This is a genomic window from Mycobacterium sp. SMC-13 (assembly GCF_045311035.1).
In the GTDB taxonomy this organism is placed as follows: Bacteria; Actinomycetota; Actinomycetes; order Mycobacteriales; family Mycobacteriaceae; genus Mycobacterium.
Genome location: NZ_JBJIAI010000013.1, coordinates 1 through 57,671 on the forward strand (window position 1 = coordinate 1; position 57,671 = coordinate 57,671).

Sequence of the window (57,671 nt, forward strand, 5' to 3'; positions counted from 1 at the left end):
CGGCCGACAACCCGGCCACCCCGACCGGAACGGAGGTCGCCTGAAAAACACCAATCCACAGGTATTGACAATTACTCCGTTGGTTCACATAGGCGCTGCGAAGCGGCATCGGCTGCTTCCCGTGACACGCATTCCGGATCGCAGTACCCGAGTAGGGCTGCCGCTTCGCGGTGGCCGTCCGCGGCCAACGCTTGCAGTCGCTCTCGGGTCTGGTCGAGGTTGCGTATCAGCGCATTTCGTGCTGACGGTCCGAAATCGTGGGACGCGCGCGCAAATAGGCCGAGGAGCTGATCGAGTGCGACGGCCTGGAGTTCGCCGACCTGAGCTGTTGCGATACCTGCCGCGATCTGAACATGGCTTTCGTCTGTACGCCTGTAGCGATGCTGCTCGACCTCAACTTTGTCAGCGAGCATGTCAAGCAGCGTTCGGGCATGGGTGGCCGTGAGGCGCTTCGCCAGTGCCGCGATCAGTTCGTATGCCGATAGGTACATTTGTGGACTTAAAACCGGGGAGTCGAGCCGTGCACCTGAGAAGGCGTCATCAACTGCGCTGAGGGCCAAGTCGACCACCACATCGAGTTGACCGTCCGGAATGAGATCGGCCTGTTCGGTGGCAAACTCGAAAGCGCAAGCAGCAACCCAGGATAACGGGCTCTTCATCGACTCCGTGACGTCGTGATACACGTCCCCGAAGGCGACAGCGACCTTACGCGCTTCCTCGTAGTCACCTCCACCGATGGAGTAGTAGGCCGCCAGCGGCAATTCGTCTGTAATCCGATACATCTCCCCAAGCAAGCAACGTGCTTCACGTTCGTCATAGAAGGATGCTGATCGGATTCCATCGAGAAGCTGTCGTCGCAAACTGATTGCAGCGCTTCGTTGCTTGTCGTAGTGCAATGCCGCCAAAGCTCTTTCGCGCACGTCCGTTGCGTTGCTGACAATTCGGGGCTGCGTGGGCTTGTCTGATAGGGTCTGCGCCAACGGATGCCATCTATCTTCGACCGGTCCAAGGTAGCGGTTCGAAACGAAACGTTGACTATAGAGCCAGTCTGCGGCATCGGCATTGCGTCCGGACTGGCATGCCTCAACGATGGCGTCTCTCCACGCCTCATCGGCCTCAAGGGGCCGGGCTTGAAGCAGCAGGTGGCGGGCATGGCGCGCGAGGGTTAAGGCTCTGAGGTGTTGTGGCATAGTCGATCTGGCCGAACTGACCAGGTTCTGCCACTTGCCTGTTGCGTCCGCGACAGCTAGTCGCAGGCGCACAGCTACGTCGACGTGGGTATGTGCAATCTCGCTTGCAATCGCTTCGATCTGTTCCCGGTGCGTCGTTATCCACGCGAGATCGTCGTTCCCGAGAGCGCGTTCGGCGGCAAAGAGCATGACGCGGGCGCGATCCACAGTATCTGCCAGTGCCATTGCGGCATCAGGCAATTTGATCTTGGTTGGGCCTACTTCCTCGAGGTGATCGGACACGAAGTCGGCGATCTCGAATGCAGCGCCAAGAGCTGGAGTGCGCGGCGATTGCGACCCAGGGCGCGTGAACAGGTCGAAGCCTGCAAGGTCTCGTAACGTGCCGACCACCCGGCGAGCGTGCAGTGAGCGGTCGGCATTCTCGGCTGCCCATAGAGCGTCCATCAGCAAGCGGATGGCCGTGTGCTCTTCTCCGGCTCCGACACATAGCGCCGCTATCGTATGGTCGAATTCTGCTGCATGCCCGGGCAGCCCGGCGGCTACAAGCCGACTCTGTATGTCGCGGTAGAGAATTAGGGCGGCCGCAGGGTCCTGAGCAGCAATGGCTTTGGCTCTGTCGAGCAGTCCCTGAGCTTCAGTGCTCACGAGTGGTCCAAGCAACACGGCTTCAGTGATGGCGCCCGCGTTGTGCGTGGCCAGGGCTGCCACACTCGCTGGGTGGGGACCGCTCACCTCAAACTTTTGGTGGACGCTGAGGTTAAGTTGTTCGATGTTTCCAACGGAGCCGATGGCGAATGACTGGTCGGAAGCCGAAACGGAGCGGACGAGTGGGGGCTCGGCGGTGGAGTCTGGCTGAGAGGATTCGGTCAAGGCTCCTGTCGCTCCTGCGGATCGCTCCGCTGTACAGGTGCGCCGAAATTCAGCTGGCCGATGTTGCCCACCTCGTTGGCTGCGAACGATCCGTTGTCGGCCTGCACTGAGATGTTTTGCCCATTGTCGCCGGCCGATTGCTGTGTAGCCTTGCTGCCGTCCGCGCCGTCGCCGGCGATGTTGTTGCCCCCACGTACCGCGTCTGATCCACCGGGATTGATCACCGCTGCGATGCCACAACCGATTGCCCCGATGAGAGCGAGAACGAGAAGCAGCCACCACCACCAATGGGGGTTGTCCGCACTGACCTTATTGATGAAGAACGCTTCGGCAGCACCAAGCAGGATGCCTGCGGCAATCAGTTTCGACCGCAGAGTGGGTTGCGGCGCAGCTGACATTGGTACGCCTTTCGATCGTTCGGCGGGTCGGGAGGCACTCTGAGCGGGCCTTAAGTACCTTAGCCTCGCTGGGCGCCGGAACGTCGATGCAGCGCCGTGCTGGTTCCGGGGAATCTGTCGTATCGATCAGCGAGCGGCCCTGGCACCGATGTCTTCGAGTCCTCCCACGGACGGTCCGCAGTTCGAGTACCGCGTGCCTATGGTTCGGTGAACCGTCACAGGGACCGCTATGTGTCGATGGTGAAGGCATGCTCGTAACCTTGCGGGCCGAGATGTTCGTAAACGAGTGTCGTCGGGACGCGGTTCCAGTGGTGTCCCATGAGTACCGCCAGGCCGAGCGGGCCGATGAGGAACAGATGCAGAGTCCCGGAGCTGGCGTGGTTGCGTGCGAGATCGCGGATGGAGACGGCGAGGCTGTTGGCTGCCACCGGTGTTGTCACGGCGCTGGGGCCCCATCCTATTGCTGGGGTGGCGGTCAGGATCGTGTCGACGGGGATCGCGTTCTGGAGTATCCATTCGGTCGCTTGGCTGGCCGCGTTGGCGGCCACGTTGACGATGAGCGCGATGTCGGGACCGTGGCCGACGTGTTGTTCGGTTACGTTGAGTTCGAACGACTCTGTGGCAACTTCACTGGTCCACAGTTGGCCGCCTTGACGGATGCCGACCTCGTAGCGGAGGACCCGCAGTAATTTAGCGCCGAGCAAGAAGCCCGTTGCTTGTCGCATGTGCCCGGTCGTCAGTATGCGATGTGAACTCCCGAGTTGTGCTGGCACGGTGGCGATCTCAGCGGCGAGATCAGCCCATGTGTGCGGCGGTGCGGGGGCCACGCGGTGCGAGGGCTTTTCGCCGGCGATACGGTCTACCCAGTAGATGCTGACGGCAGCTTGGTCGGCGAAGTCGTCATGCATGATGGTCGCGATCGACACGGTGGTCCATGGCGAGCCGGCCTGCAGACCCAGAGTTGTGACGGCTTCGTTGATGTCTGTCAGCGTGAATCGGCGGTGTCCGGCGATGACTTGCTGGGCTACCCATTTCGTGCACTGGTCGATGGCATTGTCGTCGGATCGCAGGCCGTTGGCGGTCATCAAGAGGGCGACATCGGTGCACAGGCTCTTGAGTTCATGAGCGATATCGAAGTGGAGGTCGTTGAGCAGGGCCATCAAGCTCGGCTCGCCGGTGTCTGCCGCAGTTGTCCACTCTTTCCGCGCCTTTCCCGCGCACTGAGTTAGGCCCATCTTGCGCTGCACGGGGTACCAGTCTGTTGTCGCGCCCGTCCCGATCCTGGAGGAGCACATCTGTGGGATCGTGGGGGCGGTTGGTGGCGAGGCGCATTTCGACAGGATCGCCGTTTCCTGTGAGGGCTTTGTGCGTGGCCGCGAACTTTCTGAGAATGCCTTTGTCGCGGAGATAGGGCAACCCGACTGAAGTGCGATTGTCGACTGCATATTTGACCTGCGTGTACACGTGCGGAGGACGCTGCCGGTAGCGCACAACGTCGTCGCCGTTGCCTACCCCCGGTTCTTCCACGCCAATGGCGATTGTGGGGTTGTTCGTGTTCTTTGTCAGATCGTGGTGCAGCGCTTCCATGCACGCCCGCCAGACGTGCAGCCACTGGTATTCATCCCCGGCGATGCGGACGCCAGTGGCGCTGGGCAATTCGTTGCCGGTCATTCAGAAGCTCCTGGAGGGTCGGTCGTGGGTGGCTGGGGGTCGTTTGCTGCTGGATCGCGGTGACCGGTGCGCGGTGTCGGCCCGGGAAGTCCGCCCGTCAGCGTGACGGTGCAGACGCGGGGGACCAGGGTGACGATGCGTCGGGCATCGAGGACGTATCCGTGATCGGTTCTGCGGACCACGATCTGCGTGGGGTTGGGGTGCAGGGGCCTCCTCATCGAGATCCGAGCCAGCGACGTTAGATCGGTGCGGCTGGGGCTGACATCGTGTGGGTGGCTGTGCCAGTCGCCGAGGTATCCGAGTCGGTGATCGGAGGTGCGTGCCTTGAGCACGGCGGGGTGGTCGGTGCCGGCGGGGATCCGGTAGTGGGATCGTCCCCGGTCTGTGGTGGGGATTTCGATGGCGTTAATCACCCATGGGTGCCCGTCAACGTAGACACCGATCAGGATGCCGCCCGTTTCGTCCGGGTGTGCTTGTGCCGCAGCGGTTGTCATGGTGGTGTTGGCGGACTCAGTGATCCACAGTCGAGTGCTCGTGTTCACTCCGACTCCACGGGCATCGCGTCACAAGGATCCAACGTGCCAGTGCGATGAAAAGGTGGGGTCATCGGACTGAGTACCGTGATGCGTTCGTCTGGCCGTTGCCGCCGACCGGTCAGCTGATCGACGGCGGCAGCAGCGGTATCGGCAGCCGCAGTGAGCACCGCGATTGGCGGGGCATTATTCACAGGAGCGGTGCATCCGAGTTCGAGAAAGCCCGCGTGTGCCGGGTCTGCGTCATCGGCATCGGGCGGTAACGAGAAGTAACGTGAGTCGGCGGGGCGCGCCGCGATCGGAGTATCGCCATCGGCTTGTCGCTGCACCCGAGCCAACGCGCCGTGATGGAACAGGGCCCCTGAGACGAGCGGTACGCCGCGGCGCAAACATGTCTCAGCAAGCGCGGCGGTCATCGGCAGGACGCCCGTGCAATCGATGACGAGATCGACCCCGGTGACAGCTGCCCGCAGCCCGACCGGGTCGTACGGCAACTCAATATGGCGAGTCACCGTGGTCCAAGGGGCGTGCTGCTCGATCGTGGCCGTCACGCCGAAGGTCTTGGGATATCCCACGCACTGGGGTGTGCTGACGTGCCGAACAACGTTGGTGCGGGTGAGGAAGTCACCGTCGTACAGATGTATGGTGCCTACGCCGCTGGATGCCACAGCCAGGGCTACGTGCCCTCCGACAGATCCGGCACCAGCGATCAGCACCGTTTTGGTTGCGAGCAGGCCCGCATCGGGGCCTGCTCGCCTGCGTAAAGCCGGCGCGTCACTGGGGGAGGCGGCCAGCGCCGCGGTGCTCAGGGTGTCACCGGCACCGGCAATGCTGACCACGACGGCATCGTGGTCAGTGTCGTGGCGAGGCCAGGCCAGCACGATGAAATCGTGGCCGCTGCTGGGCCGCGGGAACGTGGTATCGGATCTAGCTGACAATCCAACTTCGAGGTTCCTGCGCTGGCGGCGCGTCAGTGCCGCCCGCACGTCGTCGAACGTGCGCGGTGGCTCAGCAAGGTGCTCGCGCAGATAGAACTCACCATGGAGCACAGGTTTCCCGACAGTCCGGGGGTCTGGAGGATTGCCCGTTCCAATCAACAGCGCTTGACCCTGGACGGTGCCAAACACCGCGGCGGTGTATCCGGTGGTGCCACCCGTGATCAGTTCTTGCAGGGGCAGCTCGGCTCGGTAGGCGCTCAGCTGGTCGTATAGGAAGTACGCGTCGAGTGCTCGATCTTGAGGGGCGAAACCGTTTTGAGCTGCGGTGGCCCACTGATCGAGGCGGTCCCAAAGTCCTTGTAGTTCACGGCCATCGATCTGGGCCGGATCGTCTTCGGCCCACAAGCAGATGGTGCCTTGTGAGGCGTGGCCGGTACGCAGGCCTGGAACAACCACATGGGCATAGCGAAACGGCCAGCCCGGATAGAACTGGATCCGCATTCTGGTGGCGTCGGTGAGGGGCTGCAGGCTCGGACGAATAGGCCCCGCCCAGCACGGCTGGTCGTGGTCGCCGTCGGTCGAGAATCCGGCGTTGACCAGTCCCGAGCAGAACCGGTCGAATGCGGCGTCGTCGTAGGTGTCCAACAGCCCAGCTCAGCGGCAAGTTTGCAGAGACGAGGTGGGCATGGCGAAGCCGCGCGGCCGATTACTCCCCAGAGCGTCGACGGCGGTGACGGCCCCGACCGGAAACCCAGCCGCATCACAGCCGTCGGGCAGGGGGAGGACATGCCCACGGTCGTTCGTGCCCAGGATGTCGCGCCACAGCTTGGCAGCACGGCATCGTTCTGAATCCAGAGCCTCTCGGGCCTGGACGGCCAGCTGCTCGAAGGTCTGTCCCGCCGACGTCCACTGCCACGGATCCAGCGCGGGCTTCAGAGGAGTGCCGAGCACCGGATCGAGCAGGCCGTCCTCAGCGCTGTCGATCAACCTGGCACCTACGTGTTCCATGGTCGTGGCAAGCAGCTGCGCGTGCGTCGTTCCGGTGACAAGCTGTTCATTCCACACGTAGTACGCGGCGATTTCGACGAACAGGCCGCCGGGGCGCTGCCCCGCGAGGTGAAAGTGGCGGACTTGCCGGAGCAGCCGCACGACGTGCCGGTAGGCGTTGTCCCCGTCGACCGTCGGACTCCATGATGCAGTGGCCAGGGCATTCGTGTCATCGGCGAACTGCACCGGATTGGTCTTGATCCAGCGACCCTCATCGTTGTTCCACTGGTCGCGGTCACGGTTGGGGATGGCCCAGTGGTCCCCCCAGGGCACAGCAGGCACAGCGTCGATGGCGAACGCGTCGTCGCTGAAATGGCCTTCAGGTTCGGGGAAGTCAATTTTCAGCGACCGTGCCTGGCGGGTGATGCGCCCACCCGGATCTTCGCCCTTCACGCCGTATTCGTCGACGAGAACGCGCTCAACGGCGTTGTAGATTTTCTCGGGGCTGTGGCGCACCGATAGCTCGGTGAAGCGCAAGAAGACGTCGACGTCTTTGCCGGGATACCGGGCGGTCAGGCGCGCGTAGGAGCCGATGAGCCGGGTGTCGATGCCCCAGTTTTTCAGCTCGGCGTCGGCTTCAAGGAGGTTGCGCACCTCGGTATGTGCGGCGATAGCGCGGTCGCGCTTGTCGCCGTGGATGCTGACGTTGCGTACCGCTTTGGCGAACTCGCCGTCGAGTGTCTCCATCGGGCTCCTTCAAGTTTGTCGAATCGGGTCCAATAGCAGGGCTTTTGGTGTCGCGAACAGGCATTGCGGTGTGCCACGTGGAAACCCCCAATGCTGTGCGAGCCGACACCGTGATGGCTGTACGGGGAATGGGGTTCAGGCTGAGCGGCCTGCCCCATGCGCGACGACATTCGAATGCGGATTCTAGCGCCGGGGTCCGACATCTCTGATGTGTGCGTCAATATTTGGTGATCGGCGTGGTGCCGGCCCAACGTCGATCGGAGTCCGCTTCAATCCGGCGACTGAGCCCCAATGGCGTCCGACGCTCCGGCAATATGATGTGGTTTGACCCTGCCCGGCCGCGGCCAGTCTTCCCGACCTACAGTCCGCACGAACCAGACGACTTCGGCAAAGGAGCCCGTCCACTGTGACTGATGACAATGATCCACCAGAACCGACTCCGCAGAACCGGTTCGACCTCGCAGAAGCATTTCGCGCACGCCAGCAGCAGCTAGAAAGCGATCTGGGGTTTGGCCGCACCGTGCTCGCGCATCCCGGAACCCTCGGCGACGCAACGGAACTAGATTGGCGCGGCATGCTCGCCGACTTTCTGCCGCGGCGATACGGTGTTGCCAAGGCGTTCGTTATCGACGTCGACGGTGCCATGAGCCACCAGCTCGACATCGTCGTACACGACCGGCACTACTCGCCGCTACTGTTCGAGGTCGGTGGTGCCCACTTCATACCGGCCGAGAGCGTGTACGCCGTCTTTGAAATTAAACAGACTCTCAACAAATCCCATGTTGAATACGCTGGAGACAAGATCGCCTCGGTTCGCCGTCTGCGTCGAACGTCTGTTGGGTTCGACACCGCCACTGGCGCGGCCGCCGCTCAGGAACCCAAACGAATCATTGGCGGCTTGCTCGCGCTCGACAGCGACTGGAGTCCGCCGCTGGGAGACCCCTTGCGTGCTGCACTAAACACACGTGGCCCGGAAGAGGCCCTCGACTTTGGATGTGCTCTGCGTGCAGGAACATTTGAAGCGCCCGATCCTACCGACGGAGGAGAGCTCTGGGTCAGCAGGGATCCGACCACAAGCCTCATCTTTTTCACCCTCCGGCTCTTGAGTCGCCTTCGGGAGATGGCCACCGTGCCGGCGATGGACTATACCGCCTACATCGAATCGGCCCAGCAATCAGCAAAAAGCCATTGATGCCGAGGTCAGTGTCGGCGCGGTAGTGGCTGCCGGTGGCGCGTGGAAATATCACTGCAAGGTTCAAAACTCCTCAACAACAACGTATTTGAGGATCGAAGTGCCGTCTCTATGGCTAGGGGAGCGTCAGTGGGCATCTGGACAACCGTACCGTTACGGCTTTTGCCAGCTGGATGAGAAAAACCTGGTTGCCAACTCGATGAGAAGCCCAGAAAACACCAGGTAGGGAAGTCGCGGTTTGCCACGCAGTTTGAGAAGCGACATGAGTCGTTGTCCGTTGCAATTCTCCGTGTCGAATTGCACTACGAAATGTCGAATGATGTCGAATTCGACATTTCGTAATGCAACAGTAAAACAGAAAAGCCGCGAGAATGCCTAGCCTTGCTAAAGGTTATGGTCGGCCGACCATCATCACCGAAAGTCGAGTCCAGTAAGAGCCGACAGAGTCGCCACCGTGTTGTCGCCGAAAGTCTCGCGCACCGCAAAACCGGTGCGTGTGACGTCGAAGATCGCGTGGTCGGTGTAGACGCGGTCGACACACCTGACACCCGTGAGCGGATATGTGCACTCTGCGACGAGCTTGGACTTCCCGTTCTTGGTCAGCAGGTCGGTCATGACGTAGACGGACTTTGCGCCGATCGCGAGGTCCATCGCACCGCCGACCGCCGGGATGGCTCCGGGCTCCCCGGTGGACCAGTTCGCGAGGTCGCCAAATTGCGACACTTGGAATGCTCCGAGCACGCACACGTCGAGGTGTCCGCCACGCATCATCGCAAACGAGTCTCCGTGGTGGAAGTAGGCGGCACCGGCGACGGCGGTGACTGGCTGCTTGCCTGCGTTGATCAGGTCGGGGTCGACCTGCGCTCGATCAGGTGCTGCACCCATACCCAGCATTCCGTTCTCCGTATGCAGGATGATTTCCAGGTCCTCCGGCAGATAGTTCGCCACCGCAGTCGGCGCGCCGATCCCGAGATTGACGACCGCCCCCTCCGGTATGTCGGCTGCGATTCGCTGGGCGAGGTCATGGCGGGATATGCGGGTGCTCATGTGTAGGCCCCGCCCTCCGCGCGGTCTGCGAGCGGTCGCCCGTCGACATCCACGCCGCCAACGAACATTCCGTCGACGAGCCATGGACGTTCGCCGATCGCGACGACCCTATCTACGAAAACTCCTGGTGTGACAACGACTTCGGGATCGATCGCTCCGAGTGGCACGATCTGGTCAACCTGCGCGACTGTCGTTGTCGCGGCGGTCGCCATGATCGGTCCGAAGTTGCGTGCGGTCGCGCGGAAGACGAGATTGCCCCACCGGTCTGCCAGGCGAGCGGAGATCAGGGCGACATCCGCGGTTATCGGGTACTCGAGCACATAGTCACGGCCGGCGATCGTACGCGTTTCGCGGCCCTCGGCCAGTTGCGTGCCCACACCTGTTGGAGAGAAGAACGCGCCGATTCCTGCCCCGGCGGCACGAATCCGTTCGGCGAGGTTTCCCTGTGGGACGAGTTCCAGTTGTATCCGACCCGCACGGTAGAGTCCGTCGAACACCCACGAGTCGTGCTGACGTGGGAATGAGCAGATCATTTTGCGCACTCGGCCTTCGGCGAGTAGCGCCGCGAGCCCGGTATTGCCGTTGCCCGCGTTGTTCGACACGACGGTCAGGTCCCGGGCGCCGTGCGCGATGAGTGCGTCGATCAATTCGATGGGCTGTCCGGCGCGACCGAATCCGCCGATCATTACCGTCGCACCGTCGGCGACGTCGGCGACCGCATCGTGGGCGGTCGGAACTGTCTTGTTGATCACGCGTCACCCCGTGTGACCGACTGTTCTGCCAGCGTCACGATGTTGGACAGGAGCATGGCCCGTGTCATCGGACCCACACCGCCGGGGTTCGGCGACAGCCAGCCGGCGACGCTTTCGACGTCCGGATGGACGTCGCCAGCGAGCTTGGCCTTTCCTGAGGTAGTGGTGCCTACGCGTGTGACACCGACATCGAGTACTGCTGCTCCCGGCTTCACCCATTCCGGTTTGACGAAGTGAGGCGCACCGAGCGCGGCGACCACGATGTCCGCGCGCCGAATCTCGCCCGGCAGATCGACGGTGCGCGAGTGGGTGAGCGTCACCGTGGCATCGAGGCCTCTGCGCGTGAGCAACAGTCCGAGCGGCCGCCCGACGGTGACACCGCGTCCGATCACGGTGACCCGTCGTCCGCTGATCGGCACGTTGTGGCGCAGCAGCAGTTCAACGATTCCGGCCGGTGTGCACGGCAGCGGGGACAACAGGCGTCCCCCTGTCGTGAGCACCAACCGGCCGAGATTGGCGGGGTGTAGACCGTCGGCATCTTTGCCGGGGTCGATCGACTCCAGCACTGCGTTCTCGTCGATACCGGCGGGGAGCGGAAGCTGCGTGATGTATCCAGTCACGTCGTCATCGGAGTTCAACTCTGCGACCGCCCGTGCTATATCGGCGCCTGACGCCTCAGCCGGCAATTCCTTGCGGATGGAGGCGATGCCGACCTCCGCACAGTCTCGGTGTTTACCGGTCACGTAGGAGACAGACCCCGGGTCCTGTCCGACTAGCAGGGTGCCGAGCCCGGGGGCGCGACCGTCTGCCTGCAATCGTTCGACGCGTTGCCGCAACTCGCACTTGATGGTCGCGGCTGTCGCGATGCCGTCCAAATGTTCCGCCACGATGCGGTATACATCCCTTCGAATAGTTCCTGTTGGACTCGGTCCGCGATACGAAGCCGTCGCAGGCCGGCGATGTCACCCGCCAATGGCCGCGCCTAGGGCAGGACGTGGGATCTGCTCGACGTCGACGGCGCGGTTGTTGACGAGATCGAAGTAGGGGTAACGGCCCACCGTTACCCGGATCCGCTTCTGCGGCGTGCCGGGACGACCCCACAACACAGTCAGCTCGGAGCCCTCGGCTGCGTGCCGCTTGTCGATGAACCCAAGCGAGATCATGCGCCGGTAATAGACGCTGTTGATGCGCCCCGTTGACGTCCCGATCTGTTCGCCGTCCGCGAGCACCCAATCGGCGTGGTATCCAAAGCCCGGGCCGCCCAGATTGAAGTAGATGTCGTAGGGCCGGTCGTCGATCCGGTCGTAGGGTTCGACGCCACGGCCGCGGAATTTCGAGGCCACGACATCGGCGATGTCCTGCTCGTTCCATACCAATGTGACCGTCGCCCAGCGATCTTCTTCGGCTTCGCGCTGCAGCGCCTCTTTGCCGATGAAGTCGTGGCCGAAGTCGACCATCTTGCCGAGCCCGATCTGGTACGGAGTCACGAACCGTGCCTCGATATCGGGACCGACGCTGCCGAACAGGTGGCGAAACTTGTTGTAGAAGTTCTGCGTCGGTTGGGTGTCGAAGTACGCGGCCATATCGGGCTCCTCGTACCAGGGCAGCGGGTAGTGCAAGTTGATATTCGGAAAGCCAGCTTCGGTGTGCTGCATGAGATACGCGGTCTGTCCCTGCTTGACAAGACCGAACCGCTGCCCTGCGTCCCAAATTGCCCGGTAAACCGTCTCGGTATCGGCAGTCGCGCCGTGCACCTCGTATCCCAGACCTCCTGCCATGCCAAGGCGCAGGATGCGCACGGGGACATCGGCGATGCGGGACATGCGGTGCCTGCCGAAGCCGATGTCGTGTAGATCCTCTCCGGCCGCCGCCTCGAGCACTTCAAGCGATCGCGGACCCGCCAGCTGGAGGAAGAATTCGTTGAAGGATTGGTCGACGCCGGTCACGTCCATCCCCGAGTTGATCAGTCGGTATGCCAGAACAGGGGCGAGCCAGTACGTGCGATACACGTCGTCGTCGATCCGCGCGGCGACGCCTTCGGTCAGGACCTGACCCTTGTGATTACAGAGCACGGCGTGGCGGATCTGGCCGACGTGGAAGTTCTTGAAGGAGTTGATGCATACCGATCGCAGGAATTCCAGCGCATCAGGCCCGGCTATGTCGTATACCGGCGACATTCCGTTGAGTCCGGTGCCTAGGCATGCGGTCTGCTTGGAGGCTAGGGCCTCCTGCTCGTAGCCGAGGAACTCGAGCGGGATTCCGCCTAGCCCTGGAGCCAGAGTGAATGCACCCTCAGCGATAGTTTCTTGAGCGGTCACGTCATTGTCCGTTTCTGGTCGTGCGCAGGCCCACAAGCCTGTGCGGGTATTGGTGTGGTTCAGTCGGCCGAGTCGGCGACCGCGTAGCCGACGCCGGCGACCGCGCCGCCGTCGACGGGCAGGACGCTGCCGGTGGTGTAGGTAGCACGCGAGACGAGGTAGATCATCATGTCTGCAACCTCTTCGGGGCGCCCGTAACGACGTATCGGCATGGATGCCGTAATGCCAGCCTCATCACCGCCGGTCATCATGGCTGTGTCGGTGTAACCCGGCTGCAACGCGTTCACCCGGATGCCGTGCCGCCCAAGTTCGAGAGCGGCGACTCGGGTCAGACCGAGGATCGCCATCTTCGACGCGACGTAGGGGGCGAGAAGGCTGGGTGGGACCACAGCGGTGATTGACGCCGTATTCACGATCGATCCGCCACCTGCGTGCCGCATTGCGGGCACCACAGCCTGGATTCCGTTGAAGTGACCGGTCAGATTCACACTGAGGACGCGGTCCCAGGTCGCCGGCGCCATCTCCTCGATCGCAACCGGCAGGTTGATACCCGCGTTGTTGACCAGGATGTCGAGGGTGCCGCCGAATGCGACCGCGCCCTCAACGCACTCTGACCACTGCGACCGGTCAGTCACGTCCAACCAGGCGAACCGCGCTTGCTCACCGATGGCGGCCGCCAGGGCCTCACCTTCATCTTCGAGTATGTCTGCGATCACGACGTTAGCGCCGCACCGCGCAAGCGCACGGCAATGTGCTGCGCCGATACCGCGGGCACCTCCCGTGACGATCGCGGTGCGCCCTTCGAGGCTGTCAATGGCCATGTTGTCCCGATCCCTGGGTCGTGTTCGGTGAGCACGTCCGGGTTGCTGTCACCGTGACGATGTGCGGCCGGCGCGCTCCGATGCGTGCCCGTCGAGGGTGCTGCGGCACTGCGGCGCAGGACAGCGTGAACACACCCGATAACGCACGCACTTGGCCCGCGCGAGTGTTCATGGGGTCACCCCGTCGGCGCCGCGCATGTCGATGACACCGGTGATCAGCTCACGGTTCACTGCCGCCCTCATTGCTTCGCCCGCTTCGTCCAATGTGTATGCGCGGGAGAGCATGATGTCGACATCGAGCAAGCCGGCTTCGATCGCACTCGCGACGCGCTGTACGTCGCGGTTGAGGAATCCACCGCCGCTCTGAGAACCCACGATGACCCGGCCGAACATCGACACAGCATTTGTCGGGAAGTGCGACATGGCCGAGTCCAACGGCGCGACCATACTGGTGGCCACGACGGTTCCGCCGTTGCGGCACAGCGCGAACGCCTGTTCGTCGCCGCCTGCCTCCCCGGTCGCCTCGAGAGCGAGATCAGCACCCCGTCCAGCTGTGACGCCTTTGACCACTTCGTCGGCGTCCTCTGGTGCGACCACGTCTGTGGCCCCGACCATCGTGGCGAACGCGCGACGTTCTTGAAGCGGGTCCACCGCGATTATCCGGGATGCCCCTGCAGCTTTGGCCGCCTGGATCATCCAAAGTCCGAGGTGTCCGCAGCCCACCACCGCCACGCTGTCGCCCGCCTTGAGGCGCCCGACTTCCCATACCGCGCCGACGCCCGATAAACCTCCACAGCCCAGCAGGGCAAGTTGCCTGGCGTCCAACGTGCTGTCGACCACGGCAAAACAATGCTCGCGGTACTTCATGTACTCGGCGAACGTTCCTGCGCCACCGAAGCCTGCCACGGCCACACCTGAGGATGTGCGTCCGACGACCGGCGGCGTCGGGACTTCGATCCAGAGCCGTTCGCATTGCGACGGCGAACCGTGCTGGCATGGATAGCACTTGCCACATTCCATGGTGCCCGCCACAACGACTCGGTCACCGACCTGAGTCTTTGTGACCCCTGGTCCCACTTGCTCCACGATCCCGCACGCGCTGTGTCCGGGTATAAGCCGCCGGTCCGGGCTCACAGGGTCGTCCATGAACAATTGGTCGGTCCGGCATACAGCGGTGACCTCGACCCGAACTACTACTTCGCCCCAATGCGGCGGATCGAGTTCAACTTCCTCGATCTCGATCGGCGCTCCGCTTCCACGTGCAACAGCTGCTCTCATCCGACACCTTCGTCTCCTGACGCTGGCCTCCTTGCCATGCGTCCGCCTGTGGACCCATGGTCGGGTCGCAGAATGCAAAAGACGATGGATTCGCCGAGCATCGCGTACGACATCAGGTGATTGCACCCTAGGGACGAGTTCGACGCTCTGGCCTAATGTGACCTGGACGAATAGGCGCATCAACGGCGAGCGCCGGGCAAGGATTTACATGAGCACTCATCGGGGGCTGCCCGTCAGCCAACTGACCGAATTTGTCGGTCGTGCAGCAGAATTGGGCGAACTGCGGACCCTCGTGGCAACGCGTAGGCTGGTGACCATCACCGGCCAGGCCGGAGTGGGAAAGTCACGAACGGCCGCGCGCCTCGCCGAAATTCTCCGGCGGTCTTACGGCGAGTCGACGGCACGCGTGGCTGCCAAGTGCGCCACACCGCGCGATCTCATCGAATTGATCGCCGAGACCGTAGGGGCCAGAGGTGCGACGGCCGGGGACATCGCACGGTCGCTGGGTGATAAGCCGTTCCTACTCATCCTCGACGGTATCGAGAACCCCCAGGCCACCGCGACCGTCATCGAGCAGCTCCTGGAGCGCACCACCGAGACGCACATCGTTGTCACGTCGTGTGAACGGACGGGCATCCGCGGCGAGATGCCCTACCCCCTTCCTCCACTCGCCGTTCCGGCGGCGAGCCCGCTGGCACAGACCGCCGGGGCCCCGGGCAGCACCGAAACTGAAGACCTTCTTGTCCAGAGGGTTCTGGATGCCGATCCGGATTTCACCGTGACTGACGCGGCGATCGAGGATTTCCTGGCTGTGTGCCGGTCGACCGATGGGCTGCCCCGTTTCATCGAGGCAGCCGCACGCGCAGTGACCGTCCTGGGACTGCACGAAGCAGCCGTGGCGGTCACCGAGCGGCCGACTGTTCTGGACTCGTTTCTGCCCTACGGGTCCAGTGCACAGGCCTCCGCCGTGGTGTTGGATGCAGCGATTGCTCGGGTGTCGCCCGACGCTCGGGCGTTCATGCAGCGACTGTCCCTGCTCGAGTCGGGCTGCGACGTGCGTTTCGCCGCAGAACTGTTCTCGGCCGGGAGCTTGGCGACGCTGGCCCTTCCGGTCGCCGAACTCGTGGGCGCCTCACTCGTTCGGTCTGAGAATGTCGACGGGGAACGTCGCCTGCGCGTCCCGCTGCACTACCGCGCGAGGTTGATCGAGGTCTGGCCGAGCGAGGAACGAAGCCATGAGGAGCAGCACATTCGCCAGGTGTTGATCGCGCGGCTTCGACACTGCGCGGCGGTCTGGTTCTCCGGCGAACAGCTGTCAGCGGTCCAATTTCTCAATCGTCATGCCGCGGACATCACCCGAATGCTCGGCGCCATGGCCGCGGAGCAGGGCTCCGCCCACGAAGCCCTCGAGATCATCAGCGCGTTGCGCTACTACTGGCAGCTGCATCCGGTGGACCCATGGCCGCGCGCTCGGGACTGGTTGCACAGCGCGTTGTCCCTCGTCGATCTGAAGGACGTGGTCACCCTGCGCGCGATACAGACCGACGCCTACATCGCGTACCACGAAGGCGACCTTGACGGTGCCCGCGCACGACTCAAGGCAATCGACGCCGAGTTCGAACCCGGGATCGCCGAGTACGCGGACGAGCTCTTCGGCGTATTCGTCGCGGCGCTGGTCGACGTCGCCGATGGCCGCGTCGAGGAGGCAGAACCGAAACTGTCAGCAGCCCTGGATGCCGTCCTAGAGGCGGAGGTGCGCGACCATGTCGGCGAAAAATACTGGCATCTTGCCGCCTGTCAAATCGTCTTGAACAAGCAGGACGCAGCGCTGCAGACGGTGACCGACGGGGTGGCCTACTGCGACCGAATTGGCGACGTGTGGGGGCGTGCCTACCTGTGGTGCCTCCTGGCGATCATCGAGGACCGCGACTGTGACAGCACCGCGGCCGGCGAGCGGGTGCGAGCAGCGCTCGATGTGATGGCGCGATTCGGTGATCGCGTCGGGCTTGGCCTCTGTGTGCAGCTGCTCGCCTCCATCCGCACTGAGGCCAGCCAGGGCGCTGACCTCACCAGCCTCAATGAGTTCGTCCCGCAAGCAACGCCGTTACGGCCGGATGCCCTGACAGGGTTCAGTGGTAACAGCGGATGGCTATCGCACCCCGCTGCGCTGCCTGACGGCCGCCAACTCGGCGAGGTGTTAACCCGACTCACTGCGAGGGACGCCCCAATGTCATCCATGCCGGATCGCACCGATGCCTGCGATGCTCTCAGCGCGCGGGAGACCGAGATCGCCGTGCTCATCGCTGAAGGCCTGGGCAATCCTGCCATCGCGGCACGGCTCGTGCTCTCACGGCGCACGGTCGAAGGACACGTGCAGCGCATATTGGCCAAGCTCGGGTTCCGGTCGCGCAGTCAGATCGCGGTGTGGGTGACTAAGAATGTCGATAGCGTCGCCGGACGGAAAGGGTGAGGTTCGCGGCGTTGTCCGCTCACGCGAACACGATCGTGTGATTACCGTGCCGGATGACTCGATCCTCGGCGTGCCACTGCACGGCCCGGGACAGGACGGCTCGCTCAACGTAGGCCCCTCGCGCCTGCAGGTCCGCGACGGTCATCGCGTGGTCCACACGCGTCACGTCCTGTTCGATGATCGGGCCTTCGTCGAGATCCTTGGTGACGTAGTGGCTGGTTGCACCGATGAGCTTAACGCCGCGTTCGTGCGCCTTCCGATACGGCGCAGCGCCGATGAAGGCCGGCAGGAACGAGTGATGGATGTTGATCACCGGCACGCCGACCGTATCGAGAAAATCCTCGCTGATGATCTGCATGTATCGCGCAAGCACGATGAAGTCGACGTTGCCCGCGACCAGCTCCATGATCCTTGCCTCGGCTTCTGACTTGTCCGGCCCTTGTGAGGGCACATGGAAAAAGGGGATGCGGAAGGAGCGAACATCGCTGGCCACATCCGTGTGATTGGAGATCACCATCGGAACCGTCACCGGCAGCTCGCCGCGCCGGTGACGCCACAGCAGGTCGAGCAGGCAGTGATCGGACCTCGATGCGAGAACTGCCATGCGCTTTGGCCTTGACTGGTCGGTCAGCAGCCACTTCATCCCGTAGGGTTCGAGGCTGGTCGCCAGGTCGGATTCGATGTCCGCGATCGCTGCTTGCAGATCGCTGCGATGGAATACCACCCGCTGGAAGAAGTCGCCGCCTTCCGGGTCTGATGAGTACTGATCGAGTGAGACGATGTTGCCCTTGTTGCGGGTGATGAGCGCCGTGACTGCAGCGACGAGCCCGGCTTGGTCAGGTCCGTGCACGATGAGGCAGGCGTGGTCGCGCAGGCGTGTTGTCGGTGCCATGGGATGTGCTTTCTCGGGCGGCGGTCAGTTGACCGGGTCGTCGGATACAGGTGCGAGCGAGATGTCGAAGGATGTCGAGCTCCAGGTCTCGCGCAGTAGCTTCCCGCGGGGACCCGTACCCGGCTCGTGAACGGTGAAGGGGACGATCAGGGACTCTTTGACGCCGAATACGGTGTCGTGACCGAGCCATTCGTCACCCTCTACGAATACGTGGGTGATCAGCGTGTGGTAGCCGGGTGCGCTCACCATGAAGTGGATGTGAGCCGGGCGCATGGGTGAGCGTCCAGCCGCCGCGAGAAGCTGTCCGACCGGGCCGTCGTGCGGGATCGGGTAGGCAGCGGGTTGCACTGTCCAGTAGTCGAAATGTCCGGCCAGGTCGGTGTGTAGCCGGGCGCGGCCGGCGAGCCGGGCACCCTCGTACTGCACGTCGTAGAAGCCGTCGTCGTCGGCGGCCCACACTTCGACGCGAGCGCCTGCAATGAGATCGCCATTGGTCGAACGCACCGTGCCGCGCACGTGGCAGGGTCGTCCGACCATCCCCTGCCCGATGTCGTCACCGTTCATGATCGTCGGAGCGTCGTCAACGAAGAACGGTCCGAACACGGTCGACTCGGTTGCCTCCGAGTGAGGGGGCGAGTTGACGGCGACCGTCATCATTGAGGCACCCAGCACGTCGGACAGGAGGATAAATTCCTGCCGGTGCTCATCGGTGATGTGACCGGTGCGCGTCAGGAAAGCGATCGCGGTGTCCCATTCGGTCTGGCTTAGGCGAATTTCGCGGATGAAGCCGTGTAGGTGTCGCACGAGCGAGGACATGACCACTCTGAGACGAGTGTTCGGGCTGTTTGCGAAGCTGGCGACCACCCTCTCGGTCAGTTCGGTCTCCCTCGACACATTCACCGGGGACACCTCAGCGTTGTCACTCATCCATGGGGTCCCTTCGCTCGGAGGCGGCCGCGAGAATCTGCATCAGGCCGGCGCGTGTGACTGGCCGCGGGTGGTCGATCGGGAGGCGCCCGGCTATGGCCTCGACGGCGGTGGTGATCTGGTCTGGATTCAGGCCGACGTCGCACAGGCTGCGCGGTGCCTTGGTCTGAACGATCAGCGCATCAAGACCGTCCACCGCATCGACGGCTCCGAGCGCCTCAGCGATCGCTGCAGCAGCTTGCGGAACGCTCGGTGCGGTGAATCGCAGAACCTCCGGCAGGATGACTGTGTGGGTCGCCGCGTGGGGAAGGTCGAACTCACCACCGAGCGCGTGGCAGATCTTGTGGTGGAGACCCGAGCCCGCCTGTGCGAACACCAGCCCAGCAAGGAAGCTGCCGTACTGGAGTTCGTCGAGCGCATCCTGCTCGCCTCTTTGAAGAGCGCGGAGGCCATCGGCGAGGTGCCGTACGCCCTCACTCGCCAGTACCGAACTGACCGGGTTTGCCGCGGTGCCCCAATAGGCCTCGATGCAGTGGGCCATGGCGTTGAACGCCGATGTGACTGCCAAGGCCGGCGGAAGTGAGGTTAGAAGCACCGGGTCGTAGACCACCGCGCGCGGAAGCACTGCCGGATGCCGTCCGGTCTGTTTGCGTCCATCTGTCGTGATACCCCAGGTGTCAGTCATCTCCGATCCAGCGAGCGTCGTCGGCACAGCCACGATAGGAAGACCCGTTTCCAGGGCAATGACCTTGGCCGTACCCGTGCTCGATCCGCCTCCGATGGAGAGGACGAGGTCGGCGTGTGCATACGTCGCGGCCTCGACCGCTTCAGTGGCTGTAGCCGCCGGAACGTGCTCGACGACTCCGGCGAATCGACCAGCTACGCGGTCACCGAATTGCGCGGTCAGACGCTCGACATTGGCGGTCTGTGACGACGAGGCGACGACCAGGATGCGGCGAGCATGGTGGTCGTCGACGGCACGGCGAACGTTGTCAGCGGCGGACTCACGTCCGAAGTAGACCTGGACGGGCAGCGCACGGTAGCTGAAGGCAAGCTTCGTCATCTCAACGCTCTTTCAGCTGTTGCGTCACGCACGAAGGCGGGGGAGCGCCGCTGCGAACGCAGGGCGGTGATGACGGCGGTGAGGTCGCGGCGTTCGAGTCCCTCGACCACCTCTTCAAAGCCACCCGTTGGGGAGATGTTGGCGAAGATCGCCGCGGTGATCGTTCGGCGGTCGATGCCCGGCAACCCAAGTGAACGGTACGCTCGCAGCAGTGACTCGGACCCCGCAAGCCCGACGAATACCTCTGCGCAGTCATGCAAAGCGCTGACTAGGTCCGGGATGCTCTCCGCCGAGCCGCCAGGACCTGCACGACGGATCGGCTGCAGAAGGGCACGCAATGTTGCGACGTCGTTGTCGGTGATGCGGCCGATGATCTGGGCGGCCACGCCGAGTTCGATCACAAGTTTCGCTTGATAAGCGTCGTCGACCACCTCGTCTGGAACGGCGGCCACGCTGTGCACCCCGTCGACCCGTTCGGTGAGTCCTTCCGATTTCAGTGCTGACAGGGCACGCAGGATCGTGCCACGTGATGCGCCGAGATCGCGTGCGAGTTCGTCCGGGTCAAGTACGTGCGCCGAGTCGGTGCGGAGCGCGAGGACCCGTGCGCGAACCGTGTCGAGAACCGAACGGTCGGCTTCGGTCCGAAGGTGTGCGAAGTTGCCGCGGTAGTAGGCCAAGGGGTTACCGTCGACGGTGTCTACACCAACCACGCTGGCGCGAAACTCCCAATGTGATCCGGCGGGGATCGCGTCCACGATGCGGCAGCTGAGTGCCGCGACGCGGCCCGCCAGGACCGGGTTTCCAAGGACATCGTCAGCGAACTTGAGTCCCGCGAACCTGTCTGCATCGCGGGTGGCGAATCGACCAGCGACCGCTGCAGCGTCCTCATCGAGAATGTTGATCGCGAACGTGCGGGTACGCAAGATGGCCAGCGCGGTGCGGGACGTCGACGACAGCGACACCATGACCGTGGCAGGGTCAGAAGCGATCGGGGCAATGGCCGCGACGGTGGCCCCGACCGGCTGCCCGTCATCACGGGAAGTCACGACGGCCACCCCCGAGGTGAAACAATTCATCGCCGTCACGAACTCATGTGGCGCAACCGGTTTCGTCAGTTCACTCGGTGCGGACACGGACTCAGCGGGCGTCATCATGACTCCGCTCGCGCGCCGGCGAAATGTTCCGCGGCGTACATGGCGGCGGTGGGATCGGCAAGTTGGGTGTTGAGGTGACTCCACCATTGACTGAGGTCTCGCCAGATGCGTTCAGTGCGAGTGCCCTGAACGACGGCACTCGAACCGATCGACTTGAAGAGAAAATCGCTGACGGCGTCCCAGAGCAGTCGTGCGGATTCATGTGCGACGAGGGCAACGTGGACATCCGACGCTCGTGAGTAAGGAGTTGACACCGAGTCAGCGATGGTGCGGTCAAACAACGCTCCCGCGAAGTCCATACTCGCGAGCGAGGCATCGAGTTTCGCCCGAGCTCGTCCGTAGCGCCACTGGAAGAAGGTGTCGTCCACACGCAGGACGAAGGGAGCGTTCACGGTCTTGCGCACCGTCATCTGAGCGTCGTATTCGTCAAACAGAGCGAGGGCCGCGCCGAGGGCGAGCGAATTCAGTTCGAGAGAGAAGAACCCGATACCCGGCGCCCCATACATCGGGTTAGCGTGCAGCGCCCGGCCGGGGGCCTGGGTGGCCGGATCGATCGAGAGTTGACTGACCCCTTCGAGCACAAACTCTTCGGGGATGAAGGCGCGCTCGAACTTCACCGAGTTTGAACCGCTACCCCTTAGCCCGAGGGTGCCTCCCCAATCATCGAGCACTTCGTACGTGCCGCGCGGAGCGATGAAGTTCGAGACGACGCCGGGTCGGTCATCGTGGAAGGCGTGCCCACTGAAATGCGTCGCGTAAGGCACACCGGAGGCGTATCGGTGCACGCCGTCGACCAGAAAGCCGCCGTCGACCCGGGTGAGGGTGCCTGAGGGTGCGCTCGTCATCGGCGCAGCAAAATAATCGCCCGCGAAAAGCTGCCGCTGTGCCTTCTCACTCCAGTAAGAGGCGACTTGCAGATTGTGTCCGGAAGCAAGTGTCAGACACCAGGCGGTCGCCATGTCGGCATACGCAATCTCGCGCATGACCCTCAGAAAGTCAGGGAGAGTGAACTCATAGCCGCCCCAAGTTTTCGGGCGCAGGAGATGGTAGAAACCAGCGTCGAGGAACTGCGCGTGCAGTGCTTCGGAGTGACGAGATTTTCGTTCAGTATCGGGAGCCTCAGCTAGAACCTGCTGGCCGATCGAACGCGCGCGCTCCAGCGCCTCATCGAGGGTGAGAGAGTCAGGGCGCGCCGTTCGCGTCGTCGCGGGTGAGGTCATCTTTCTGCTTCCTTCGGCCGTCGTTGGCGGGGTGCCATGACAGGCTCCCGCGCGGACTAGCCCCAGCCATAGCGTGAGGTCACCCGACCTGCACGTGTCTGACCCTCACCTATACCGCCACGTAAGAACGCCGAACAAGTCCTCGGACGTGACCTCTACACACGACGCATCGAACTTGAACAGATCTGCCATCCAGTGAACCGCCGCGAGTTTGAAAGTGACGAAACTTCGACAACGCGATGTGTGGACCTGGCGGTTGTCTACATCGACGCCGAGCGTGCCGTTTAGGCCGGCGCAGCGGAACCGCTTCCGGTGACAGCGCTGCCGGCGGAGCGGATGCGAAAAGTGACAAAATTGAGAAAAGCGAGCGTGACATCAAACGAGAACGTCTCGGTCTTCCCAGCTCAGCGGCCTGGGATGTGACAAGCTATATGAGAACGGACAGGCGGTTGTCCGTTCTCAAACGTGATGTCACATTCTCAAAATCGATGTCACTCCGATGTCTCAAGTGACACGGATTTGAGAATGTCCAGCAATGCTAACCAACCGTCTCCGGTAGGCCACGCCGACCGATGAATGATGACTGCCGGGGCTCCTTTTTAGGCTGAACACGCTGAGGACTTCGGGCAGCCCGCGACGACGGCATGAGCTGACACTAGGCCGACCGCGCCATAGCATCGAGCGCCTCTTTGGAAGACGGACCCAGCTGCTACAGCTCCGGACGTCGGCATTCGATGGGGGTGCCAGCTGGCCGAACCGCCGCGCCCGCAACGCGCCTCCAGTGTGGGATCAGAAGTTCGGGGTGTCGGCGCCAGCACACGGCCGCAGGGTGGTTGAGTGAGTCTCAGGCGTTGGCGCTCGGCACAGACGGCGCCGCTCCCGCAGTCTGGAAGAGGGTGTAGTCCATGGCGCGAGTTGAATGGACTCGCCATGAAGGCGACGACATCGAAGCCGTCGTTGGCATGTTCATCTGCAGCGACTTCCCCAACGCCGTTCGCGTCCGACCTAGTCAAGGCGACGGTGGCGTCGACATCTTCGTGCCCGGCCCCGAAGGCTTCGCCAAGCACCGCACCGTCTATCAGGTCAAGAAGTACCATGCCAACCTGACCAGCAGCCAGAAACGCAAGATCACCAAGTCGTTCAACAACGTCGTCGACGCCAGCAAGGCGGAAGGCTGGGAGATCATCGAATGGCATCTCGTCATGCCGCTCGACCTCACCGACCACAACCTTGCCAACTGGCTGAAGCAGCTCACCGCAGACGCAAAATTCCCTTGCGAGACACACGGTCTGCTGTACTGCGACACGAAAGCCGCTCAGTATCCGAAGGTCGTCGACTACTACGTGCGCGACGGCAAGGAGCGTCTTCAGGCCGCCGTGGACAACCTCACCGCGATCATCGCCCACCGCGTTAATCGCCGACCCAACGAACCACTCATAGCCACGGACGTCATGTCCGACCTTGCGTCGATCTACAAGGCACTCAACGACCACGACCCGTTCTACCGGTACGAGTTCAGCGTTTCAGACAGCCCGCCCGCGCCCACGCCCGTACCGGAGGACCCCGGTCTCGTCGGCGTGTACGCAATGCAACACGACTCGGTATGGGTCGCGATAAAGATCTTTGCGCTCTCGCTGGAGTCCCTGCGGGAGCGCCCGATAACCGCCCAACTCCAGGTCGCTTTTCCCCGCGGAGACAACGAACTGCAGGAGCAATTTCAGAAGTTCATCGCCTACGGAGCGCCGATGGCGATGCCGCGCGGCACCGTCAGCGGCCTACTCGACCTTCCTGGCGGTCTTGGCGGGGAGCTGCAGGACGCCAGCCTTCAGGTGATTGCAGCCCCCGCAGACGAACAAGCAGACCCAATTGAGCTGATCGTTGCCGTCGTTGAGCCAGACTCCGAGACAGTCATCGCCAGCACGACCATCCAGAGAATCGAACAGTCTGCCGGCCAGGCCGGCATACGTAGTGTCTTCACCGACCAGGCCAATCTCTTCACGTTGGAGATGCTGGTACAAGCAGGCCAGCTTGATGGAACCATGAGTCTTGAAGTTGACTACGACCTCGCTGGCCGCAGACCCGCCGAGCTCATTGACAGCCTGAAAGTCTTGTCTGCGTGGCATAGTCCGAACCGCCTTGCCTTCGCTCTAACCTACGGACCGAGGGACTACGGCATCGTCGCGACTCTCCCCACCGACCGATCCGGTAACTCGGGACACTGGCCAGGGATTTGCGAAGCGCTGGCCCAGATTCAAGATCACGTGCCAGTGCTACTGACGATGCCCGAAGAGATGTCCGCAGACGAGGCGCGGGACATCCTCTTTGCAGCCAAACTCGTTTCAGGCCAAGCTGTCCCAACATCGAAGTCAAGACCCTTCACTGTCTACCACGACGTCCACCCGCCAGAGATCGCGCGGGAATCCGGCCGCACCTATGAATTTCTTGCGATCAACCCCACAACGATTTCGCTGGCAGGCCAGAAGATTGACGTCGGAAAGAACGCGTTGTTCTTCCTCGGCAAGTACCTTGAGATCGAAGAGGGCCACTCCAGGATCGAGCCACTCACCGACGGAGTGAGCGTCAGATACCTCGGCGAACTCGAAGCCACACGAGTGCTCGCCCGATCGCTCAACAACCGCTCGATATCGAGCCAGCCTCTGGCGAGCAGCAAACGCACCTTGCGCCGTAAATCCTATGCCGCGCAATGATCATCGGTGAACGCACAACCGCTCGTAACGCCCAAAGTGGCAGCACCCGGGGCAGATTCACCCCGCATCATGAGAGCGCCACCGTGGCCCCGGCCGCCGTCATCGAGCGCCGCCCGTGCGCTGAGGTCGTGCACCACCGTACCGTTCTAGGATTCGACATCCAGAATGCAAAAACCCGTTCGACAAACCTGATGCAATCACGCGAAAGCGCAGGTCAGGGCATCCTGATATGACACGGAGTTTTGCAACCGACAGTGAGGGGAGCAGGGGTTGCTTTTCTCCGTGGCGACGCGCATTACGAAATCTCGAACGGTGCCGGGTTCGACCGTTCGCACTGCAAAAGGTCAACTAAGCAATCGCGTGGCAGGTCGTGGGTTCGCGCGGCGCGTCCGTGGCCTCCTGGTTCTTGACGCGACGCCGATCGTGCTCCGGCCATTGCCTCCAGAGATGCCGTGAGGCTGTTCAGGACCGAGTGTGCCGCGTCGGGCCGCTCCGCTGTTATCCGCCATCTGGCCAGACTTCCCCTCCAACTGGCGGGAAGAGCGCTCGGATGACCCGTAAGGGCCTCGAAGCGAGAAGTCGCCCGTCGTGCGCTGCGGAGTGCACCGTGCCTATCGCGTGCCACGACGTACGCGAGTGCAGACGCCGCACGGCGCCGCGCGACTTTGACAGTCAACCGACACCTCCGTCTGGCAAAAATAACGCTGCTTGCATTGTGCGCACGACGTTGAGTCGTACTCGGCTCAAATGTGCTTTCAATCCTGGGGAATTCGTATGGATCGCGTATCGCGACAATATGAATATGCAGCGGAGAGGAGCGTCGGAAAAGCGCGAACTCCGAATATTTACCCATTCTGATGAACAATATTGCGTTGCTGTGCCACCGCACCTGACCGACTAAATCGACTGGTAGCAAGACTAATTAGAGCTTGAACCGGCAATCGTAGAAGTAGCTGCACGGTTTGCGATATAACGTTTCAACGCACGATGTTACCGCGATTAGACAATTCATTTCAGTCGATTGAATGAGCTAGTGTCGGCGACTGTAAGTAGTTCCGCAGAAGAGGAGGTATGTGAATGTCGAAGCAGCACAAGTCACGTCATCGTGCAGCGGTCGCATTGCTAGCGGTCGCGCTGATGGGCACGGGCGCCGGATTTACCGCGGCCGTGGCCGGCGCGCAGCCGCCCCCACCGCCCGGGCCGGGCATCCTGCCGCCGGGGCCCGGTGCGCCCCCGCCGCCCGGTGGACCCGGCCTCGCTCCTCCTCCGGGTCCAGGGGCTCCGCCGGCCCCGGGCGGCCCACTACTCCCGCCTCCGCCGTTCTGATCCTGGTGCAGCGACTCGACCGCCCGGCGCGTAGCCCGGTTGCCGCAGGTGCAACCGGGATGCGGCCGGGTGGTCGACCCGCTCGTCACGGACTGAGTCCCGCTGGCGGGCTGGCGATCTCGGCGCACAACCCCGTCTGAATGCCGCTCGTTTGGCGGCTCCGCTACTCCGCTGGGGATTCATTTGATCTTCGAACTCGCCCCGTTCCCTCGACCGACTCATCTCGGCGGCCAAGGCGCGTCCGGGCATCTTCTGGGCCGTGTATTCCTCATCCAGCGCCTCCATGCCTCGATGGCTGCCCGGTTAGTTCATGTTCCAGGGTTCACCGTAGGTGGTCACCGAGTCACCGGTCTTGGCGATCAGGCGAGCAAAGGGCCGCAAGAGCACGCCGCCGGCTGCACCGGTCACAGTGCCGTGCGCGTTGGACACCGCCACTGAACCCGTCGGGCCGGAAACGTCCACCGAGAACGTCGCGACTTCCTGGATACCCGGGCCGTTGCCTAGATCGGCGGAGATCGACACACCCGGCAACAGGTTTGGTGTGATGATGCCGCCACCGCCGCTCCCGCTACTGTTGAATGTGCCGGGATTGACATCGTCGAGGAGAATGTTCGGCGTGGTGTAGCTGAAGTTGATGCCTACGCCCAGGGCCCACGGGAAGCCGATCTGATAGCCCAACTCCAACGTGCCGGTGAACTGGCCGCAGCCGTTGCCATCACACTTGTAGGTGGCGCGGCCGGAGTGGAACCACTCACGTGTCAGCCGGTTGCGGTCCAACGGAAATACACCGTTGAGGAACGTGTCCCACTGCTGGCCCAGCTCCGACGGACAACGCCACGACCGCACAGATGCTCATCACGAAGCCGCATTTCAATGTTGTCAACAGTTCTTTCCCGTCCTGATAATGCCTTGGTCGTTGATTCAGCGCCGATGATGATCTAGGCAGGATAGGGCCGAATGATGTTGTACTCGTGGGGTTTTTGTATGTGAATCATGTCAACCGCGACACATGTGCAACTGCGGCTGGCGGCCGGACCGTCGCTCATGCGCAGGTGGTGTTTGCAGCTCTGTAGGCCGCCGGTACGACGGGTCAACCGGCAAGGAGTCTGTCGGTGATCAGCAGTTCGAAAGTACTCACGATGGCCGGAAGGTTGTCGGCAGGGCCAACTGCCGAGGGGTATGCGGCGATACCGCAAAGAACCGCGACCATCGTTTCGACGGCATCGATGATGTTGACCTCATCGCTGAGCTCGCCTCGATCGATAGCATCACGCATTGCCGACGAGATGAATGCCCGGGACATACGAAGCACCGAGCGGTCAGTGACGATTCGTGTTTCATTGCGAACCGATTCGCGCACGGCGGCGGCAACAAGTTGGGCGTTGCACTGGCCAGGGTCGTCGGCACCCAGGGCCGCTGAAAAGAAGCTGACAAGCTGTGCGGGAAATGTTTTCGAGCGCCGGGCCGTAGCGGCCGCTGCCGCCACTACATCGACCGCCGGGCGGTCAATGGCGTCGCGGTACAACTCCGATTTGTTGGCAAAGTGATAGTGCAGTGCCGGTCTGGACAAGCCAGCCCGTGTTGCAATGACATCGAATGTCGCGGTGGTGTAACCGAATTCAATGAACGTCTCTCGCGCTGCACGCAGAATGCGCTGACGGTTGGCGGCGGTTGTTGCTGCCGACGGACGGCCCGCCTTGAGGCGTTCGATCGGTGCCATGGCTCCATTAGGGGTCGGCGTATCGGCCGCTGGCGTTGTGGGTTTTCTATCAATTCATCTCAGTGGCGAGCCTGAAAATGCATAGGGATGCCACAGGCCCGATGACGTTCTACAGACCACGTTGTGCACTACAGTCGTTGCAGGACAGACTGATTCACCTAGGAAGGGAGCTACATGTCCAGCTCAATCACACGTCGGCCCAAGTTTGTCGGCGCCGCCGTATTCATCACCGGGCTTGGATTGACCGCCAGCCTGCTCGGTGCAGGTGTGGCCAATGCCGGTCCGCCTCTGCCGCCGCCAAGCCAGTGCGCACCGCCACCCGCTCCGTGCCCGCCGCCGCCTCCGCCGCCGCGGTGATCAAGAGGATTCCCTGACAAACTGTCCAGGCGGCGCAGCGCGCGTGAAATCGCGTGCTGCGCCACCGCCATTTTGTGTCATGCATGCCTCTTGTCATCGTCGTCGATGTGGGCATCGGCTTCGAAACGCGTTGATGCACAGGATGCTTCAACATGCCGAACAGTGCAGCCAAGGTCGCCGCGCATCGCCCCGAGATCAATGGCGGATGTTCCTGCGGCGAGGTACGTCGACGTCGATCGGGCCTGCGATCCTTCCGAAACCTTCAGTGGCTCAGCCCTTATCCCCGTACTCGGAAGTGGCGACCGAGCGCGTGCCGGCGTCCTCTGCACGCAGTGGCGGGCAGTTCATCGCGCGGATTCCTGTCGTGACTACAATTCTGATTGTCATTTCCTATGCGCACGACAGCTCGCGCATAGCAGGAGGTCATAGGCTGGTTTCGCCAATGGGCCCGCGACAGCCTGTTGGTTATCGGTGATGACCTTCCGGCATCATCTCAATTAGTGCGACACGCGAGCGACCAGTCCTCCCGGTCTCTCGCGTGTCGCACCCCTTGTGCAGTCCTGTTGCGCTGCATTGATTTTGACCAATCGCTCTTCACTACCCGGTGGAGCTGCTTGTTTTGGCCGTCCAGGTCGGCATGAGCGTGCGCTAGGTTTGACCTTGGGAATTCCTATGGATCTTGTATCACCCAGATATGGATATTGAGGCGCGCGTGGCGGTTATGACCCTGCTGGTTCAATTGTTGAGGATCGGGCACCGACCGGCTATTCGGCACACATGATTGTGTAATCAATTGGCGCACACCGTATTATGAATGCGCTAGATAATGATCGTGTCGTCACGTACCGGCGCGAAATTGCCCACGTAGGTCAGAATTCGCAAAGGTCGCGAGTCCGGCGGGCCCCAACGACGTGGGCTAAAGTCGGCGCCTGTCAGCTTGTTTCACAGTGGGGAGATGCGCATATGCCCAAGCAGTACAGGACGCATCGTCTGGCCAGGATGGCATTATTGGTGATCGCGTCGGTGAGTGTGGGCGCAGGCGTCGGTGCGGCGGTTACTGCGGTCCTGAGCCTGCGTGGTCCCAATCCGGCCGGACACGGCCTGACCTAGCCAGCACACGCCACGGCCGCTGCATTCTTCGGTTATCCGACAACGGTATTGGACAATTCCTGCCTAGGATGCGCTGTGTTGGTCCGCGGTGAGGTCGTAGTAGGTCACACCGTCGACGGTGGCGGCGGTGAAACTCTGTTTCACCCAGTCGGCGATCTTGTCGCCCTCGGTCTGCGCCCCGCTTTGTCCGCCGGGGAATCTGGGGCCGCGGGAGGCAATGTAGTAGTGAATCCGCCCCTGGGCGGCGTACTGCTGGAACTGCGCCAGGGTCGGTGATGGGTCCATGCCCCCAAAGCCGCCGATCGGCATCACTGCGTGGCCGGTCGCCAACTGGTAAGTGGCGGCGTCATTGGCGCCGTTGGTGGCCGCCACCCACTGGTAGTTGTCTGCATTCGCTTCGAGCAGCTGTTCCAGCCGCGTGCTCGATGCGGTATCGAAGCCGGGTGGCATGCTGGGGAAGTGCTGGCTGCTGAGCTGCGGGCCGGCGGTCGCGATGCCGCCGTTGTGCGGGGTGGCTACGGTCTCTACACAGTAGGCCAGCGGACCGGCCAGCACTGCGACGACAGCAAGTGGGGCCGCGCACGATCCGAACGGGATGCCGCGCAGTACATCGGCTACGAGGATCAGCGCGGCGCCGGCGCCGATCACCGCCACCGGCCAACGCAGCCAAGGCGCGAAATCCGGTGTGCGGTTCAGCAGTACCCAAGACCAGCCCGTGGTCAGTGCAATCGCCGCTGCCAGGGTCAGACCGATCCACATGGTGGCTCGGCGTCGCCAAAGCTCGGTGGCTCCGATGCCGACCAGTGCGGCAATGGCGGGGGAGAGCGCCATCGTGTAGTAGTCGTGATAGAGGCCGGACATGAAGCTGAAGATGACGCCGGTGCCGAGCAGCCAGCCGCCCCAGACCAGGTACTGAGCTCGCTGCGGCTCGGTTCTGGACGCCCTGCCGCACAGGATTATTCCCGCGACGAGGAAGATCAGAGCGGCCGGCAGAAGCCACGATATCTGTGCCCCGGACGCGCCCGTGAACAACCGCAGGATGTTGGGATCGGAACCGAATGGGAAGCCGCCGTGCTTACTACCTGGCGGCAACTCCGCGCCGGCGGGTAGCTCCGGTAATCCGCCGTGGCTGCCACTGAGCCGAGATATTCCGTTGTATCCGAACGTCAGGTTCAGGAAGCTGTTGTCGGTCGAACCACCGATGTAGGGCCGGCTGCGGCTCGGGATCAACTCGACCAGGGCTATCCACCAACCGCCCGCCGCGACCATCGACAGCAGCGCTGCGATCAGTTGCAGCCCCCGGGTACGCAGCCGGGTCGGCCCGGCGATCAGATAGGTGAGGACCAACGCGGGTACCACGAGCATGACTTGCAATTGCTTTGTCAGAAAACCGAATCCGATCAGTGCGCCGCAAAACGCCAGCCACCGCGTGCGGCCGTCCTCGACGGCGCGCAGTAGGGCACCAACCGCGCCGATCATGAGCAACACCAGCAGGGCATCCGGATTGTTGTAGCGAAACATCAGGGTGGCCACAGGCGTCAAAGCCAGTGCGCCGCCGGCGATCAGGCCCGCGACCGCACCGAATTGCCGGCGGACGATCAGGTACAGAAGCGCGATAGAGGCGAGGCCGATCAGCACTTGTGGTAGCAGAATCGACCACGTGTTGACGCCGAAGATTCGGGCGCTGAGCTCCATCGGCCACAGCGATGCGGGCGGCTTGTCCACGGTGATGGAGTTTTCGGCATCCGACGAGCCGAACAGGAATGCCTTCCAGCTCTGCGCGCCTGCCTGCACGGCCGCGGCGTAAAAGGCGTTGGCCCAACCCATTCGGCCGAGAGTCACGGTCCACAAGACCGCAGTGGCCGCCAATAGGCCGACGAGCGCTGTGCGCGCCCACCGCGGGTCGGACTGTGAACGAGCGGCCTGCGGCAGTCGTGCCGGATGCAACGTCGGGTTCTGCAGCATGCGCTCATCTTCTGTGACTTACCTGGGAAGATCGTTGGGCAACTGTGGGGCGCGGCTATGACTGTGTGCCGCGTGCCGGCAGCGTCACCGTGAACGCAGACCCGTTCGGGCCGCTGTTGACTGAGATTGTGCCGCCGTGGGCTTGAGCTACCGCCTGGGCGATGGCCAATCCGAGGCCGGTGCTGCCTGCCGCTCGTGAGCGGGATTCGTCGCCGCGGGCGAAGCGCTCGAAGATTTCCGGCAGTAGATCGGGCGGAATTCCGGGGCCGCTGTCGGCCACCGTCAGTGTTGCTGATCCGTCGTCGCCCACGGCGAGTGTGGTGGCCACCTTGGTGCCGACGGGGGTGTGGACGCGGGCGTTCGATAGCAAGTTGGCCAGTACCTGGTGCAGCCGCTGGCGGTCACCGACCACAACGACAGGCTGGTCTGGAAGGTCTAGGGCCCAACGATGTTCAGGCCCCGCCATGTGGGCGTCGCTCACGGCGTCGATGACCATTTGGGATAGGTCGACGTCGTTGTTCTCGAGTGGGCGGCCGGCGTCCAGCCGGGCCAGCAGCAGCATGTCCTCGACCAACTGGCTCATGCGCCGGGACTCGGCGTGGACCCGGGTGAGCGCATAGACCAGATCGTCGCGTCGCGCATCAGGCCTCTCGGCCACCAAACGCCGTGCCACCTCGGTGTAGCCCTGGATGGAGGCCAGCGGCGTACGCAATTCGTGACTGGCGTCGGCGACGAACTGGCGTACGCGGGTCTCGCTTGCGTGGCGGGTGGCCAATCCGTCGGCTACCCGGTCGACCATGCGGTTGAGGGCGGTGCCCAGCCGGCCCACCTCTGTATGCGCGGCGTCGGCGTTGACCGGTTCGATCTGGGACGGAAGTCGTACGTCGCCTTCGTGTAACGGAAGTTCGGCAACGTGTTGCGCGGCTTCGGACATCCGTGACAGCGGGACGAGCTCACGGCGAATCATCGCGCTCCCAGCGGCGATCGCCGCCGCGAGCGCCACCGCAGAGAACCCACCGATCATCCAGGTGACCGATCCCAGCGTCTGTTGTACTCCCGATACCGGCAGGCCTGCCACCACAACCGTATCCCGGGACTGCTGCGCGGTAAGGCGGTAAAGGCCCAGACCGTCGAGGTAGACACTCACCTTGTGCCCCTGGGGAACTCGCTCTAGCTGTGTCAGTGCCGCAGGGCTGACAGAGCGCCGATCGCCGCTGGTCATGATGACTGCCGCCTGACTCTGACCGGGCCCCGAAATGATGGCGCCCACGGTGCCTGCCGATTGACCGGGCGCATCGAGAAACATCGGCCCGGGACCGGAGAATCGCAGGAATGGCGGCGGTCCGAACTCAAAGAACGTTACGGACCGCGATTCGGCGTCGGAAACCTGGCTGTCGAGTTGGTTGATGAGGAAGTGCCGGAGCGCAACCAGGGTGGCGGCTCCGACAGCGGTGCACAGTCCTGCTCCGAGCACCGCAACCACGACGATCAGGCGGCTCCGCAACGTCCATGTACGCGGCGCGCAATTCCAGCGACATCGCGATGATGGGGCAGGGTCCGCCACCACGATGTCACTGAGGTTTGAGGACATAGCCGATCCCGCGGACCGTTTGGATCATGGGCGTGCGGTCGGCATCGATCTTCTTGCGGAGGTACGAGATGTACAGCTCGACAACGTTGGAGCGGCCCTCGAAATCCCAGTCCCATACGGCGCGGAGGATCTGGGCTTTGGTAAGTACCCGTCTCGGGTTGTTCATCATCAACCGAAGAACTTCGAATTCAGTTGCGGTCAAATTGATTTCCGCTCCCGCACGGGTTACTTCGCGGCTGTCTTCGTCTAGCACCAGATCGCCGACGACGAGTTGAGCACTGTCGGCGGCAAACCCGATGCCGGACCGGCGAACCAGTGCCCGCATGCGGAGGACCATTTCTTCGACGTTGAACGGCTTCGTGACGTAATCGTCTCCACCCGCGGACAATCCAGCGATGCGATCTTCGATGGTGTCTTTTGCGGTGAGCAGCAGCACTGGTAGTTCTGGGCGGATGCGGTGCAGTTCGTGGAGCACGTCGAGGCCACTCATGTCGGGCAACATGATGTCGAGCACCACGATGTCGGGTTTCTCGTCGGCGGCCTTTTTGATGGCCGATGCACCGTCGCATGCTGCCGTGACGAGCCAGCCCTCGTAGCGCAGCGCCATGGCGACCAGGTCGCCGAGTGCCGGTTCATCGTCGACCACGAGCACCTCGATCGGGCTGCCGTCGTGGCGAGTCATCGGGGCCGGAGCTGCAGGGCCGGTGGCTTGTGGCCGACGGGTCGCCTCGTAGGCGTCTGGCGAGTGTCGCATCGCGTCATTGTTGCCAACCGGATTAGCGACGATCTGTGGTTGACCTATGGATGACCTATGAAACACAGCTTTCAGGTGGTAGTTGATTGTTGATTGTCTGGCGTGACCACCCAACATCGGTCGGGTCCCGCCTTGGCCCGGGAGTACTTGCCTGGTCCGCCGCATCTCGTCGGGCATCTCTAGGGAGTACCAGCAGTCGGGTTCATGAAACCCCCTGCGCGTCGTCCATTCATTTGGTCGAACGAATGCGGGAGGCCTGGATCAGGAGATCGATCCAGGCCTCCCATTTTCACCGTCGGCCTATAGCGGTGGAAGCAATGGAATCCCGAGAATGTTCGGTACTCCAAGCGCTGGAGGCGGGGGCGGAGGTGGACCGACACACGGCAGCAGCAGAACACACCCTCCCAGTGCCCCCGGGGCTCCCGGTCCGGGTGGGGGCGGTGGCATCGCGCCGGCCGTTGCCGTTTCGAATCCGATTGCGCTGAAAGCCAATCCGGCACATACGGCCACTGATCCGACTACTAGACGTGACTTCTTCACGATGTCCTTCTCCTCTGCCAAATTCGGTGGGCGACGGAATCGACGGTAGTCGGCGAACATAGGCAGAAACTGTCGGTCGATTAGGGCCGTCGTATCAGTTTTGGCTGTCGTCTTCCGTCCGTCTGACCGGGTAAAGCGATTGGTGACCGTCGCGCGTTCGGCGACGGCGTAATCGGAGAACGAATAATCATCGCGGCCGGGAATTCATAAAAACTCTTCGACAATCGCGGAGTGATCACCTTCCGCGATTGGATACGCCGATATCCGGCGGATGTGGCGGTGCACCGAGCGGCCAGAAGACGCATCGAGATGAAAGACGTTCGGCAACAACGTGATTCATTGATCGCTGAGTGCCGGTGATATCCAGGGATGCCCGCGCAGGCTGGTCCTCAACCCTAGTGACGACCCGGCGGACCGCCGATGCCGCCCACGGTCACATCGAGACCGAGGGCAGTGGCGCAGACGGCGCCGGCGATCGCCAGTGCTACCCAATCGGACCGGCGGAGTTTGGTGCGGCCGGCGGTGAGTTGTCCGGTTCCACCTCGGGCGGCGATCGCATCGCCCATTTCGTCGGCGCGGCGAAACATCATCGCAGTGACGGTGGCTATCAGGTCGACACCGTCGCGGATACGCTGTCGCACCCGGCGTATCCCGCTCAGCTCTGGTGCGGGCCGCAAGGTGCGGGCTGCGTTCACGACCCTGAACTCGTCGATCAGCAAGGGAAAAGACCGCAGTGCCAAGGCCAGGGCCACCGCGAGGTCGTCGACAGGGATCGCCAGTCGGCGCAGTGGGCGGCCCAGTGTCGCTATCGCCGGCGCGACATCGGCGACGTCAGTGGTCCAGGAGAGCACCGCACCTGTGAGCAACAGGACGATGGTCAACGCCGAGAGTTGCAGGAACTGAAACAGGCCACCGAGTCCCACATGCAGGCCGGCGATGACGACGAACGGGGGCCCGCTTGCGGACAGGAGGACCGCGGAGCCGATCAAGACGACTGCCCATACCGGCGGCGGTACGGACGGAAAGGCGGTCCTCGGGATGCGTGCGAGCCGGATCGCCGCCAGGTCCAGGACGCCGACCGCGGCGATCGAGAGGGAGCTGGGATCGATGGCCAGCATCACCGCGACGGCGATGGCGACGATGAGCTTGGTGCCAGCCCACAACGAGTGGACCGGGCTTGTTCCCGGGACGGGTCGCATGAGCACAAACGGCCTCGGGCCCCGAGACTTGTCTTGCGTACGGGGTGTCATGACGATGCCCCCGTCGCGGGCGACACTGGAGTCTCGATTGCACCGCCGCGCAGGCGTAGCACTCGCGGGCACAACTGGTCCAGGCCGAGGAAGTCGTGCGAGATCATGATGATCGTCAATCCGGTGGTGTGGCGCAGGTCGGTCAGCAGCTGCACGAGATCGCGTGCGCTGCCAGCATCCAGGCCGGCCAGGGGCTCGTCGAGGATCAGCACCCGGGGCCTGCGGGCCAATAGGCCCGCGAGCACCAGTCGGCGCTGCTGTCCGCCGGAGAGTTGATCGACGCGGCGCCGGGCGAGTGCAGCGTCCAGGCCGACACTGGCCAGCGCGGCCACCACGCGATCCGTCTCATCTGCATCGAATCCTGCGGCGGATGCGATTTCCAAATCGACCCGCGGCCGCATGAGTTGTAGGCGCGCGGCTTGGAAGGCGATGGCGATCGTGCCGACCTGTTCAGCGGCGGGTTGGCCATCGATCTGGACCGATCCTGCGGAAGGCGCGGTCAGGCCGGCCATGATCCATGCCAGCGTCGACTTGCCGGACCCGTTGCCGCCGTGGATCAAAATGCCATCGCCCTCGTGCACGGTGAGGTTGATGTCGGACAGCGTGGTGTGTGCCCATGGGGTGCCCGCTGCGTACTGATGGCTGACGCCGTCCAGTCGTAGCACGGGCACGCCGGTTGCCGCGGGCAGGCGACCGGCAGCGGCCGGGGCTGAAGCGGGTGCCGCGACGGTGGACACCATGGCGGTGTCATTTCCGGTTCCGGACAGGCTGATGACCCGGTCGGCGCTCTCGGCTTCGTCGCGGTAGTGGGTGATCTCGACGACTGACATTTGCTGGTGTGCGGTCAGGCCGTCGACCACCGCCAGCAGCGCTTCACGGCCCTCGGGGTCCACCATTGAGGTGATTTCGTCGGCTACCAGAAGTTTCGGCGAGCGGGCCAGCGCAGCGGCCACGGCCAGGCGCTGCAGTTCACCTCCGGACAGGCCATTTGTCGCGCGCTCACGCATCCCGGCCAGACCTACCCGGCGCAGGATTGCATCAACGTCCACTGGTGTGTCCGGGGGCAGGCCCCAGACGACGTCGTCAGCAACCCGCATACCCAGCACCTGTGTCTCCGGGTGTTGCAGCACCACAGCGGTGCCTCCAATGTGGCCCAGGCCGACTGCACCGGGCCGGTGGACCGCGCCGGTGGTGGGTTCGGCGCCGGCGAGAATGCGTCCCAGTGTGCTTTTGCCGGACCCGTTGCCACCGACCACGGCGAGACGCTCGCCGACATCGACGGTGAAGTTGGTCGGCGCCAGCGCGTCGTGTTCGGCCTCGGGATACCGGAAGCTGACGTCGTCCAGATGCATCGGCAGCGGGGCGGGGGCGGCCCCGGCCAGGTCGGCCAGGGGCGGGTCGAGTTTGTGGACGTCGGGGATCCCGCCGAGGCGCCGCAGGACACCGGACATGATCCACCAGCCGATGACAGACACGAGCATCACGACGGCAGCCAGCCAGCCGGTTAGCAGCAGTGGCCAGGCTCTGAATCCGGCCGAGGTCAGGTGCGTCAAGCCGTCGCCGAGGTCACGTAGGGCGGGAACGGCGTGTAGGGCGGCGGTCAGTCCGTTCGTCGTCGCGTTCAAGGCGCTGAAGATCAGCGACCGCAACGGCGTCAGCACCAGCAACATGCCGGCTGTGACGGTCCCGAGGACCGCGCCTGCGGTGAGACCGGTGAGGGCGACGGTGACGATACCGCCGCCGCGGCGTTTGACGATGCCGGCCAGCCCTCCGATGTGGGCGCAAGACAGCACGGTAATGGCGCCGGGCACACCAATGATGAGGAATGCGATCATCGCACCGGCGATGGCAGCGGTGATCAATACCCGTAGCCGGTGGCGGTGAGCGAGTAGCCCGATCGGCACGACGGCGGCCAAGGCCAGAAATGCCGTCACCGGCACCACGGCTGTCGAGATCGCCAGGCCTGCTGAGGCCGCAGCGACCGTCGCGGCGTGTGCCATCTCCCCGGGGAGCAGGCCGGCGCGGCCTTCGGTGCGAACTCGGCTAGCCACGGGCGTCGTCGCTCATGTTGACCGGGCGTGCGGCACGGGGCCACGCCAGCGGATTCAATGCGCGGTAGGGGTCGGCGGCGCGAACGCTCAGAAGGTCGACGAAGCTGGTTTCCAGCGCTTCCTGGGTGGTCTCCTTGACCGTGGCGATCCATGTCTCACCGGAGACATCGGCGGGTTTGGTCGTGGTGATGGGGGCACCGAACCTCAGGTACATGCGCTGCGGCCGTGGGATGAGAGTGGGACCGATCCCTCGCATCAGCGGGATCGGCATGTTCGGACGGCCGGTGATCTTCTCGCTGATCGTCATGCTGAGCCGGCCCAGCATGCTGTCGCGGGTGAACAGATGCTGGTACATGTCGTCGCCGCCAACCAGTGTCACCGGCACGATCGGGTAGCCGCCGATGATGGCTTCGCGGGCAAAGCCCGCTCGGCCGAGCCAGTTGATGGTGTTTTCTTCGCCTTTGAACTTGGCGAGCTCGCGGCCGCCGCCGGGAAACACCAGAATCGTGTCGTTGTTCCGCATCAATTCCTGGGCGTTTTCCGGAGACCCGACGACTGCGCCGACGGCGGCGACCACATCTGCCATGGGACCGCCCATCTTGCCGATACCCCGCTCTGCCAGTGGTCGCACCCGCCTCCCGATGCCGCGCCGCACGTAGTGCAGGATGAGTGGCACCTCGATGAAGCTCTGAGTGTGGTTCGCCACCAACAGAAACCGGCCGTCGGCCGGCAGGCTCTCGAGCCCTTCTATGTAAGGGCGAATCACGTCGACGATGGGTTCGGCGGCATCGCTGACCGATCCCAGAAACCGGCGCAGTATCTGTACCCGCGCTGGTTGATCGAGGTTTTCTTCAGCGGTGTGGTGGATTGTCATGACGATGGTGTGCTCCGATCCAGATGTCGATTTGCCGAACCAGGTGGCGACTTGGTCCGATAGCGGATGCCGAGGCAGCCGTGGGATTGCCGAGATGCAGCGACATCGGCGCCTAGTGCGACCGATGTGGCCCGGGAGCTTCACCGGCCCCGACCCGCCTCCCAGTACGGACGTGAAGCTATCGGCCGAATCCATCAAACCTCTAGGACATTGCTTGCGAAAACGTATGAATACAGCTGGTTTTGAGTCGCGGCAGGCCCTACCCATGACCATCGTCACGGTCGAATATCGCGAGTCTGTCCTGGCCGCGGAATCGCCACGCCATAATGGGACCGTTGTTTGGGGTGAACGAAAGTTGGTGCGGTCCAGCAGCTCTGGCGCAGGCTGCTAGGTGTCAGGCAACGAAACTTGCGGAGTCGCAAAGTCCGTGCGCATGTGGTCGATCTTCTAGGCAAGACTCTGTGAGTGCTAGATTCCAGTGAATACCGTTGTTGGACAGTATCTTCTGGAGTCGGTAGAGGCTTTTGCATGGCGCCTCTGCCGTACAGCGACGATACGGAAACTCGGGATCAGGGGTAGGCATAGCCGACTCCAATGACGTCGATACGGATTTCCCAGAGTAGGCGGCTACGTTCTGCCCAGCACGGCAGCCAATCGAGGGAGGTCCATGCCGCATGAGAATCAAACTGATCACCCGAAGTACCGTCATTTCAGCCGCTGCGCTCGCTGTTTCGCTGACTGGTGTCGGCATTGCACAGGCCTCGCCCGATACGGTCAACCAGGACAATCAGGCCGGCCATTCCCGTTCCGGGAAGACGGCACGTAACAACACCAACGGTCTTGACTGGGGCGATGATTGGAGCCTGGGTGGCTTTCCGCCGATCAACCTGTCGAGTTTGCCGGCGCCCAATGTGAACCTGTCGGTCCCGCTGTCATTGGGCATGCCTGGCTTATCCCTCCCAAGCCTCAACCTCAGTCTGTTTCACTAGGCGTGCCCTGTCGTAAGTATTCAGCCGGAAGAGGCAAGGCACTCACGGGGCCACCAACGCCCAGATCGCAGCTCCAGCCGGTGATCTAGACGCTTGGGTGCGACCAACTTGGGCACCACCGTGGGTTTCTCGGCGGGCGGCCGAGCTGCCCGGTTGCGGTCTGAGGTCAGTACAAACCGTTCTCGTAATGATCGTCGATCACCGCGTGGAGTGACCCGGCCAGGTCGCCGAGTTTCTCGGCCATCTTCGCCGCGCTCTCGGTGATCGTGAGGGTGTAGAAGTCCCCGCCTAATGTCACAGCGTCGGCCAGTCCGCGGCTGTCACCTTCCCACAGCTTGGCCCGGATGACGGCCTTGCCGCATTGCCCGAACACCTCGCGGATGCGCACGATGGTGGCCAACACCGCGGGTTTGCCGTCGGCGCTGAGCATCTCGAGCAATTCAGGGTCATCGGTGACGAACGCGTCGCCGTTCACCCGGATCACCTCGCGGATGCCCGGTACGAAGAAGACCAGTCCCACCGCGGGATGCTTGGTGATGTTCTCGTGGGTATCAGCGAGCTTGTTGCCCGGCCGGTCGGGGATGGCGAGCGTCCACGGGTCGAGGATCCGCACCGAACCGGGTGGGTCGCCTCGCGGGCTGGTATCCAGCTGACCGTCGGCGCCGACGGTGGCCATGCAGAAGAACGGGCTGTGCGCGATGAAGCGAGCCGAGAATTCACCGAGTTTCGGCTCCTTCTTCTCGGCGATGAACCTTTCCGGGTATCCGACGATCTCCCTCACCCGCTCCATGGAGACGGGGGAGTACGAATCTGCCGCTGTACCTGTCATTTTCAGCATGGATTACCTAAACATCGAGAACGAGCCGGGGAGTCTGAGCACGCGAAACACAGATGAACATGCGGTCGTTGGCGGCGCGCTCGGGCTCCGAGAGGATGTCGTCGCGGTGGTCGGGGACGCCCTCGAGCACGGCGGTCTCACACGCCCCGCAGATCCCGGATCGGCACGACGACGGCACCTTGACCCCGGCATCGTCGAGTGCGGCGAGAATGCTTTGGCCCGCTTCGACATTGACGGTCCTGTCCGACGCTGCACACACGACCTCGACCGGCGCGTCTGCGGATGCCGTCCGCTTGCGGGGTTTGAAGCGTTCGAGATGGAGGCTCTCCGCCGGCCAATGTGCGGTGGCGTCCTGCAGCGCCGACAGCAGCCCTGCGGGGCCGCACGCATAGATCTTCGCCCCGGGCTGAACCCGAGCAAAATGCTCGCCGAGAGGGATGCGACCGTCGGCGTCAGAGGCGTAGAAGCTCACCCGCTTTCCGTATCCGCCGAGTTCGTCCGCGAACGGCATCGAGGCGGCGGTGTGCCCTCCGTAGAGCAATTTCCAGTCCAGGCCCCAGGATTCGGCCTGACGGAGCATCGGGAGGATAGGGGTGATGCCGATGCCGCCGGCGACGAAGATGTACGAGGCGGCCGGATGCAGCTCGAAAGTGTTCCGCAGGCCGGCGACCGTAAGTTGTTGTCCTGGACGCAGAAACGCGTGGACATACTCGGAGCCGCCGCGGCTGGTCCGTTCCCGGCGCACCCCGATGCGGTAGTACGAGCGCTCACCGACCGGTCCGCACAACGAGTACTGCCGCTGGATGCCGGTCGGCAGGAGCAGATCGATGTGCGCTCCGGGTTCCCAGGCCGGCAGTAGCTCGCCGCGACGCGGCTGCAATTGCACGGACACCACACCATCGGCCTCCCATCGGAGTTGCCGGACTGCGACGCCAATCCCATCGGCTCCCAGTTCGCTGCCCACGCCATGCCCTCCTTCCGGATTAACAATGTTAATCGCAGGTCGGAGCGTAGTGTTAACATCGTTAACGTGTCAACCGCCTCGACTGGCCCCGATCGTGTGGCGCTCGCCAACCTGTCGGTGGACCGAGTGGTCGGGGAAGCCCTGGCACTGGTCAACGAGTCCGGGCTGGAATCGCTGACCATGCGCCGGCTGGCCGACCGGCTGCGGGCCCACCTCCCGACTATCTACCGACTCGTCGACGGCAAGGACGCCCTCATCGACGAGATGGCCGAGGCGATCCTGGCGAAGGCGCTCGACAATGCACGCATGGACCACCCAGACTGGGTTGATCGCGTCAAAAGCCTTGCAGGGGGCCTGCGTTCGGCACTGCTGTCCCAGCGCGACGGCGCGCGAATCGTCGGCGGAAATTATGCTGCCAAGCGGGCCAACCTGACCTTCGTCGACTCGCTCGTCGGCAGTGTCCAGGCGGGCGGGCTGGCCCGCGAACATGCGTTGTGGGCGGCCAGCTCGCTGTTCTGCTACGTCCTTGGTGAAGTCCTTGAACAGCAGGGCGCCGCCGGCGGCGAGACCGAGACGCTGGAGGGTGTGGTCCGCTCGGGAGACTACCCACACCTCGCGTCCGGCCCCGTCGTACAGTTGCTCGACTTCGACGCGCGATTCGACTTCGGCTTGAATCTGCTCATGACTGGAATGTGTTCCGGACGAGACGAATACCCGGGACGCCCGCAGCACTGACCGGTCGGCGGCGATCACCGTTTCATCGCGCACCGATTCACGTCATTGTCGCCTGCTGCGTGTCAGCGACCTGATCGCACACCATGACTGTCACAGCACGAGCAGATGGTCTCGTCATCCGCCCAGTTCAGATGATCAGGGCTGACAAGCATTTCAAGAACTGACCACCGCCTCGCTGTCGCTGGAGAGATTGGCGAGGCGTTCTGGCGCCAAGATCTGCCGGAGCTGCTGTTCGCCGAGGTAGCCGCGCTCGAGGACGATGTCGGCGACGCTGCGGTGGCTGTCGAGTGCTTCGCGCGCTACGTCGGTGGTCTTCGCGTAGCCGAGATAGGGGTTGAGCGCGGTCGCAAGGCCGATCGAGTGGTGCACGTGTGCGGCCATCGTGGAGACGTTGGCGGTGATGCCCTGCACACATCGGGTGGTCAGTGTCCGGCACGCTGCGGTGAGTTGGGAGATGCTCTCGAACAGCGATCGGGCGATGATCGGTTCGAACGCGTTGAGCTGCAGTTGGCCTGCCTCGGCGGCCATGGTGATCGTCAGGTCGTTGCCGATCACCGAATAGCACACCTGAGTGACGACCTCGGGGATGACGGGGTTGACCTTTCCTGGCATGATGCTCGAACCGGCTTGGACTGCAGGCAGATTGATCTCATGGAGGCCGGCACGCGGGCCTGAGGACAGCAGCCGCAGATCGTTGCAGATTTTGGACAGCTTGACCGCGATCCGCCTGAGTACGCCCGACACATGGACGAACGCGCCGGGGTCCTGTGTCGCCTCGATCAGATTCTCGGCAGTCACCAAAGGGAGTCCAGTCAGTGTGCGCAGGTGCTTACACACCGCGTCGACATAGCCTGGCGGCGCGTTGAGCCGGGTTCCGATGGCCGTGGCGCCCATATTGATTTCGTGCAGCAGCGCAGTCGACTCGGCCAGCCGCTGGCGGTCCTCACTGATGGTGACCGCATAGCCGCGCATCTCCTGGCCCAGCGTCATCGGCACGGCGTCCTGCAACTGCGTCCGGCCCATCTTTATGACCCGATCGAACTCCGTGGCTTTGTCGTCAAACGCCGAAATCAGCTGCGCCATTGCGGCATCCAGGCCGTCACACGAGGTAATCGTGGCGATGTTGAGCGCTGTCGGATAGACATCGTTGGTGGATTGGCTCATGTTCACATGGTCAGCGGGATGCAGGTACTGATACTGGCCGATTTCGTGGCCCATGATCTGCAGCGCACGGTTGCCGATCACCTCGTTGGCGTTCATGTTCGTCGACGTCCCGGCTCCGCCCTGGATGACGTCGACGATGAATTGGTCGGCCAACTGGCCGGCGCGGATCTCGTTGCAGGCCTGGTCGATGGCCGCGGCCCGTTCGTTGCTGAGCAATCCGAGGTCGGCGTTGGTGCGTGCCGCGGCTTGTTTCACCACGGCAAGCGCGCAGATCAGGTGCTCGTACCGGCCGATGGTGGTACCGGTGATCGGGAAGTTTTCGACCGCGCGTGCGGTGTGTACGCCCCAATAGGCCTGGGCCGGTACCTCTTTGGCGCCCAGAAGGTCATGTTCGATGCGGGTTTTCATTTCTCTCAATCCACTTGTGGGTTGGCGATGACGGGGAACTCGCCGGTATAGCCGAGGCGTTCTTGCGCGACGGCTCGCACGCGCCCTCGCACCAGATACCAGCCGGCGATCAGCATTGGGATGAGCACAACGAGTGTCCCGACCGTCCAGGTGCCCACCGGTGCGTCGCAGGCCATCAAGACCAGCACGGCGACGAGGAACGCCAGGGTGAGGTAGCCGCTGTAGGGGGTGAATGGCATCCGGAACTTTGGTCGTTTCATGGTGCCGGCGTTGGCCATCTTGACCAGTCGCAGTTGGCACAACACGATCGTGCCCCACGAGGCGATGATGCCCAGAGCGGCCATATTCAGGACGATCTCGAAGGCTTGACCGGGGTTGAACGCGTTGAGCACCACGCCGAAAAGGCAGATCGCACAGGTCAACAGGATGCCGCCGTAGGGTACGCCCCGTTTGGACATCCGTGCGGTGAACTTCGGGGCGCTGCCATTCATTGCCATGGACCGCAGGATGCGGCCGGTTGAGTAGAGGCCGGCGTTGAGGCTGGAGAACGCGGCGGTGAGCACGACGATGTTCATGATGTCGCCGGCGCCGCCGAAGCCAATCTTGGAAAAGAACGTCACGAAAGGACTTTCGCCGGCCTTATAGGCGGTGTAAGGCAGCAGTAATGCCAGCAGCGACACCGATCCGACGTAGAAGATCGCGATACGAGCGACGACTGAGTTGATGGCGCGCGGCATGATCTTCTCGGGCTCAGCTGTCTCACCGGCGGCGGTGCCCACCAATTCAACTGCGGCATAGGCGAATACCACCCCCGAGGTGACAATGAGCAGTGGGAGCGCGCCGGTGGGAAACAGCCCGCCTTGATGTGACCAGATGCTGAATCCCGTGCTCTGGCCGTCGATCTTGAAGCGTCCGGCCAGGAAGATGGTTCCTGCGACCAGGAACGCCATCAGCGCTATCACCTTGATCAGCGCCGCCCAGAATTCCATCTCGCCGAACCATTTGACCGAGATCATGTTGACCGACAGCACGATCACGAGCGCGATTAGCGCCACCGCCCATTGCGGCACGACGTCGAACGCCTTCCAGAAATGGAAATACGTGGCGATCGCGGTGGTGTCGACGATGGCGGTCATCGCCCAGTTGAGGAAATACATCCAGCCGACGACGTAGGCGGCTTTCTCGCCGAAGAATTCACGCGCATAGGAGACGAACGAGCCCGATGAGGGCCGATGCAACACCAGTTCGCCGAGGGCGCGCAGGATCAGGAACACGAAGATGCCGCACACCCCGTATGCCAGGAAGAGGCCCGGTCCCGCGGAGTGCAGTCGGCCGCCCGCCCCGAGGAACAGGCCAGTCCCGATGGCGCCGCCTATCGCGATCATTTGCAGCTGCCGCGGCTTGAGGCCCTTGTGATAGCCCTCATCCTCGCGGGTCAGGTTGACAGCTTTTCGGCGCGCTGTCGGGTCGGTGGTGGTTGGCACCGTCGCCATCGGACTCCCATTCAATATGTGGTCCAGCTGCCAGGCTGTCAGACAGCTTTCATGCTGAGTGTGGTATGGGTCACTGTCCGCGTCAATAGGAAGTCAGCGGTCGCGACGGCCGCGACTTGGAGGACTCAGGCGGGCGTGTCTCCGGCGAGTTCGGTGACGGCTTGCTCCACCTTGTCGAGGTGCCGGCGCATGCATTCGCTGGCGTCGGCGTAGTCACCAGCGGCGATGGCCTGGAGGATCCTGCCGTGTTCGGCGTTGGATGCAGATCTGCGTTCAGCAAAGGCGGCGTTGAGGATCCGGGACTGCTGGCCAAGTGCGTCACGGATCGCTGCGACGACGGTGGTGAACACTTCGTTGCCCGAGGTCTGGGCGATGGTGAGGTGGAATTCGGTGTCGAGCTGAACCCACAGCGCTGGGTCGGTCTCGGCTTGCATGGCGTCGTTGATGCGCGTCAGGTTGGCCAGTTGGGCGTCGGTGCGCCGACGCGCGGCCCAGCCGGCGGCGGGCACTTCGATGTAGGGACGCGCTTCGATGAGGTCCCGTGCCGAGAACTTGCCGTAACGCGGTGAGGCCGCATGCGACGCTACGACCACGGTTCCGGAGCCGGTCTTCGTCGAGGTCAAGCCCAAGGTTTGGCAGGAGCGCAACGCTTCGCGGATTACAGAGCGGCTGACCCCGTAGCGCTCGGCGAGCGCGGCTTCCGGTGGCAGCTTGGCTCCGATGGGCAGGTCGCCGGCTTCGATGGCCGTGCACAGATCCTCGAGCACTGCTTCGGTTGCGTTGCGCCGCACGATCGTCGCGGGCCGATCTGTCCAGCTATAAGGCAGATTCACGCCTCTTAGGGTGCGCGCGCTGATCGGACGCTGTCAACGCGGCGCGACGGGGTCGCGGGCTTCGGCGAAGGCGTCGACCATCTGGTCTCGCTCGGCGCCGCAGGCCAGCAGCGCGGCCAGCTGGATGCGAGCCTGCGCTGCCCGTAGCCACGGAGAGGCGATTGCGCCGGCGGCAATCAGGTCGTGACCGCCACCGCTACCCCCGTAGACCGGTTCGACGACACCATCGGGCACCCGACTGGTGACCACGACGGCGACACCACGCAGGATGCAATCGCTCACGGCGCCAAGGATATTCGGGTTGGCATTGCCTGAACCCATCGCATCGAGGATGATCCCACGCGCGCCGGCCGACACGCTGGCATCGATGTGCGTTCGGTCGGCGCCCGGATACAGGGCGACGATGTCGACGCGTTGTTGGCCGATTGCTGGGTGCCAAGGTAACGCCGCGGGACGCTGAGCGGCCGGTGCGTACTGCCGATAGGCATCGAGCTGGGTGGTGTGAGCCTTGCGCGCGCCCCGGGCGGCTAGAAGCTGGCCACCAAACGCAATCAGCACTCCTTGCTCGCGCGAGTCGGCGCTGCGCGCAGCCTGTATTGCAAACGAGATGTTGTGCGGCCCGTCGGGGTCGGGATGGTCGGCAGGCCGCTGCGCGCCGGTCACCACCACCGGACGGGGATCGTCGTGGAAGAGATCGAGGAACATTGCGGTCTCCTCGAGGGTGTCAGTGCCATGCAAAATCACCACCGCATCGGTGTCAGGATCATCGAGCACCTCGGTAACGGCGTTGCGGAGGGAGGTCATCCGCTGTAACGACATCGTCGAGGAGTCGATCGCCATGACGTCGCGCACCAGAACATCCGGACCGATGAGGTGGCTGATCGCGCCCCGCGCCAACGGAGAGATACGGCCATCACAGCTGCGGCCGCTGGCGATTGTGCCACCGGTGGTCAGCACTGCAACTGGCACTGTCGCCTCCTCCAGATCCGGCCCAAAGCGCCATTTGTACCACGAGCATGCCAAATCTGTCAGACAGATTATTGCGGAGGTGGAAATCCTCCTCGACGGCGGTGGCTGCCGTCAGGCAAGACGGGGACTCAGCCCGCTAGAGCACGCAGGGCCCGCTGGGGACTGACCACTCTCACGAACGTGTCTGTCGTGTAACGGAATAACCGTTCACAGTTGTCGTCCGGGTCACGCCGGCACCTCGGCGTCGATCGTGCCGGGCGCGTGCTGGGCGATGGCATGGGCGGCGATGAGGTCGGCGACCCGACGGTGCGCGACTTCGTTGAGCACGTCGTGCGCGGCACCCTCGATGACCTCGACCCGCAGCCGCGGCAGTCGGTCGCGCCAGCCCAGGATTGCAGCCGGCGGCGCGATGGTGTCGTGCTCGCCGTGTACAGCGAGGATCGGTAGCCCCAGCTCCGGCAACTCGGCCTCGAGGCGCCGCCACGCCGGCGGGAAGAGCTGGGACAGGAGGCCCACCACGTCGGCACCGGTGAACGCCAGTGGGTCGTTGACGAGTTCGTCGCGGTAGGTGGGGTCGGCGGACAGCGCGTCGAGTTCCAACTCGAACGGCTGGGCCGAGTCGGCCTCGTTGAGCCACTGGAGCGGATCTGGGGCCGCTCCGCTGACCACCACGGCGCGGTACCGGTGGGTGTCCTCGATCGCGGTGAGCAGCGCGCCTACGCTGCCGAGTGAGTGCCCGGCGATCACCAACGGGACGTCGGGGCCCTGTTGGACGGCCAGTGCGGTGAGCGTGCGGGCATTGGTGACGACATCGGCGAAGGTGCCGACGTCGCCCCGGGCGCCGTCGGACAGTCCGTGGCCGGGCTGGTCGAGTGCCCACAGATCGATGCCGTGGCGGCCGAGTTCGGCGGCGAACCGGTGGTAGAGACCGGAGTGCTCGCCGAAACCGTGCAAGAAGACCAGGGCTGCGGCCGGGTTTTCGGTGAAGGTCCAGTGCCGGTAGAAGATCCGTCCGGCGGCGCCGTCGAAGAAGGGCATGTGGGCTCCGTATCGGTGGTGAATTGTGTATTCGATTGCCACCGTGGCCGATTCGCCACCGCCGGCCCACCGTTTGAACCGGCTGGATTCCAAGGTCGCTGTGCGCGACGTGTCGGACCGACGCTCCTAGAGACGACGCCCCGCTTCGTCGAGGACGACGCGCAGGATGTCGTAGATCGCGTCGAACTCCTTCTGCCCACTGATCAGCGGCGGAGCCAGCTGGATCACTGGGTCGCCACGATCGTCGGCGCGGCAGTACAGACCTGCCTCCCACAGCGCTGGGGTCAGGAAGCCGCGCAGCAGGCGCTCGGACTCTTCGCCGTTGAAGGTCTCCCTGGTGGCCTTGTCTTTGACGAGCTCGATGCCGTAGAAGAATCCCTCGCCACGGACGTCGCCGACGATCGGCAGGTCGTACAGCTGCTCGAGTGTTGCCCGGAATGCCGGGGCGGTCGCTTTGACATGGTCATTGATGCCCTCGCGCTCGAAGATGTCGAGGTTGGCCAGCGCCACCGCGGACGACACCGGGTGGCCGCCGAAGGTATAGCCGTGGGCGAACATCGTCTTGCCGTCGTTGAAGGGTTCGAACAGGCGGTCGCTGGCGATCATCGCGCCGATCGGGGAGTAGCCGGACGTCAAACCCTTTGCGCTGGTGATGATGTCGGGGACGTAGCCGAAATCGTCGCAGGCGAACATCGAGCCGATGCGGCCGTAGGCGCAGATCACCTCGTCGGACACCAGGAGTACGTCGTACCGGTCGCAGATCTCCCGGACACGCTGGAAGTATCCCGGCGGCGGTGGGAAGCAGCCGCCCGCGTTCTGCACCGGCTCCAGGAACACTGCGGCGACGGTGTCGGGGCCCTCGAATTCGATGGCCTCGGCGATGCGGTCGGCGCAGTACCGGCCGAAGGCCTCCGGGTCGTGGGCGTAGGCATCGGGCGCCCGGTAAAAGTTGGTGTTCGGCGCGCGAAAGCCGCCGGGGGTGAGCGGTTCGAACGGCGCCTTGAAAGCCGGGATGCCGGTGATCGCCAGCGCACCCTGCGGCGTGCCGTGGTACGCGATGGAACGCGAAATCACCTTGTGCTTGCCGGGTTTTCCGGTCAGCTTGAAGAACTGCTTGGCCAGCTTCCAGGCACTCTCGACCGCTTCGCCGCCGCCGGTGGTGAAGAAGACTCGGTTCAGGTCGCCTGGGGCATAGTTGGCGATGCGCTCGGCCAGTTCGATCGCGGTCGGCGTTGCGTAGGACCACAACGGGAAGAAGGACAGTTGCTCGGCCTGCCGGGCAGCGGCGGCCGCGAGTTCTTCGCGGCCGTGCCCGACCTGTACGACGAACAGGCCCGAAAGCCCGTCGATGTAGCTCTTGCCGCGGTCGTCGAAGATGGTGACGCCCTCGCCGCGGGTGATGATGGGCGGGGTGATGTCGGCCCCATGGCGGGCGAAATGGCCCCACAGGTGCCGCTTGGCCTTGGCTGCCAAGTCGGTTGAAAGTGATTGTGCTGCATTGATTGTGGTCATCGCGTGCCCCAGTTGTATTGCTGTTTGACGAGTTTGAGATAGACGAGCGTTTCGGTGGACAACACCCCGGGCACGGCTCGGATCTTGCTGTTGAGCAGGTCGAGCAGGTGGCCGTCGTCTTCGCAGACGACTTCGATGATGATGTCGAAGGTGCCGGCGGTCAGCACCACGTAGTCGACAGACTCGATGGCGGCGAGTTTGTCGGCGACCTTGGTGGTATCACCGGTGCAGCGAACGCCGATCAAGGCCTGGCGTCCGAAGCCCATTTGAACGGGGTCGGTCACGGCGACGATCTGCATGACGCCGCAGTCGATCATGCGCTGGACCCGTTGGCGCACGGCCGCTTCCGATAGTTCGACCGCTTTACCGATGGCGGCGTAGGACTGCCTGCCATCCTGCTGCAGCTGCTCGATGATCTCTTTCGAGAGCTCGTCGAGCTGGAATGCGGCACCGCCCCGAGATTGGTTACTTCGTGCAGGCAGCGCAGCGGCATCAGGCGGTGCATCGGAGATGGCCATGGCGTCAATTGTGCACGGATTTCGTCGTTCAGCACAACATGTACGACGGAATCAGTCGTAGGAAGCATGATTTCGAGTGGAAACCGCAGCAGTCTTGGGGTAGCGTGCTAGATCGTGAGCGCAGGTGGAGGCGAGGTCGTCGCAGGTAGCTTCATCAACGGAAAGATCGTGACGACGGACGGCAGTCCGTTCGACGTCATCAATCCGGCAACAGGTGCTGTCGTGGCCTCATATGCGCTGGCGACACCCGCCGATGTGGACACTGCAGTAGCTGCGGCCCGCGCCGCACAGCCGAGCTGGGCCCGGGCAACTCCGGCCGAGCGCGCCACGGTTCTGGCGCGGCTGGCCCAACTGGCCGCCGGGAACGCCGACGAGCTCGTGGATCAGGAGGTGCGGCAGACCGGTAAACCGGTCCGGCTGGCGGCGAACTTCGACGTGCCCGGCAGCGTCGACAACATCGACTTTTTCGCCGGTGCCGCCCGGCACCTCGAGGGTAAGGCCAGTGCCGAATACTCGGCCGATCACACGTCGAGCATCCGGCGCGAGGCGGTCGGGGTGGTCGCGACCATCACGCCGTGGAACTACCCGCTGCAGATGGCGGTCTGGAAGGCGTTGCCCGCGTTGGCGGCTGGTTGTGCCGTGGTGATCAAGCCTGCCGAGATCACGCCGCTGACCACGCTCACGCTGGCGCGGCTGGCCGGCGAAGCGGGGCTGCCCGAAGGCGTGTTCAACGTCGTGACCGGGCTGGGCGCGGACGTCGGCGCAGCCCTTGCCGGGCATCGCGATGTCGACATGGTGACGTTCACCGGCTCGACGGCAGTCGGGCGACGAGTGATGGCAGCTGCGGCCGTCCATGGCCACCGCACCCAGCTCGAACTCGGCGGCAAGGCTCCGTTCGTGGTCTTCGATGACGCCGACTTGGATGCCGCGATCCATGGTGCGGTGGCGGCATCGCTGATCAACACGGGCCAGGATTGCACCGCGGCGACCCGCGCCATCGTCGCGCAACCGTTGTACGACGACTTTGTGGCCGGAGTTGCCGAACTGTTCGGCAAGGTCGTCACCGGCGACCCGCACGACCCGAATACCGATCTGGGACCGGTGATCTCGACGCCACACCGGACCAAAGTCGCCGGCATGGTGGAGCGGGCCCAGGAGCAGGGCGGCCGGATCGTGACGGGCGGAACCATGCCCGAGGGTCCCGGTACGTTCTACCCGCCGACCCTGATCGCCGATGTTGCGGAAGACTCCGAGATCTACCGGGACGAGATTTTCGGCCCCGTGCTGACCGTGCGGCCCTTCATCGACGATGACGATGCGCTACGGCAGGCCAACGACACGGAGTACGGGTTGGCGGCCTCGGCGTGGACTCGTGACGTGTACCGAGCCCAGCGGGCATCGCGCGAAATCCAGGCGGGCTGCGTGTGGATCAACGATCACATCCCGATCATCTCCGAAATGCCGCACGGCGGTTTCGGTGCTTCCGGGTTCGGCAAGGACATGAGTGCCTATTCGTTCGAGGAATACCTGACCATCAAGCACGTGATGAGCGACATCACCTCGGTCGCCGAAAAAGAATGGCACCGCATCATCTTCACCAATAGGAAGTAGTTCACGCTGACGGCAGTCGTAGCTGTCAAAGCCCTGTGAAAGATTCTTATCGATGAATTCCGGGGAAATGCAGAGTTTGTGAATGGGCGTCACAACGGCGCGCTGGGATCACCTGTCATCGGGTGCTCTGAAGTCGCCCGAAATCTGCGCTGACCATCCAGATATTCTGTGTTACAACGCTATTCGGTATGCGGCCCGGCGCGACAGTCGGCTCGCTGGTTCCAGCGCTGGGTGATAGCCGGAATTTTCTGTATCTGCAGAAACGCGCGCCGACTCGCCGCGAATACACATCCACGTGACACCGGTCTCCGCTGTCCAATGCCGCGTCATTCAGTGTGAATGACGAATGTATTTGTCGGCGCTTTTAACATTCGTCGTCACTTCTCGTAACAACCCGACTCTAAAGTTGCCTGGTGAACCGAAAGCGGTTGCCCCGCTAGGTCATTTAGCCCACACCCCAGCCGTCGGCACTGCAGCCGGCATGCGGTCCGCGCCGTGTTCGTGGACCGACCAATCACCATGAGGAGGCCGATCTATGCCGTCTATATCCAATGTCGAGCGGCTCGAGGAACTCAGAGATGCTCAGCAGAATGCGGATACCGGGCTTGCGGCCGCCAGTATGAGCGGTGTCGAGCTCGTCGCGCAATCGACGGCCGGTATCGCGCCAAGTGCCGTGATGGTTTCCGGCGCAACGCTTGTGGCAGCCAGCGCCAGCGCAGGCACCTTGTATTCCTACGCCGTCTCCTTGTGCGTGCTGCTCTTGGTGGGCTGGTGCGTGTCCCGGGCCGCGCGGTTGCGGCCAGGGGAGGACCTGCTCTCACATATCACGGCCGCGTTCGGTAGAGCTGTCGGTTTCGTCGGTTCGACCGGTCTCGCTCTCGGGTATCTGCTCATCTCCGTCGGCTGCGTCGCCCAATTCTCGCAGTACACCAAACCCCTTCTCGGAGTGGCTCCACCGGTGAGCGCCGGCGCGCCCGCTACCTCGATTTCGGTGACGGTGGTTTTGGAAATCCTGTGTGTGGTCTGCGCGGCCTGGATGATGATCCGCGGCGTCCGGATCTCCGCATGGACCGGCGTGGTGCTCGAGGTGCTCTCAATCGGAGCAATTCTGTTGGTGTGCACCATGGTTCTACTTCATCACGGCTTCACCCTTGCGCCGCTCATGCCCGCAGGCATCACGGTGCAACAGGTGGTCAGCGGCATGGTGTTGGCGACCCTGGGCTTCGTCGGCTTCGAGTCGGCCGCGTGTTTGTCCGTCGAGGCCAAGGACCCACAGCGGACGATCCCGCGGGCCGTCACGGGCAGTGCGCTCCTGGCGGGCGCGCTCTACCTGTACGCGTCTTACGCGCAGATTGTCGGATTCGGTGGTGCGGACAACCTGGCCGCCGATGCAACGCCGTTGAACACGTTGGCCGATGGCCTTGGCTTTCACTGGCTTGCGTTGGGCATCGATCTGGGCGCGGTGGCCTCGAACTTCGCCTGCGTGACCGGCTCACTGACAGCGGCCAGTCGGGTACTGCGATCGATGGGGGAGTCGCAGCTCGTGCACAGCAAGATGGCGGCGACACATCCCATCCGCAAGACCCCGCATGTAGCGATCATCTTGCTCAGCGTGGCTGCCCTGGTCGCAGCACTTGGCTTGGGACTCAGCGGAATCAACGAACTCGATGTGTATTCCTACACCGGAACCCTGGGGACCTTCGGCTACATGGTCGCCTACATGCTGATGGGACTGGGTATCCCGATTCTGGTGCGGCGCCTGGCGCCACAGGCCGGCATCGGTGCCGCCGTCATCATCGGAATGACTGTCACCGGCTGCCTCGGGTACGTCTTCTACCGCAACGTGTACCCACTCCCGGCCTGGCCGGCGGCTTTGATGCCGTGGATCTTCCTTGCGGTGCTGCTGGCCGCGGCCGCGTGGTACGTCGCTGGTCCGGCCCGCATTGCCCGCAGGCAGACCCGGGAATCGTCGGTGGATGCGGAGCCGGCGCCCGAGCCGGCTGAATTCGCGTGAGGTAGTCAGGGTATTTCAGGCATCCCGGTGAGGGCCGCCACCGCTCGCAGCTGACGCAGGGCGAAAGCGCGGGGGCGGCCCCCATCGGGTACATGCACGCCGGCAACGACGCCAGAGATGCCCGGGGTGTTGATGGCCTCGATGGCGCAACGTGCGCGGCGCGGGCATGAGCGGCACAACGCCTTCACCTCGGCGTCGTTCCCGGCATTGACCCACCGGTCCGGATCAAACGTGCACGGCGGCATTCGCGACGGAATAGCTGACTTCTGCAGTATTGCGGTCATGTTTGGTGACCTGTCAGGTGAGATGGTCTTCGAAGAACGCGAAGACCCGCTGCCAGGAGTCTTCGGCCTCCAACTCCGAGAACTCCATTCGGGCAAGGGTTTCCACGGGTTTGAGAACGCGGGGTAGGCCGAAGTCGTTCATGAAGGCGTGGCCGACAAGGGGATATTCCTTGACATCATGGGCGATGCCCGTGCGCGCCAACACGGTCTGCAATTGTTGGGCCGCACCCTTTTTCACGATGCGGTCTTTGGCTCCGTAGCTCGCGACGACCGGGCAGGATCGCTCCAGGCTGTCGATGTCCTTGGGGGCCAGGCCGTACATGGATGCGGCCGCTGAGTATGCGCCGCGCGCGGCGACGACGAGGGCGAAGCCCCCGCCCATGCAGAAGCCGGCGATCCCGACCTTGCCGCTGCAGCGTGGGTCGGCCAGAAGGTGGGAACGGGCAGCCTCGATGTCGTCGTAAGCCGGGCCTTCACCGGTGAAGTGTGAGCGGATGGTCTTGGCGACGCATCGGATCTTGGGCTTGTGTCCGCCGTAAAGGTCGGGAGCCAACGCCAGATAGCCGGCTTCGGCGAATTTGTCAGCGCTGCGGCGGATGTCGGCGGTGAGTCCGCGGACGTCCTGGATGACGACCACCGCGGGCCACGGCCCGGCGCCGTCGGGTGCCGCGAGATATCCGGGAACGGGACCCGTCGGGGCCGGGTAGGTGATCGCCGGCATCAGATACCCGTTCGCTGTGTCGTGGCACCTGCGTTCGGCTGGCCGGCTGGCGCGCGCAATGCCGAATCGGTCATGTTTCCTGATCTCTTCCTGACTGCGGCGTTTGCCTCGCGGTGTGGGCTTGGCGCTCCAGTTTGCGGCGATACGCAACCGGCCGTACCGATATGTCTGTACCGTTAACCAAGTTTTCGATATTGGTTGCCGATACAGTCGAATCGTGACACGAGTTCGATGTATTGTCTACTCGCATGGAGACCGTGTTCACACGTCGACGCGAACCGGCCAAACCCACCAGCCGCGAGATGATCATCGAGGCTGCGCTGACCGTATTCGCGGAACGCGGGACGCAGGCGGCGACGCTGAAAAACGTCGCCGACGCGGCGGGCGTCAGCGTCGGGCGTGTTCAACACCATTTCAAGGCCAAAGAGGATCTGATCGCCGCAGTCGACGATCATGCGATCGACGCGCTGGCCGCCAAGATTCAGAACCCCGACGCTCCACCAGAGCAAACGCTGGTCGCCATGGGGCATCGCTTTACCGAGGTCATCTCGGAAAAGCCACACGTGCTCGAGTACATCTGCATGCAGATGCTCGAACCCGAAGGCGTGGGCGAAACCATCTTCGACGGCATGTTCGCCATCAGTGAGGCTCAGCGAGTCCACTTCGAAAAGATGGGGCTGACCCGTGAAGACCTTGACCCGGAGTGGGGTGCGCTGCTTCCGCTGATTGTGCGCGCGGGAACCATCCTGTTTCGAAAGCACATCGAGCGACACATCCCGGGTGCTTTCCTCGAACCTGAGAACTTGCGCCGCTGGGACGAAGCCGTCACCGCACTTATCCGGCACGGCCAACTCCGCGCCGTGGAGTAGACCACGAATTCAACGGGTTGAGCCGGCCGACATACGAGGGGTTGTCGGCCGGCTCGACCCAGACTGCTCGCAGGACCGCACGCTCACCGAAGGGCGGCGGTTGGTCAGCGCAGCTTGATCCTGGCCCGGATGGGTCCTCCGGCCACGAGCGTGAAGGGGGCCACCATCGGGAATTCGTCATCGAGCGACTCGATTTCGGCGTAACGCACGATGGTTGCCAGGGCCAACGTGGCTTCCAGCATCGCGAAATGGTCACCGATACAGCCGCGTGGACCGCCGCCGAACGGGATGTACTGCCAGCGGTCACGACCGCGGCTGTTCGCTTCGGTGAATCGCTCCGGATCGAACACCAGCGGCCGGTCCCACAGGCTGGGGTCACGGTGCACAGACATGCGACCCATGACGATCATCGTGCCGGCCGGAATCCGGTACCCGGCCACGGCGACATCGCGAGTGGCCATCCGTGAACCTGTTGCCCCTGGCGGACACAACCGCATCGACTCTTTGAGCACCTGGATGGTGTATCCCAAGCCGGCAACATCATCGGGAGTCAGTTCGCGGTCGCCGAATCGGGACGCCTCCTGACGGACGCGGTCCTGCATCTCCGGGTTACGGCCCAGCGCCCACAGTGCGTACGTGATCGTGGTCGCGGTCGTGTCCTGGCCGGCGAACATGAAGATCAGCAGCTCGTTGGCAATGTCCAAGTCCGACAACGGCTTACCCGTGTCGGGATCTTTCGCCGCGATCAACTGTTGCACCAGAGGCGCGTTCATCTCAGGATCGGCCCGGCATGCCTTCACCACATCCAGCGCGAGTTTGCGGATCGTCGCTGCCGCCGCGTACGCACGCCGGCGCGCCCGGGTGGGAACCCAGCGCGGCAAGCTCACCGGGTTGATCGCCCGAGACACCGCATAGGAGACGGCCACGCGCATCGGTGCGTCGATCGACTCGGCATGATCGCTCAGGTCGACCCCGAACACGCTCTGGCCGAGTGCGCGCATCGTGACCCGTCGGGCCGCGGCGTCCAAGTCGATCTCGGCGCCGTCGTCCCAACTGGCGCATACCTTTTCGGCAGCCTCGGACATGTGGCCACCGAACTCGGCGACCGATTGCTTGGTGAACACGGGCTGGATCGTGCGTCGGCGCGGCAGCCAGTGCTCATGGTCGACGACGAACAGGTTGGCGCCGATGATGCGCTCGAGCTCCTGGCTGACGTCGCTGGTCTTGTCGATCGAGCCGTCGTGGCAGGTGACGGTGTCCCGGATGCCTTGCGGGGAGGTGACGACGACCAGGGGAGGCATCAGCCACTTCGGCGCGAGGGTGAAGCGGGTGACCGGGCCGCCGGCGTCGCGCAGGACATCGGTGCCGGTGTGGAAGGAACGGCACGCGGCGAGACGTTGTTTGCGAGGCAGCGGATTCACCGGTGGTAGCGGTAGTGACGCGACGTCCGGGCGTGATTGGTCGACCATGTTGGGTTAATCCGTGACGCTGTCGTCAATCGAGATTGTCGCCGCCGCAGCGCGCATATTCATTCCCCCTGGCCACGCCCCGTATTTCTACGGGCCGACGTTATCAGTCTCGACGGTGGATATCCACCTATGCGATAGTGAGGAAATGCCGAGCCAGCACCGAGTGCCCGCCGGCATTTACCGCGCCGACGAGGCGCTGCGCAAACGCGCGATAGCCGCTGCAGCAGAAGTGGATTCGTGCCTGAGCGCCCACATCAACGGGTTTCTCCTATGGCTGGTCGGCGACACTGACGAACTGCCCCCCAGGCCCATTCCGCAGCGTACAGACGGCCCGAATGGCGCAGCCAGGCAATGCACAGAACTTGGAGCCGAATAGTGCAACCAACTGATCCGAACGAATATCGCCCACAAATTCTGGACCCGGCCAATCCGGCAGCCGCGACCACACTCGATCTTCTCCGGTCGGACCCGCACGTCCAGGTCCTCGACCACTACGGGCCCGAGTTGGACAACCTACGCCGATTGCGC

General features: G+C 63.5%; 47 protein-coding genes and 1 pseudogene (1 of these 48 running past the window's edge). 10 read left to right on the top strand and 38 right to left on the bottom strand.

The genetic code is table 11. The features are described from left to right. Positions 1-71 precede the first annotated feature (71 nt). From ACJH6I_RS19185 to ACJH6I_RS19215, 7 genes are all read right to left on the bottom strand, one after another. Positions 72-1,898, bottom strand: coding sequence for a hypothetical protein (locus tag ACJH6I_RS19185; protein WP_406784407.1), 1,827 nt, complete (start codon positions 1,896-1,898; stop codon positions 72-74). 158 nt (positions 1,899-2,056) lie between these two features. After that, positions 2,057-2,458, bottom strand: a complete 402-nt coding sequence (locus ACJH6I_RS19190; protein ID WP_079630839.1) for a hypothetical protein — start codon at positions 2,456-2,458, stop codon at positions 2,057-2,059. 227 nt (positions 2,459-2,685) lie between these two features. Continuing rightward, positions 2,686-3,618 carry an SAVED domain-containing protein gene (locus tag ACJH6I_RS19195; protein ID WP_207554472.1) on the bottom strand — a complete coding sequence of 311 codons (933 nt, stop codon included), beginning with the start codon at positions 3,616-3,618 and terminating at the stop codon, positions 2,686-2,688. Then, complete coding sequence (locus tag ACJH6I_RS19200) at positions 3,578-4,129, bottom strand: hypothetical protein (RefSeq protein WP_207554471.1); 552 nt, start codon at positions 4,127-4,129, stop codon at positions 3,578-3,580. The genes ACJH6I_RS19195 and ACJH6I_RS19200 overlap by 41 nt, the downstream gene beginning before the upstream one ends. Continuing rightward, complete coding sequence (locus ACJH6I_RS19205) at positions 4,126-4,671, bottom strand: Mov34/MPN/PAD-1 family protein (RefSeq protein ID WP_079630838.1); 546 nt, start codon at positions 4,669-4,671, stop codon at positions 4,126-4,128. Before ACJH6I_RS19205 ends, ACJH6I_RS19200 begins: the two co-directional genes overlap by 4 nt. Next, a complete protein-coding gene (locus ACJH6I_RS19210; RefSeq protein WP_079630837.1) occupies positions 4,668-6,245 on the bottom strand; it encodes a ThiF family adenylyltransferase in 1,578 nt (525 codons plus the stop codon). Before ACJH6I_RS19210 ends, ACJH6I_RS19205 begins: the two co-directional genes overlap by 4 nt. A 9-nt stretch (positions 6,246-6,254) precedes the next feature. Then, positions 6,255-7,334 (bottom strand): nucleotidyltransferase, encoded by a 1,080-nt coding sequence (locus ACJH6I_RS19215; protein WP_079630836.1) that lies wholly within the window; start codon positions 7,332-7,334, stop codon positions 6,255-6,257. Positions 7,335-7,740: 406 nt separating this feature from the next. Between ACJH6I_RS19215 and ACJH6I_RS19220 the strand changes: the two genes are divergently transcribed. After that, the gene (locus tag ACJH6I_RS19220) at positions 7,741-8,526 is read left to right on the top strand and encodes a DUF6602 domain-containing protein (protein ID WP_079630835.1); all 786 of its coding nucleotides are present in this window, start codon (positions 7,741-7,743) and stop codon (positions 8,524-8,526) included. 411 nt (positions 8,527-8,937) lie between these two features. Here the strand turns inward: ACJH6I_RS19220 and ACJH6I_RS19225 are convergent, their stop codons facing one another. The 6 genes from ACJH6I_RS19225 to ACJH6I_RS19250 all read right to left on the bottom strand — a co-directional run bounded on the left by ACJH6I_RS19225 (position 8,938) and on the right by ACJH6I_RS19250 (position 14,922). Beyond that, entirely contained in the window at positions 8,938-9,573 is a 636-nt protein-coding gene (locus ACJH6I_RS19225) for a 3-oxoacid CoA-transferase subunit B (protein ID WP_055119101.1), read from the bottom strand. Beyond that, the gene (locus tag ACJH6I_RS19230; protein ID WP_055119103.1) at positions 9,570-10,325 is read right to left on the bottom strand and encodes a 3-oxoacid CoA-transferase subunit A; all 756 of its coding nucleotides are present in this window, start codon (positions 10,323-10,325) and stop codon (positions 9,570-9,572) included. Before ACJH6I_RS19230 ends, ACJH6I_RS19225 begins: the two co-directional genes overlap by 4 nt. Next, on the bottom strand, positions 10,322-11,215 hold the full coding sequence (locus ACJH6I_RS19235) for a bifunctional methylenetetrahydrofolate dehydrogenase/methenyltetrahydrofolate cyclohydrolase (protein ID WP_055119106.1): 894 nt from the start codon (positions 11,213-11,215) through the stop codon (positions 10,322-10,324). The genes ACJH6I_RS19230 and ACJH6I_RS19235 overlap by 4 nt, the downstream gene beginning before the upstream one ends. A gap of 72 nt (positions 11,216-11,287) precedes the next feature. Then, complete coding sequence (locus tag ACJH6I_RS19240) at positions 11,288-12,643, bottom strand: aminomethyltransferase family protein (RefSeq protein ID WP_133062586.1); 1,356 nt, start codon at positions 12,641-12,643, stop codon at positions 11,288-11,290. 59 nt (positions 12,644-12,702) lie between these two features. Next, a complete protein-coding gene (locus tag ACJH6I_RS19245) occupies positions 12,703-13,464 on the bottom strand; it encodes an SDR family NAD(P)-dependent oxidoreductase (RefSeq protein WP_318987300.1) in 762 nt (253 codons plus the stop codon). A gap of 168 nt (positions 13,465-13,632) precedes the next feature. Next, entirely contained in the window at positions 13,633-14,922 is a 1,290-nt protein-coding gene (locus tag ACJH6I_RS19250; protein WP_133058768.1) for an alcohol dehydrogenase catalytic domain-containing protein, read from the bottom strand. Positions 14,923-14,950: 28 nt separating this feature from the next. Between ACJH6I_RS19250 and ACJH6I_RS19255 the strand changes: the two genes are divergently transcribed. Then, positions 14,951-17,212 (top strand): LuxR C-terminal-related transcriptional regulator, encoded by a 2,262-nt coding sequence (locus ACJH6I_RS19255; RefSeq protein ID WP_318987301.1) that lies wholly within the window; start codon positions 14,951-14,953, stop codon positions 17,210-17,212. Positions 17,213-17,231: 19 nt separating this feature from the next. On the opposite strand, the gene purU is transcribed toward ACJH6I_RS19255, so the two are convergent. The 5 genes from purU to ACJH6I_RS19280 are packed head-to-tail and all read right to left on the bottom strand — an operon-like array spanning position 17,232 to position 22,468. After that, on the bottom strand, positions 17,232-18,104 hold the full coding sequence (gene purU, locus ACJH6I_RS19260; protein WP_318987302.1) for a formyltetrahydrofolate deformylase: 873 nt from the start codon (positions 18,102-18,104) through the stop codon (positions 17,232-17,234). A gap of 24 nt (positions 18,105-18,128) precedes the next feature. Then, the gene (locus tag ACJH6I_RS19265; protein WP_318987303.1) at positions 18,129-19,031 is read right to left on the bottom strand and encodes a dioxygenase; all 903 of its coding nucleotides are present in this window, start codon (positions 19,029-19,031) and stop codon (positions 18,129-18,131) included. After that, positions 19,024-20,094 carry a maleylacetate reductase gene (locus ACJH6I_RS19270; RefSeq protein ID WP_055119118.1) on the bottom strand — a complete coding sequence of 357 codons (1,071 nt, stop codon included), beginning with the start codon at positions 20,092-20,094 and terminating at the stop codon, positions 19,024-19,026. Before ACJH6I_RS19270 ends, ACJH6I_RS19265 begins: the two co-directional genes overlap by 8 nt. Continuing rightward, positions 20,091-21,335: a flavin reductase gene (locus ACJH6I_RS19275; RefSeq protein WP_082449166.1), complete on the bottom strand. Its 1,245-nt coding sequence runs from the start codon at positions 21,333-21,335 to the stop codon at positions 20,091-20,093. Before ACJH6I_RS19275 ends, ACJH6I_RS19270 begins: the two co-directional genes overlap by 4 nt. Continuing rightward, complete coding sequence (locus ACJH6I_RS19280; RefSeq protein WP_318987304.1) at positions 21,245-22,468, bottom strand: acyl-CoA dehydrogenase family protein; 1,224 nt, start codon at positions 22,466-22,468, stop codon at positions 21,245-21,247. Before ACJH6I_RS19280 ends, ACJH6I_RS19275 begins: the two co-directional genes overlap by 91 nt. Positions 22,469-23,373: 905 nt before the next feature. Here ACJH6I_RS19280 and ACJH6I_RS19285 point away from each other — a divergent pair. After that, positions 23,374-25,176, top strand: coding sequence for a hypothetical protein (locus ACJH6I_RS19285; RefSeq protein WP_133058795.1), 1,803 nt, complete (start codon positions 23,374-23,376; stop codon positions 25,174-25,176). A 1,629-nt stretch (positions 25,177-26,805) separates the two neighbouring features. On the opposite strand, the pseudogene ACJH6I_RS19290 reads toward ACJH6I_RS19285, so the two are convergent. The 8 genes and pseudogenes from ACJH6I_RS19290 to ACJH6I_RS19325 form a co-directional block, all read right to left on the bottom strand. Continuing rightward, positions 26,806-27,315, bottom strand: a pseudogene (locus ACJH6I_RS19290) (MspA family porin); the annotation flags it as partial. 277 nt (positions 27,316-27,592) lie between these two features. Beyond that, on the bottom strand, positions 27,593-28,222 hold the full coding sequence (locus ACJH6I_RS19295; protein ID WP_318987305.1) for a TetR/AcrR family transcriptional regulator: 630 nt from the start codon (positions 28,220-28,222) through the stop codon (positions 27,593-27,595). Between the two features lie 1,530 nt (positions 28,223-29,752). After that, positions 29,753-31,654, bottom strand: coding sequence for a glycosyltransferase family 39 protein (locus ACJH6I_RS19300; protein ID WP_318987306.1), 1,902 nt, complete (start codon positions 31,652-31,654; stop codon positions 29,753-29,755). A gap of 55 nt (positions 31,655-31,709) precedes the next feature. Next, positions 31,710-32,801, bottom strand: a complete 1,092-nt coding sequence (locus tag ACJH6I_RS19305) for a HAMP domain-containing sensor histidine kinase (RefSeq protein ID WP_318987307.1) — start codon at positions 32,799-32,801, stop codon at positions 31,710-31,712. Positions 32,802-33,225: 424 nt separating this feature from the next. Continuing rightward, positions 33,226-33,927, bottom strand: a complete 702-nt coding sequence (locus ACJH6I_RS19310; RefSeq protein WP_212814657.1) for a response regulator transcription factor — start codon at positions 33,925-33,927, stop codon at positions 33,226-33,228. A 1,007-nt stretch (positions 33,928-34,934) separates the two neighbouring features. Beyond that, entirely contained in the window at positions 34,935-35,789 is an 855-nt protein-coding gene (locus ACJH6I_RS19315; RefSeq protein ID WP_406784408.1) for an energy-coupling factor transporter transmembrane component T family protein, read from the bottom strand. Further along, positions 35,786-37,789 (bottom strand): ATP-binding cassette domain-containing protein, encoded by a 2,004-nt coding sequence (locus ACJH6I_RS19320; protein WP_318987299.1) that lies wholly within the window; start codon positions 37,787-37,789, stop codon positions 35,786-35,788. Before ACJH6I_RS19320 ends, ACJH6I_RS19315 begins: the two co-directional genes overlap by 4 nt. Positions 37,790-37,832: 43 nt before the next feature. After that, the gene (locus ACJH6I_RS19325; RefSeq protein ID WP_318987275.1) at positions 37,833-38,714 is read right to left on the bottom strand and encodes a 1-acyl-sn-glycerol-3-phosphate acyltransferase; all 882 of its coding nucleotides are present in this window, start codon (positions 38,712-38,714) and stop codon (positions 37,833-37,835) included. 674 nt (positions 38,715-39,388) lie between these two features. Between ACJH6I_RS19325 and ACJH6I_RS19330 the strand changes: the two genes are divergently transcribed. Further along, positions 39,389-39,703 (top strand): hypothetical protein, encoded by a 315-nt coding sequence (locus tag ACJH6I_RS19330; RefSeq protein WP_318987276.1) that lies wholly within the window; start codon positions 39,389-39,391, stop codon positions 39,701-39,703. A gap of 166 nt (positions 39,704-39,869) precedes the next feature. Here ACJH6I_RS19330 and ACJH6I_RS19335 read toward each other — a convergent pair whose 3' ends face one another. Together ACJH6I_RS19335 and ACJH6I_RS19340 are read right to left on the bottom strand one after the other, a co-directional pair. Beyond that, positions 39,870-40,541, bottom strand: coding sequence for an MSMEG_1061 family FMN-dependent PPOX-type flavoprotein (locus ACJH6I_RS19335; RefSeq protein ID WP_318987277.1), 672 nt, complete (start codon positions 40,539-40,541; stop codon positions 39,870-39,872). Positions 40,542-40,548: 7 nt separating this feature from the next. Next, a complete protein-coding gene (locus tag ACJH6I_RS19340) occupies positions 40,549-41,505 on the bottom strand; it encodes a PDR/VanB family oxidoreductase (protein ID WP_318987278.1) in 957 nt (318 codons plus the stop codon). A 66-nt stretch (positions 41,506-41,571) separates the two neighbouring features. On the opposite strand from ACJH6I_RS19340, the gene ACJH6I_RS19345 reads away from it, so the two are divergent. Continuing rightward, on the top strand, positions 41,572-42,240 hold the full coding sequence (locus tag ACJH6I_RS19345) for a TetR/AcrR family transcriptional regulator C-terminal domain-containing protein (RefSeq protein ID WP_406784409.1): 669 nt from the start codon (positions 41,572-41,574) through the stop codon (positions 42,238-42,240). Positions 42,241-42,393: 153 nt separating this feature from the next. Here the strand turns inward: ACJH6I_RS19345 and aspA are convergent, their stop codons facing one another. The 7 genes from aspA to ACJH6I_RS19380 all read right to left on the bottom strand — a co-directional run bounded on the left by aspA (position 42,394) and on the right by ACJH6I_RS19380 (position 50,175). Continuing rightward, a complete protein-coding gene (gene aspA, locus ACJH6I_RS19350; protein WP_318987280.1) occupies positions 42,394-43,812 on the bottom strand; it encodes an aspartate ammonia-lyase in 1,419 nt (472 codons plus the stop codon). A gap of 5 nt (positions 43,813-43,817) precedes the next feature. Next, on the bottom strand, positions 43,818-45,305 hold the full coding sequence (locus ACJH6I_RS19355; protein ID WP_020102427.1) for an amino acid permease: 1,488 nt from the start codon (positions 45,303-45,305) through the stop codon (positions 43,818-43,820). 125 nt (positions 45,306-45,430) lie between these two features. Continuing rightward, positions 45,431-46,138 (bottom strand): FadR/GntR family transcriptional regulator, encoded by a 708-nt coding sequence (locus tag ACJH6I_RS19360; protein WP_318987281.1) that lies wholly within the window; start codon positions 46,136-46,138, stop codon positions 45,431-45,433. A gap of 33 nt (positions 46,139-46,171) precedes the next feature. After that, on the bottom strand, positions 46,172-47,107 hold the full coding sequence (locus tag ACJH6I_RS19365) for an asparaginase (RefSeq protein WP_318987282.1): 936 nt from the start codon (positions 47,105-47,107) through the stop codon (positions 46,172-46,174). A gap of 225 nt (positions 47,108-47,332) precedes the next feature. Next, positions 47,333-48,145 carry an alpha/beta fold hydrolase gene (locus ACJH6I_RS19370; RefSeq protein WP_318987283.1) on the bottom strand — a complete coding sequence of 271 codons (813 nt, stop codon included), beginning with the start codon at positions 48,143-48,145 and terminating at the stop codon, positions 47,333-47,335. Positions 48,146-48,271: 126 nt separating this feature from the next. After that, positions 48,272-49,657 (bottom strand): aspartate aminotransferase family protein, encoded by a 1,386-nt coding sequence (locus ACJH6I_RS19375; protein WP_318987284.1) that lies wholly within the window; start codon positions 49,655-49,657, stop codon positions 48,272-48,274. Then, positions 49,654-50,175: an Lrp/AsnC family transcriptional regulator gene (locus tag ACJH6I_RS19380; protein WP_212806785.1), complete on the bottom strand. Its 522-nt coding sequence runs from the start codon at positions 50,173-50,175 to the stop codon at positions 49,654-49,656. Before ACJH6I_RS19380 ends, ACJH6I_RS19375 begins: the two co-directional genes overlap by 4 nt. A gap of 114 nt (positions 50,176-50,289) precedes the next feature. Between ACJH6I_RS19380 and ACJH6I_RS19385 the strand changes: the two genes are divergently transcribed. Both ACJH6I_RS19385 and ACJH6I_RS19390 read left to right on the top strand, forming a co-directional pair. Continuing rightward, entirely contained in the window at positions 50,290-51,786 is a 1,497-nt protein-coding gene (locus ACJH6I_RS19385) for a gamma-aminobutyraldehyde dehydrogenase (protein WP_318987285.1), read from the top strand. Positions 51,787-52,321: 535 nt separating this feature from the next. Continuing rightward, entirely contained in the window at positions 52,322-53,800 is a 1,479-nt protein-coding gene (locus ACJH6I_RS19390; RefSeq protein WP_318987286.1) for an APC family permease, read from the top strand. A gap of 5 nt (positions 53,801-53,805) precedes the next feature. Here ACJH6I_RS19390 and ACJH6I_RS19395 read toward each other — a convergent pair whose 3' ends face one another. Beyond that, the gene (locus ACJH6I_RS19395) at positions 53,806-54,084 is read right to left on the bottom strand and encodes a WhiB family transcriptional regulator (protein WP_318987287.1); all 279 of its coding nucleotides are present in this window, start codon (positions 54,082-54,084) and stop codon (positions 53,806-53,808) included. A gap of 13 nt (positions 54,085-54,097) precedes the next feature. Further along, on the bottom strand, positions 54,098-54,805 hold the full coding sequence (locus tag ACJH6I_RS19400) for a dienelactone hydrolase family protein (protein ID WP_318987288.1): 708 nt from the start codon (positions 54,803-54,805) through the stop codon (positions 54,098-54,100). A 248-nt stretch (positions 54,806-55,053) separates the two neighbouring features. Here ACJH6I_RS19400 and ACJH6I_RS19405 point away from each other — a divergent pair, with 248 nt between their 5' ends. Further along, positions 55,054-55,674, top strand: a complete 621-nt coding sequence (locus ACJH6I_RS19405) for a helix-turn-helix domain-containing protein (protein WP_318987289.1) — start codon at positions 55,054-55,056, stop codon at positions 55,672-55,674. Between the two features lie 104 nt (positions 55,675-55,778). On the opposite strand, the gene ACJH6I_RS19410 is transcribed toward ACJH6I_RS19405, so the two are convergent. Beyond that, positions 55,779-57,143: a cytochrome P450 gene (locus tag ACJH6I_RS19410; RefSeq protein ID WP_318987290.1), complete on the bottom strand. Its 1,365-nt coding sequence runs from the start codon at positions 57,141-57,143 to the stop codon at positions 55,779-55,781. 13 nt (positions 57,144-57,156) lie between these two features. On the opposite strand from ACJH6I_RS19410, the gene ACJH6I_RS19415 reads away from it, so the two are divergent. Beyond that, positions 57,157-57,519 (top strand): hypothetical protein, encoded by a 363-nt coding sequence (locus ACJH6I_RS19415; RefSeq protein WP_212806778.1) that lies wholly within the window; start codon positions 57,157-57,159, stop codon positions 57,517-57,519. Further along, positions 57,519-57,671, top strand: partial view of an Rv1355c family protein gene (locus tag ACJH6I_RS19420; RefSeq protein WP_406784410.1) — the start only. It continues 1,977 nt past the right edge of the window; only the first 153 of its 2,130 coding nucleotides appear in the window; its start codon is at positions 57,519-57,521; the stop codon falls past the right edge of the window. Before ACJH6I_RS19415 ends, ACJH6I_RS19420 begins: the two co-directional genes overlap by 1 nt.

Coding starts and splice junctions, on each gene's coding strand:
- ACJH6I_RS19190 (WP_079630839.1), bottom strand. CDS start 2,458: ATGTCAGCTGCGCCGCAACCCACTCTGCGGTCGAAACTGATTGCCGCA.
- ACJH6I_RS19195 (WP_207554472.1), bottom strand. CDS start 3,618: ATGGCCCTGCTCAACGACCTCCACTTCGATATCGCTCATGAACTCAAG.
- ACJH6I_RS19200 (WP_207554471.1), bottom strand. CDS start 4,129: ATGACCGGCAACGAATTGCCCAGCGCCACTGGCGTCCGCATCGCCGGG.
- ACJH6I_RS19215 (WP_079630836.1), bottom strand. CDS start 7,334: ATGGAGACACTCGACGGCGAGTTCGCCAAAGCGGTACGCAACGTCAGC.
- ACJH6I_RS19225 (WP_055119101.1), bottom strand. CDS start 9,573: ATGAGCACCCGCATATCCCGCCATGACCTCGCCCAGCGAATCGCAGCC.
- ACJH6I_RS19245 (WP_318987300.1), bottom strand. CDS start 13,464: ATGGCCATTGACAGCCTCGAAGGGCGCACCGCGATCGTCACGGGAGGT.
- ACJH6I_RS19250 (WP_133058768.1), bottom strand. CDS start 14,922: ATGCGCCTATTCGTCCAGGTCACATTAGGCCAGAGCGTCGAACTCGTC.
- ACJH6I_RS19255 (WP_318987301.1), top strand. CDS start 14,951: ATGAGCACTCATCGGGGGCTGCCCGTCAGCCAACTGACCGAATTTGTC.
- purU (WP_318987302.1), bottom strand. CDS start 18,104: ATGGCACCGACAACACGCCTGCGCGACCACGCCTGCCTCATCGTGCAC.
- ACJH6I_RS19265 (WP_318987303.1), bottom strand. CDS start 19,031: ATGAGTGACAACGCTGAGGTGTCCCCGGTGAATGTGTCGAGGGAGACC.
- ACJH6I_RS19270 (WP_055119118.1), bottom strand. CDS start 20,094: ATGACGAAGCTTGCCTTCAGCTACCGTGCGCTGCCCGTCCAGGTCTAC.
- ACJH6I_RS19275 (WP_082449166.1), bottom strand. CDS start 21,335: ATGGTGGAGTCACCTCAACACCCAACTTGCCGATCCCACCGCCGCCAT.
- ACJH6I_RS19280 (WP_318987304.1), bottom strand. CDS start 22,468: ATGACCTCACCCGCGACGACGCGAACGGCGCGCCCTGACTCTCTCACC.
- ACJH6I_RS19285 (WP_133058795.1), top strand. CDS start 23,374: ATGGCGCGAGTTGAATGGACTCGCCATGAAGGCGACGACATCGAAGCC.
- ACJH6I_RS19295 (WP_318987305.1), bottom strand. CDS start 28,222: ATGGCACCGATCGAACGCCTCAAGGCGGGCCGTCCGTCGGCAGCAACA.
- ACJH6I_RS19300 (WP_318987306.1), bottom strand. CDS start 31,654: ATGCTGCAGAACCCGACGTTGCATCCGGCACGACTGCCGCAGGCCGCT.
- ACJH6I_RS19310 (WP_212814657.1), bottom strand. CDS start 33,927: ATGACTCGCCACGACGGCAGCCCGATCGAGGTGCTCGTGGTCGACGAT.
- ACJH6I_RS19315 (WP_406784408.1), bottom strand. CDS start 35,789: ATGACACCCCGTACGCAAGACAAGTCTCGGGGCCCGAGGCCGTTTGTG.
- ACJH6I_RS19320 (WP_318987299.1), bottom strand. CDS start 37,789: ATGGCACACGCCGCGACGGTCGCTGCGGCCTCAGCAGGCCTGGCGATC.
- ACJH6I_RS19325 (WP_318987275.1), bottom strand. CDS start 38,714: ATGACAATCCACCACACCGCTGAAGAAAACCTCGATCAACCAGCGCGG.
- ACJH6I_RS19330 (WP_318987276.1), top strand. CDS start 39,389: ATGAGAATCAAACTGATCACCCGAAGTACCGTCATTTCAGCCGCTGCG.
- ACJH6I_RS19335 (WP_318987277.1), bottom strand. CDS start 40,541: ATGCTGAAAATGACAGGTACAGCGGCAGATTCGTACTCCCCCGTCTCC.
- aspA (WP_318987280.1), bottom strand. CDS start 43,812: ATGAAAACCCGCATCGAACATGACCTTCTGGGCGCCAAAGAGGTACCG.
- ACJH6I_RS19355 (WP_020102427.1), bottom strand. CDS start 45,305: ATGGCGACGGTGCCAACCACCACCGACCCGACAGCGCGCCGAAAAGCT.
- ACJH6I_RS19370 (WP_318987283.1), bottom strand. CDS start 48,145: ATGCCCTTCTTCGACGGCGCCGCCGGACGGATCTTCTACCGGCACTGG.
- ACJH6I_RS19375 (WP_318987284.1), bottom strand. CDS start 49,657: ATGACCACAATCAATGCAGCACAATCACTTTCAACCGACTTGGCAGCC.
- ACJH6I_RS19380 (WP_212806785.1), bottom strand. CDS start 50,175: ATGGCCATCTCCGATGCACCGCCTGATGCCGCTGCGCTGCCTGCACGA.
- ACJH6I_RS19390 (WP_318987286.1), top strand. CDS start 52,322: ATGCCGTCTATATCCAATGTCGAGCGGCTCGAGGAACTCAGAGATGCT.
- ACJH6I_RS19395 (WP_318987287.1), bottom strand. CDS start 54,084: ATGACCGCAATACTGCAGAAGTCAGCTATTCCGTCGCGAATGCCGCCG.
- ACJH6I_RS19400 (WP_318987288.1), bottom strand. CDS start 54,805: ATGCCGGCGATCACCTACCCGGCCCCGACGGGTCCCGTTCCCGGATAT.
- ACJH6I_RS19405 (WP_318987289.1), top strand. CDS start 55,054: ATGGAGACCGTGTTCACACGTCGACGCGAACCGGCCAAACCCACCAGC.
- ACJH6I_RS19410 (WP_318987290.1), bottom strand. CDS start 57,143: ATGGTCGACCAATCACGCCCGGACGTCGCGTCACTACCGCTACCACCG.